43 protein-coding genes and 1 pseudogene (1 of these 44 only partly in view) are annotated in these 52949 nt (G+C 62.0%); 11 read left to right on the forward strand and 33 right to left on the reverse strand.

Annotation, left to right across the window (positions count from 1 at the left end):
• Both ACTJLA_RS19740 and ACTJLA_RS19745 read left to right on the forward strand, forming a co-directional pair.
• Positions 1 to 716, forward strand: the 3' portion of a protein-coding gene (locus ACTJLA_RS19740; RefSeq protein WP_034126393.1) for a DnaJ C-terminal domain-containing protein. Its footprint begins 223 nt before the window's first position; 716 of the gene's 939 nt are visible here — the last part of the coding sequence; its start codon lies beyond the left edge, outside the window; the stop codon is at positions 714 to 716.
• Positions 717 to 799: 83 nt separating this feature from the next.
• Positions 800 to 5971 carry a dermonecrotic toxin domain-containing protein gene (locus ACTJLA_RS19745; protein ID WP_440841946.1) on the forward strand — a complete coding sequence of 1724 codons (5172 nt, stop codon included), beginning with the start codon at positions 800 to 802 and terminating at the stop codon, positions 5969 to 5971.
• On the opposite strand, the gene ureC is transcribed toward ACTJLA_RS19745, so the two are convergent.
• The 18 genes from ureC to cbiE all read right to left on the reverse strand — a co-directional run bounded on the left by ureC (position 5968) and on the right by cbiE (position 23663).
• On the reverse strand, positions 5968 to 7668 hold the full coding sequence (ureC, locus tag ACTJLA_RS19750) for an urease subunit alpha (protein ID WP_054896378.1): 1701 nt from the start codon (positions 7666 to 7668) through the stop codon (positions 5968 to 5970). The genes ACTJLA_RS19745 and ureC overlap by 4 nt on opposite strands.
• A 170-nt stretch (positions 7669 to 7838) precedes the next feature.
• Complete coding sequence (locus tag ACTJLA_RS19755) at positions 7839 to 8144, reverse strand: urease subunit beta (RefSeq protein WP_054896379.1); 306 nt, start codon at positions 8142 to 8144, stop codon at positions 7839 to 7841.
• A complete protein-coding gene (locus ACTJLA_RS19760; RefSeq protein ID WP_054896380.1) occupies positions 8141 to 8674 on the reverse strand; it encodes a GNAT family N-acetyltransferase in 534 nt (177 codons plus the stop codon). The genes ACTJLA_RS19755 and ACTJLA_RS19760 overlap by 4 nt, the downstream gene beginning before the upstream one ends.
• A 5-nt stretch (positions 8675 to 8679) precedes the next feature.
• Positions 8680 to 9192 (reverse strand): GNAT family N-acetyltransferase, encoded by a 513-nt coding sequence (locus ACTJLA_RS19765; protein WP_054896381.1) that lies wholly within the window; start codon positions 9190 to 9192, stop codon positions 8680 to 8682.
• 9 nt (positions 9193 to 9201) lie between these two features.
• Positions 9202 to 9504, reverse strand: coding sequence for an urease subunit gamma (gene ureA / locus ACTJLA_RS19770; RefSeq protein WP_003171437.1), 303 nt, complete (start codon positions 9502 to 9504; stop codon positions 9202 to 9204).
• A gap of 158 nt (positions 9505 to 9662) precedes the next feature.
• Positions 9663 to 10502 carry an urease accessory protein UreD gene (locus tag ACTJLA_RS19775; RefSeq protein WP_034126398.1) on the reverse strand — a complete coding sequence of 280 codons (840 nt, stop codon included), beginning with the start codon at positions 10500 to 10502 and terminating at the stop codon, positions 9663 to 9665.
• A 30-nt stretch (positions 10503 to 10532) separates the two neighbouring features.
• A complete protein-coding gene (urtE, locus tag ACTJLA_RS19780; protein WP_127880441.1) occupies positions 10533 to 11231 on the reverse strand; it encodes an urea ABC transporter ATP-binding subunit UrtE in 699 nt (232 codons plus the stop codon).
• A 147-nt stretch (positions 11232 to 11378) separates the two neighbouring features.
• Entirely contained in the window at positions 11379 to 12212 is an 834-nt protein-coding gene (gene urtD / locus ACTJLA_RS19785; RefSeq protein ID WP_161975077.1) for an urea ABC transporter ATP-binding protein UrtD, read from the reverse strand.
• Positions 12209 to 13276: an urea ABC transporter permease subunit UrtC gene (gene urtC, locus ACTJLA_RS19790; protein WP_034126400.1), complete on the reverse strand. Its 1068-nt coding sequence runs from the start codon at positions 13274 to 13276 to the stop codon at positions 12209 to 12211. Before urtC ends, urtD begins: the two co-directional genes overlap by 4 nt.
• Positions 13276 to 14778 carry an urea ABC transporter permease subunit UrtB gene (gene urtB, locus ACTJLA_RS19795; protein ID WP_060764605.1) on the reverse strand — a complete coding sequence of 501 codons (1503 nt, stop codon included), beginning with the start codon at positions 14776 to 14778 and terminating at the stop codon, positions 13276 to 13278. The genes urtC and urtB overlap by 1 nt, the downstream gene beginning before the upstream one ends.
• Before the next feature lie 114 nt (positions 14779 to 14892).
• Positions 14893 to 16158 (reverse strand): urea ABC transporter substrate-binding protein, encoded by a 1266-nt coding sequence (urtA, locus tag ACTJLA_RS19800; protein WP_003188149.1) that lies wholly within the window; start codon positions 16156 to 16158, stop codon positions 14893 to 14895.
• 193 nt (positions 16159 to 16351) lie between these two features.
• Positions 16352 to 17713: a PepSY-associated TM helix domain-containing protein gene (locus tag ACTJLA_RS19805; RefSeq protein ID WP_205548046.1), complete on the reverse strand. Its 1362-nt coding sequence runs from the start codon at positions 17711 to 17713 to the stop codon at positions 16352 to 16354.
• A 118-nt stretch (positions 17714 to 17831) separates the two neighbouring features.
• Positions 17832 to 19892, reverse strand: a complete 2061-nt coding sequence (locus ACTJLA_RS19810; RefSeq protein WP_054896386.1) for a TonB-dependent copper receptor — start codon at positions 19890 to 19892, stop codon at positions 17832 to 17834.
• 93 nt (positions 19893 to 19985) lie between these two features.
• Positions 19986 to 20384 carry a DUF2946 domain-containing protein gene (locus ACTJLA_RS19815; protein ID WP_127880437.1) on the reverse strand — a complete coding sequence of 133 codons (399 nt, stop codon included), beginning with the start codon at positions 20382 to 20384 and terminating at the stop codon, positions 19986 to 19988.
• A 10-nt stretch (positions 20385 to 20394) separates the two neighbouring features.
• On the reverse strand, positions 20395 to 20877 hold the full coding sequence (locus ACTJLA_RS19820) for a copper chaperone PCu(A)C (RefSeq protein WP_054918811.1): 483 nt from the start codon (positions 20875 to 20877) through the stop codon (positions 20395 to 20397).
• A 47-nt stretch (positions 20878 to 20924) separates the two neighbouring features.
• Complete coding sequence (locus ACTJLA_RS19825; protein WP_034126406.1) at positions 20925 to 21317, reverse strand: DUF2946 domain-containing protein; 393 nt, start codon at positions 21315 to 21317, stop codon at positions 20925 to 20927.
• A gap of 424 nt (positions 21318 to 21741) precedes the next feature.
• Positions 21742 to 22461, reverse strand: coding sequence for a cobalt-precorrin-6A reductase (locus tag ACTJLA_RS19830; RefSeq protein ID WP_314546072.1), 720 nt, complete (start codon positions 22459 to 22461; stop codon positions 21742 to 21744).
• Positions 22458 to 23663, reverse strand: coding sequence for a precorrin-6y C5,15-methyltransferase (decarboxylating) subunit CbiE (gene cbiE / locus ACTJLA_RS19835; RefSeq protein ID WP_089042142.1), 1206 nt, complete (start codon positions 23661 to 23663; stop codon positions 22458 to 22460). Before cbiE ends, ACTJLA_RS19830 begins: the two co-directional genes overlap by 4 nt.
• A 38-nt stretch (positions 23664 to 23701) precedes the next feature.
• On the opposite strand from cbiE, the gene cobG reads away from it, so the two are divergent.
• From cobG to ACTJLA_RS19860, 5 genes are all read left to right on the forward strand, one after another.
• Positions 23702 to 25048 carry a precorrin-3B synthase gene (cobG, locus tag ACTJLA_RS19840; RefSeq protein ID WP_314546076.1) on the forward strand — a complete coding sequence of 449 codons (1347 nt, stop codon included), beginning with the start codon at positions 23702 to 23704 and terminating at the stop codon, positions 25046 to 25048.
• Positions 25041 to 25667 carry a precorrin-8X methylmutase gene (locus ACTJLA_RS19845; protein WP_034126410.1) on the forward strand — a complete coding sequence of 209 codons (627 nt, stop codon included), beginning with the start codon at positions 25041 to 25043 and terminating at the stop codon, positions 25665 to 25667. Before cobG ends, ACTJLA_RS19845 begins: the two co-directional genes overlap by 8 nt.
• Complete coding sequence (locus ACTJLA_RS19850; RefSeq protein WP_054896393.1) at positions 25667 to 26398, forward strand: precorrin-2 C(20)-methyltransferase; 732 nt, start codon at positions 25667 to 25669, stop codon at positions 26396 to 26398. Before ACTJLA_RS19845 ends, ACTJLA_RS19850 begins: the two co-directional genes overlap by 1 nt.
• Positions 26398 to 28035 carry a precorrin-3B C(17)-methyltransferase gene (gene cobJ, locus ACTJLA_RS19855; RefSeq protein WP_314546083.1) on the forward strand — a complete coding sequence of 546 codons (1638 nt, stop codon included), beginning with the start codon at positions 26398 to 26400 and terminating at the stop codon, positions 28033 to 28035. The genes ACTJLA_RS19850 and cobJ overlap by 1 nt, the downstream gene beginning before the upstream one ends.
• Positions 28036 to 28272: 237 nt before the next feature.
• Positions 28273 to 29052, forward strand: a complete 780-nt coding sequence (locus ACTJLA_RS19860; RefSeq protein ID WP_054918794.1) for a hypothetical protein — start codon at positions 28273 to 28275, stop codon at positions 29050 to 29052.
• On the opposite strand, the gene ACTJLA_RS19865 is transcribed toward ACTJLA_RS19860, so the two are convergent.
• The 13 genes and pseudogenes from ACTJLA_RS19865 to ACTJLA_RS19925 all read right to left on the reverse strand — a co-directional run bounded on the left by ACTJLA_RS19865 (position 29049) and on the right by ACTJLA_RS19925 (position 46354).
• Entirely contained in the window at positions 29049 to 29645 is a 597-nt protein-coding gene (locus ACTJLA_RS19865; RefSeq protein WP_003171467.1) for a MarC family protein, read from the reverse strand. The genes ACTJLA_RS19860 and ACTJLA_RS19865 overlap by 4 nt on opposite strands.
• Positions 29646 to 30106: 461 nt before the next feature.
• Positions 30107 to 32881 carry a hybrid sensor histidine kinase/response regulator gene (locus tag ACTJLA_RS19870; protein ID WP_034126413.1) on the reverse strand — a complete coding sequence of 925 codons (2775 nt, stop codon included), beginning with the start codon at positions 32879 to 32881 and terminating at the stop codon, positions 30107 to 30109.
• 116 nt (positions 32882 to 32997) lie between these two features.
• Positions 32998 to 34290: a phosphoribosylamine--glycine ligase gene (gene purD / locus ACTJLA_RS19875; RefSeq protein ID WP_014716727.1), complete on the reverse strand. Its 1293-nt coding sequence runs from the start codon at positions 34288 to 34290 to the stop codon at positions 32998 to 33000.
• 125 nt (positions 34291 to 34415) lie between these two features.
• On the reverse strand, positions 34416 to 36023 hold the full coding sequence (purH, locus tag ACTJLA_RS19880) for a bifunctional phosphoribosylaminoimidazolecarboxamide formyltransferase/IMP cyclohydrolase (RefSeq protein ID WP_313044431.1): 1608 nt from the start codon (positions 36021 to 36023) through the stop codon (positions 34416 to 34418).
• 82 nt (positions 36024 to 36105) lie between these two features.
• Positions 36106 to 36426 carry a DNA-binding transcriptional regulator Fis gene (fis, locus tag ACTJLA_RS19885; protein WP_002555375.1) on the reverse strand — a complete coding sequence of 107 codons (321 nt, stop codon included), beginning with the start codon at positions 36424 to 36426 and terminating at the stop codon, positions 36106 to 36108.
• Positions 36423 to 37436: a tRNA dihydrouridine synthase DusB gene (gene dusB, locus ACTJLA_RS19890; protein ID WP_314551759.1), complete on the reverse strand. Its 1014-nt coding sequence runs from the start codon at positions 37434 to 37436 to the stop codon at positions 36423 to 36425. Before dusB ends, fis begins: the two co-directional genes overlap by 4 nt.
• A gap of 185 nt (positions 37437 to 37621) precedes the next feature.
• A complete protein-coding gene (locus ACTJLA_RS19895; RefSeq protein WP_181124985.1) occupies positions 37622 to 38869 on the reverse strand; it encodes a DUF3426 domain-containing protein in 1248 nt (415 codons plus the stop codon).
• A gap of 30 nt (positions 38870 to 38899) precedes the next feature.
• The gene (gene prmA, locus ACTJLA_RS19900) at positions 38900 to 39778 is read right to left on the reverse strand and encodes a 50S ribosomal protein L11 methyltransferase (RefSeq protein WP_034134793.1); all 879 of its coding nucleotides are present in this window, start codon (positions 39776 to 39778) and stop codon (positions 38900 to 38902) included.
• A gap of 262 nt (positions 39779 to 40040) precedes the next feature.
• The gene (accC, locus tag ACTJLA_RS19905; protein WP_003188188.1) at positions 40041 to 41402 is read right to left on the reverse strand and encodes an acetyl-CoA carboxylase biotin carboxylase subunit; all 1362 of its coding nucleotides are present in this window, start codon (positions 41400 to 41402) and stop codon (positions 40041 to 40043) included.
• Between the two features lie 17 nt (positions 41403 to 41419).
• A complete protein-coding gene (accB, locus tag ACTJLA_RS19910) occupies positions 41420 to 41884 on the reverse strand; it encodes an acetyl-CoA carboxylase biotin carboxyl carrier protein (protein ID WP_003188191.1) in 465 nt (154 codons plus the stop codon).
• A 24-nt stretch (positions 41885 to 41908) separates the two neighbouring features.
• Positions 41909 to 42364, reverse strand: a complete 456-nt coding sequence (gene aroQ, locus ACTJLA_RS19915; protein WP_054918786.1) for a type II 3-dehydroquinate dehydratase — start codon at positions 42362 to 42364, stop codon at positions 41909 to 41911.
• Positions 42365 to 42668: 304 nt separating this feature from the next.
• A pseudogene (locus ACTJLA_RS19920) lies at positions 42669 to 43184 on the reverse strand (methyl-accepting chemotaxis protein); the annotation flags it as partial.
• 1499 nt (positions 43185 to 44683) lie between these two features.
• Positions 44684 to 46354: a response regulator gene (locus tag ACTJLA_RS19925; protein WP_034126420.1), complete on the reverse strand. Its 1671-nt coding sequence runs from the start codon at positions 46352 to 46354 to the stop codon at positions 44684 to 44686.
• A gap of 298 nt (positions 46355 to 46652) precedes the next feature.
• Here ACTJLA_RS19925 and ACTJLA_RS19930 point away from each other — a divergent pair, with 298 nt between their 5' ends.
• The 4 genes from ACTJLA_RS19930 (at position 46653) to speA (ending at position 50993) form a co-directional block, all read left to right on the forward strand.
• Entirely contained in the window at positions 46653 to 47720 is a 1068-nt protein-coding gene (locus ACTJLA_RS19930) for a DUF2333 family protein (protein ID WP_003188197.1), read from the forward strand.
• Between the two features lie 2 nt (positions 47721 to 47722).
• A complete protein-coding gene (locus ACTJLA_RS19935; protein ID WP_034126422.1) occupies positions 47723 to 48259 on the forward strand; it encodes an NUDIX hydrolase in 537 nt (178 codons plus the stop codon).
• 306 nt (positions 48260 to 48565) lie between these two features.
• Positions 48566 to 48937, forward strand: coding sequence for a translation initiation factor Sui1 (locus ACTJLA_RS19940; RefSeq protein ID WP_003188201.1), 372 nt, complete (start codon positions 48566 to 48568; stop codon positions 48935 to 48937).
• 142 nt (positions 48938 to 49079) lie between these two features.
• Positions 49080 to 50993: an arginine decarboxylase gene (speA, locus tag ACTJLA_RS19945; protein WP_034126423.1), complete on the forward strand. Its 1914-nt coding sequence runs from the start codon at positions 49080 to 49082 to the stop codon at positions 50991 to 50993.
• Positions 50994 to 51073: 80 nt separating this feature from the next.
• Here the strand turns inward: speA and ACTJLA_RS19950 are convergent, their stop codons facing one another.
• Both ACTJLA_RS19950 and ACTJLA_RS19955 read right to left on the reverse strand, forming a co-directional pair.
• Entirely contained in the window at positions 51074 to 51400 is a 327-nt protein-coding gene (locus tag ACTJLA_RS19950; RefSeq protein ID WP_054896399.1) for a hypothetical protein, read from the reverse strand.
• 100 nt (positions 51401 to 51500) lie between these two features.
• Positions 51501 to 52847: an MATE family efflux transporter gene (locus tag ACTJLA_RS19955; RefSeq protein ID WP_294166968.1), complete on the reverse strand. Its 1347-nt coding sequence runs from the start codon at positions 52845 to 52847 to the stop codon at positions 51501 to 51503.
• Positions 52848 to 52949: the final 102 nt, after the last annotated feature.

The following is a 52949-nucleotide window of genomic DNA, read 5'->3' on the forward strand; positions in this document are numbered from 1 at the left end:
GCCAGCCGTTCCAGGGTCCACCGGGCTGGCAGAGCCGTGGCGGCTTTGGTGGTGGCCAGGACGCGGGCGACTTTTCGGACTTTTTCAGTTCGATCTTCGGCTCGCGTGGTGATGCTTTCGGTGGCGGCCAGCGCCGTCCTACCGGGCGCAAGGGCCAGGATGTGGAGATGCAGCTCACGGTCTCCCTGGAGGAAACCCTGTCCACTGAGTCCAAGCAGATCAGCTTCCAGGTGCCGCAATACGATGCCTCCGGTCGGCATGTGAGCAACACCACCAAAAGCCTGAACGTGAAGATCCCGGCCGGTGTGGCCGATGGCGAGCGCATTCGCCTCAAGGCCCAGGGCGCGCCTGGCATTGGCGGCGGGGCCAATGGTGATTTGTACCTGATCATCAAGTTTGCGCCCCACCCCAGGTTCGAGGTGGACGGCGAAAACCTGATCATCAACCTGCCGCTGGCACCCTGGGAGTTGGCGCTGGGCACGGAAGTGGCCGTGCCGACCCTCACCGGCAAGATCAACCTCAAGGTGCCTGCCGGTAGCCAGAACGGCCAGCGCATGCGTGCCAAGGGCCATGGTTTGCTGAACAAGGCCGGGCAACGTGGCTACCTGTTCATCCAGCTCAAGGCCGTCATGCCCAAGGCGGCGGATGATGAGGTCAAGGCATTGTGGGAGGCCCTGGCGCAAAAGGCTGCGTTCAACCCGCGCGAGCAGTTCTGAACGGGTCATTGATTTAGTTAGCGCCAGCCGCAAAAACGGCGTGCCTAGGATGACAACCTCTTCCAAGAAAAGGTTGTCATCCCATGCCGGACTTTCAGGTCACCGACCCCGTCACCCCGCTTCCTGGTGAGCAGGGCCAACATTACGAACTGATCAAACAGGCGATCCCTACTTGCCTGGTCAACAGTTCGCCCTCCCGTCGCAAGGCCCTCAAAGACACGCCGCCAGCCATTCCCCGCTGGTATGACGCTGCTTCCCAGGCGCACAAAGATCAGCTCAACGTGTTGCTGGACGCCCGTTGCGAGTCGCTCAACGAACTGGAGAAAACCTTCAGTCACATACGCTCGGAGCAAGCGTTTGCCCAACCCTTGTTGGAAGCCAAGCTAAAGGCTATCGGCCACGAGCTGGACGTCAATCAAACCTGGTTGCGCCTGTATGTACCGGTCGAAGATGCCTTTGGCGTAAAGACCAGTGGCTTCAGGGTCAAAACGTTCTCCCTGCTGCACGCTGCCCTTGGCAACTTTGAGCAACGCGAGACTCGAGAGGGCTATTTCGACAGTGCCTCAGGTTTCATCACCCAACCGGACGTGCGCGATCATTTCGAGCGCCACACCACGACCCTGAAGATTCATGCGTTCACCCAGCTTTGCCGAGAACTGGACCTGGGCAAGCAGTACCAGGCTCACCTCAAGGCGCAGTTGAAACCTGACGACGCCGAGTCCCAGGCCGAACTGCGCGAGCGTTATGTCCGGCACCAGAAAGCCGCCTTCAAGGCGGCAGCGTACCTGGCGTTGCTCAAGGGCGACATTGGTGACAGCGACCACGCCTTGCTGATGCGTGTGGCGGCCGGGGAAAAACACATTCTCAGCGACGGCAAGCCCATCGTGTATCGCAGCCTGAGCCTGATGAACCTGCACCTGCATGATTGCCTGGTCATCGACGCTTGCGCCAAGCCTGGCTACACCTGCTGGGTCATCGTTTATATTCCCGATGACCCCGACCATCCCATCAAGCGCTATGACACCTTCAATGACTTCAGCACTGCATTGACCGAGCGCCTGAGCGCGAAAACCACCCAGGAAGCTGACCGCTCCCAAGGCTGGAGGGCTACGCCGAACCAGCATTTTTTTGCCCGGTTCGTTGCCGACAAAGACCGCGCCTACTACTACAAACGGCTGACCGAACTGGTGCTGGACGCACCTCCCCAGCCGTTTGGCGCACAGGCCTTGCGATCGGAATGGGGGCGCCTGCTCACTTCTCCTTCCTTTGCCACGCCTTCGACACTGGGCGAACCACATCCCTACGTGCGCGTGCATGCCACTGCCCCTGAATTCAACATTCGCGCTCATACCCTCGTTGACCTTTGGCAAGTTCCGGACCTGTGGACCTATCGCCTGGGCAGCCTGCGTGCCCGCCTGTTCGAGAATGCGCGGCATCGTGCGGTGAGCACCGCCGATGTCGATGAGGCCTCGCGCTCACTGCGCGCCGCGCATTACATGAGCATTGGCCTGTTCGGTCTCAACCTGGTGGCCATGGCGGTGCCACCGCTTGGCGTGCTGATGGCCGTGGCGATGGCCGGGCAAATGCTCTACGAAGTCATCGAAGGTGTCATCGAGCTGAGCGAAGGCGATCGCGAAGAGGGCTGGGCGCACATCACCGACGTGGTGGAAAACCTGGCGACGCTGGCGGTGCAGGCAGCCGTGGTGCACTTCACCGTGTCGCCGTTTATCGAGCAGCTCAAGGCCGTCACTCTCCCCAGTGGCAAGACTCGGCTGTGGAAACCCGACTTGTCGACCTACGAGCACACCGCGTCCCTACCTTCAGTGGCGGTGGATGAGCAAGGCCTGCACCGGCACAACGGCCAGACCGTGCTGCCATTGGAGGGTAAACGCTATGCCGTGCAACAAGACCCGCTGACCGAGCAATACCGCATCCTCCATCCCACGCGCGCCGAGGCCTATCAACCGATATTGAAGAGCAACGGCGCTGGCCTCTGGAACCATGAAGTGGAACGCCCGTACACCTGGGAAGGCGCCACGTTGATGCGGCGATTGGGCCCGGTGACGGAGGGCTTCAGTGATGCCGAGTTGGAGCAGGTGCGCAGCGTTGCGGCGGTGAGTGAGGACGTGCTGCGCCGCGTGCATGTGGAAGGCGAGCCGGTACCGGCGATCCTGCTCGACACCCTGCGCCAGTTCAGGGCGTATCGCGATGCGGTGAGCGTCGCCGAGGGTATTCGCCAGGGCTCGCTCAGCAGCGCACTGTGCAGCTATGCCGCATCCCTGGCGGTGGAGTTGCCGGGATGGCCAGCGAGCAAGGCGATCGAGGCATTTTCCGGCACCGAGTTGAGCGGGCCGTCGATCAAATACGGTAATCAGCAGGCTGCGGCGGCGGACACCGTGCAGGTCCACCGCGCCGAATTGATGAGCGGCCAGTTGCCCATACGCATTATCGAAGCGTTCAGCGAACCTCAGCGCGATGCTCTGGTGGGCAGTTACACCGCCCGCACACCCGAGGCGAGAACCGAGGCCCTGCAATTGAAACTCGAACAAAGGGCCATCGAGGTGCGCGAGCGGTTGATGAAGAGTATTTACGTCGAGCAGCAGCCACTCTCCGACACCGCGATTATGCTGATCCAGCGTGACTTCAGCGGTGTGCCGACGATTTTGGCGCGCGAAGTGCTGGCGGACGCGACGCCGACCGAGCGCGACACGATGAGCCGCGCCAAGCGCATTCCCCTGCGCCTCGCTGAAAAGGCGCGCCGGGCGCAGCAGCAAATGCGCCTGACCCTCGCGTATGAAGGCTTGTACCTCGATGCGTTGGCCGGCCCAGACACCGAAACCCTGGCCCTCCACACACTGCCGGCGCTGCCCGGCTGGTCGGACAATCTGCGCCTGGAAGTGCGCGAGGGTCGGTTTGAAGGCCCATTGCGTGCCAGTTTTGGCCCTCAGGAGGCGAGCAATCGCAAGGTCCTGGCACGTACGGAGGATGGACGTTATCAAGCCTTTGATGAGCGCGGTCAGGATCTGCATGGCCTCAATGGTTTCTATGGCGCCTTGCAGCACGCGTTGACCGACGCCCATCGCAACGCGATTGGCCTGCCCCATGTCAGCCAGGGTGAGCAATTGAAGGGGTTGATCCAGCAACATGCATTAGGCCGAGCACCGTTGCGCAAAGCCTTGGGCATGTCGCCGGAAAAGCTGCCGTTTTTTCGACCGCCGAGCGTGTTGCCGGGCGAGCGTCGCGGCTATCCATTGAGCGGGCGCGGTGGCACTGAGTGGGAAAAAATCACACGCGAGCGGGTCCGCAGCCTGTACCCGGAAATCACCCGGGACGAAATGCTCGCCCTGATCAACGAGCGCGGCGCGCTGGATCTGAGCTGGCTGCGTGCGTTGGAGCAAGAGTACAAGACCCTGCAGGCCACCTTGCACAACTGGTTGAGCACACCGCCCCAAGGCATGGAGGCGTTCGGTGACCAGCAACGCCAGGTGCTGAGGGCCAGGCGTAAGATTTATACGGCGCTGGATGACGCCTGGAGAAAGGTTGGCCCACGGCACTACGATCGAAATGGGCGCCTCTTGGGGCAGAAAATCGAATGGTTGGAAGAGGACCTGGCGCAGCAGCTCCGAACCTTGCCCGCACTGACTGCAAACTTCGACCATGTCAGCTACTTGGGCATTGTGGGAACCGAAGGCTCGCAGCTGACGGATGCGGATGTGCAGCCACTGCTCGCCAACTTTCGCGGTCTGCGTCGATTAGGGATCGAGGCCGCTCAACTGACACGCCTGCCGTCAGCCATCGAACAGATGCCGCATTTGCAGCGGTTGCATTTGGGCGGTAACAGTATTGTCCTTACGCCTGAAGACGTCTTGCGTTTGAAAGATCGGGTGCATCTCAAAGAGTTATTTTTGGAAATGAACCCACTCGGCTTGCCACCGGATGTCGGGCGCATGCCGCGCTTACATACCTTGCTGCTCAATGAAACAAGCCTGGTGGAGTGGCCTAGCAGTGTGTTCCGTGTGCCCAGGCCGGAAGACTTCATTCTGGATATGCGGCAGAACCCGATAGCGCGGATTCCCGAGTTCGCGCCGGGCTCGGATAAGGCATTGATTGTGGCGAAAACCTTCCTCACCCGTGAAACGCTGACGCCTGAACTGCTTGCTCAATTCAAGCGGTACATCGAGGCTGCCGGCCGGGATCCGGATCGCCAATTGCCGAAAAGGGGCGCGCTCGACAGCGAGCGGTGGAAAACCGGTTATTCGGCGCAGGAATGGCCCTCCAGGCAGGTGTTATGGGACATGCTTGAAGGTTCGTTTGGCTCTGAGGGCTTTTTCAATGTTCTTCGTGCCGTCAGAAACTCCGGGGACTCGACACTCAGGGGCGGCGTATGGTTGCCGGAACTGAGCGCCAAGGTCTGGCGCATACTTGAGGCGATGGGCGAAGACGCCGAATTGCGCGAGCAGTTGTTCCTGATGGCCCGGGACCCTGCGGCCTGCGTGGACGCCGGGGCGCAGTTGTTCAATTCTATGGGCGTTGCCGTGCTGCATTGGTCGGCGTACTTCAGCGAGGACGTGGCCTCCGTGCGCAAAACTGTCTTCAACCTGGCCAGGGGCAAGTGGCGGCTCGATGAGTTGGGCCGTATCGCCCATGAGCGCGTGTCCCAACTGCAGGATGACGGCGTCAAGTTTCCGGAGTACGACGCCAAAGGCGCACGCATCGATCATTACGATGCCCGCGGCAATTTGATCGCTGATATCGACGAAGTCGAGATCTACCTGGCGTACACAACGCCATTGGCAACCCGTCTGGACCTGCCCTGGCAATCGCGGAGCATGATGTTCCGCGAGGATTATGTGACGGCGCCCATGGTCGAGGAGGCATTCAACCGCGTACAGCTACTGGACCAAGGCGAGCTGCTGCGTGGCAACCTGCTGGAGCAACCGATGTGGACCGACTTTCTGCAGCGGGCTCATCCAGCTGACTACGCGTCGATTGCCGCAAAATTCGATGCACTGATTGACTATCAGGCCGCGCAGGAACAATGGGCCGCCGCAGCCAACCTCCCTGAGAGCGCGAGGCAGGCCCTGCGCCAAACCATCAGCCGGTCGGCCCAGCGCCTGGGCCGACCGGCTTCGGAAAGTGAGCCGGGGCAACTGATGTCCCAGCAAGACTACGACGACACCTTTGGTCGCATCAATGGCGAACTGATCACCTTGAACCAGACACTGACCGATCAAGCGATCCGCGCCATCCTCTAGAACAGGAAGTACCGCTGGGCCATCGGCAACACCTCGGCCGGTTCGCACCACAGCAACTGACCGTCAGCCTTGACCTGATAGGTTTGCGGGTCAACCTCGATATCCGGCAGGTAATCGTTGTGGATCAGGTCGGTTTTCTGCACGTCGCGGCAACCCTTGACCACCGCGATCTGCTTCTTCAGGCCCAGGGCCTCGGGCAGTCCGGCCGCCTGCGCGGCCTGGCTGATAAACGTCAGGCTGGTGGCGTGCAGGGAGCTGCCGAAGCTGGCGAACATGGGGCGGTAATGCACCGGCTGCGGCGTCGGGATCGAGGCGTTGGCGTCGCCCATCAGGCTCGAAGCAATGGCGCCGCCCTTGAGGATCAGCGTGGGCTTGATGCCGAAAAACGCCGGGCGCCACAGCACCAGGTCGGCCCATTTGCCGACTTCGATGGAACCGACGATATGGCTGATACCGTGGGTGATCGCCGGGTTGATGGTGTACTTGGCGATGTAGCGTTTGGCGCGGAAGTTATCGTTGCCCACGCCGTCGCCCGGCAGGGGGCCACGCTGTTTTTTCATCTTGTCGGCGGTCTGCCAGGTGCGCGTGATCACTTCGCCGACACGGCCCATGGCCTGGCTGTCGGAGCTGATCATCGAGAACGCGCCGAGGTCGTGCAGGATGTCTTCGGCGGCGATGGTTTCGCGGCGGATGCGGCTTTCGGCGAAGGCCACGTCTTCGGCAATGCTTGGGTCCAGGTGGTGACACACCATCAACATGTCCAGGTGTTCGTCGATGGTGTTACGCGTGAACGGCCGCGTCGGGTTGGTGGAGCTGGGCAGCACATTGGGGAAGCCGCAGGCCTTGATGATGTCCGGTGCATGGCCGCCACCGGCACCTTCGGTGTGGTACGTGTGGATGGTGCGGCCCTTGAGCGCGGCGAGGGTGGTTTCGACAAAGCCCGACTCATTGAGGGTGTCACTGTGGATCGCCACCTGCACGTCGTAGGCATCGGCGACGCTCAGGCAGTTGTCGATGCTCGCGGGTGTGGTGCCCCAGTCTTCATGTAGCTTCAAGCCGATAGCACCGGCCTTGACCTGCTCGATCAGCGGCTCGGGCAAACTGGCGTTGCCCTTGCCGGTAAAGCCAATGTTCATCGGGAACGAATCGCTGGCCTGCAGCATCCGCGCAAGGTGCCACGGGCCGGAAGTGCAGGTGGTGGCGTTGGTGCCGGTGGCCGGCCCCGTGCCGCCGCCGATCATGGTGGTGACGCCGCTGGTCAGGGCCTCTTCGATCTGCTGTGGGCAAATGAAATGCACGTGGGAGTCGATGCCGCCGGCGGTGAGGATCATGCCTTCACCGGCAATCACTTCGGTGCTGGCGCCGATGGCCATGGTCACGCCGGGCTGGATGTCCGGGTTGCCGGCTTTGCCAATCGCGTGGATGCGGCCATTCTTCAAGCCGACGTCGGCCTTGACGATGCCCCAGTGGTCGATGATCAATGCGTTGGTGATCAGCGTGTCGACTACTTCATGGGCGAGCAATTGGCTCTGGCCCTGGCCGTCACGGATAACCTTGCCGCCGCCGAATTTGACCTCTTCGCCGTAGACGGTGAAGTCCTGCTCGACTTCGACGAACAGTTCGGTGTCGGCCAGGCGCACCTTGTCACCGACGGTGGGGCCGTACATGTCGGCGTAGGCTTGTCTGGATATCTTCATGGGTGTGTCCTCGATCGTTCCCACGTTCTGCGTGGGAATGCATCCTGTGACGCTTTGCGTCACGACGTAAAGAGCGGACGCAGAGCGTCCCTGGCGGCGTTCCCACGCGGAGCGTGGGAACGATCTAATTGCATTTCAACGGTGGGAGCTGGCTCGCCTGCGATGAGGCCCTAAAGGTCGCCCATGACTCGCCCTGCAAACCCAAATACCCGCCTTGCACCACTCAACTCCACCAACTCCACCTCCCGACGCTGCCCCGGCTCAAACCGCACCGCCGTGCCCGCCGGAATATTCAGGCGCATGCCACGGCTGGCCGCTCGGTCGAATTCCAGCGCGTCATTGGTCTCGAAAAAGTGGTAATGCGAGCCCACCTGGATCGGCCGGTCGCCGCTGTTGGCTACGCCGAGGATGAGGGTGCGGCGGCCGACATTCAGTTCGATCTCGCCAGGCTGGATCTGATATTCACCAGGAATCATGCAGGTTGCCCCAGGGTCTTGTAGTAGATGGCGGTCGGGCTGTAGCGCCCGTCCGGGCTTTGGCAGTAGTCGGGCAGCTCACCGAGCTTGGTGTAGCGCAGCGACTGATAAAAGGCTTCGGCGCCGGAGCCGGCCTCGGTGTCCAGGTACAGCAGGCCACGCTTGTGCTGGCGCGCGGCGAGTTCCAGGGTATTCATCAATTGCTGGCCCAGGCCATGGCGACGGGCGCTGCTGTGCACCAGCAACTTTTGCACCTCGGCGCGGTTCAGGCCGTTGGCTTTCTGGCACAACGCCAATTGCACGCTGGCGATCACCTGCTCGTCGCGCACCACTACCCACAGCAGCAGGCTGGTGTCCTCGACGCCGGCTTGCACGCCGGTCAGGTAGTCCCGGGCCTGGGCCTCATCGAAGTCGGCCATGAAGCCCACCGAAGCGCCGTGCTGCACCGCGTCCAGCAACAGCTCGATCAAGCCCCGGCGGTAATGGGCAAAGCTTTCAGCATTGACTCGACGCAGTTGTGCAGCGCTCATCGATCTCACTCCTGGGGCGGTTCGGCGCCCGGATTCAACGTCAGTTGCATAAAGGTCAGGTCCAGCCAGCGGCCGAACTTGATGCCCACTTGCGGCATTTGCCCGGTAGTCACGAAACCCAGGCGCTCATGCAGGCGGATAGAGGCCAGGTTGCCGCTTTCGATGGCGGCGACCATGACGTGCTTGCCGCAGCTGCGGGCGCGCTCGATCAGGGCCTGCATCAGGCGCGGGCCGAGGCCTTTGCCGCGCTGGTCATTGCGCACGTATACCGAGTGTTCGACGCTGTAGCGGAAGCCTTCGAAGGGGCGCCAGTCGCCGAATGAGGCGTAGCCGGTGACTTCGTCGTTGTCCACCGTGACCAGGATCGGGTACTGCTGGGCCTGGCGCGCACTGAACCAGGCCTGGCGGTTGGCCAGGTCCACCGGTTGCTCGTTCCAGATCGCCGTGGTGTTCAACACCGCGTCGTTGTAGATGGCGCGGATCGCCGGCAGGTCGTGTTCGGTTGCATCACGAATCATGGCTGCGCCTCAGGCAATGGGCTGGTGGACGGTGACCAGCTTGGTGCCGTCGGGGAACGTGGCTTCCACCTGGATATCCGGGATCATTTCCGGGATACCTTCCATAACCTGTTCGCGGCTGAGCAGGGTGGTGCCGTAGTGCATCAGGTCGGCCACGGTGCGGCCATCGCGGGCGCCTTCCATCAGGGCGGCGGAGATATAGGCGATGGTCTCCGGGTAGTTGAGCTTCACTCCGCGTGCCAGGCGCCGTTCGGCGACCAGGCCTGCGGTGAAGATCAGCAGTTTGTCTTTTTCCCGTGGGGTCAGGTCCATGGTTCAGTCCGTAGTAAGGCAGTTAAAAAGACGAGCGCTAACCCCTGTAGGAGCGAGCTTGCTCGCGAAAAACCCGAGGGCGCCGCGTGCATTCAGGATGCCCGCGTTATCGTTAACGATTTTCGCGAGCAAGCTCGCTCCTACAAAAGGGCGCATCTTCATGTGCTCCAGATTCTTGGTGCGACTGCTTCACGCCCAAACAGCGCCGGACGTAAAAGCCGCCATAAATCAATCAACCATCCCCGCGCCAGCAGCGCTTCACTGGCCAAACAGCGCGCCACCAGTAAGCCAGGCAATTGGGTCAAATCCCCGCGCACCGCGTGGGGCAGTGAGCGGCATTGTTCAAGCAGTTCAGGGTCGAGCTCACCGGTCACCAGCAACGTGGCAAACACCGGTTGCCCATCCAGCCCGATTGGCGAATCCAGCAATCCATCGGCGCCCACAATGCGCTGGCGTTCGTGCCAGAGCAACTGGCCGTCGCGGCGAATGTCCAGGTGCGATTGAAAGTGGCCAAGGTCGAACCGTTCGCCACTGGCCGGGCGGCCCAGAGCGACCACATCCCAGTAGAACAACCGCGCATCGCCCGACAGCTCCACTCGCGTGGTCAGTTCGGCCTGGGCGGCGCTGAATACGATGGTTTCCTGGGGCAGCCATTCCAGCGTCGCGCCGGCCTCGACGGTCAACTTGACGTGTTGAAACGCCGGGCCGCTGGCGCGGTACCACTTGGCGGCGCCGGGGCTGGTCAGTTGTGCCCAGGCACCCGTGCCCACATGGGCGCTGATGTCCAGGCGATCGCCACCGGCAATCCCGCCGGGCGGGTGCACGATGATGTGCTGGCATACCTCGGGGCCTTCGGCGTACAGGTGTTTTTGCACCCGCAGCGGGCCAAGGTGGCGGCGCAGCACCGGGCGCGTGGTGTCATTGACACGCGCGTAGCCGAGTTCCAGCTCGGCGTGCCAGCTGGGCGTGAACAGGGCAGGGGTAACGGGCAGGTTCATGGCGTGTGCTTATCGTTAGGAGGCTACAGATTAGATGGTTACCAGCCCACGCACACCTTCGCGTTCCATATTTTCACCACGGCCCTGTTGCACGATTTCGCCACGGGACATCACCAGGTACTGGTCAGCCAGTTCAGCGGCAAAGTCATAGAACTGCTCCACCAACAGGATCGCCATATCGCCGCGCTCCGCGAGCTTCTTGATCACCGCGCCGATTTCCTTGATCACCGACGGCTGGATGCCTTCGGTGGGCTCATCGAGAATCAACAGGCGCGGGCGGCTCGCCAGGGCACGGCCAATCGCCAACTGTTGCTGCTGGCCACCGGACAAGTCGCCGCCGCGTCGATGCTTCATTTGCAGCAACACCGGGAACAGTTCGTAGATGAAGGCCGGCACCTCTTTGGCTTCGGAACCGGGGAAACGTGACAGTCCCATCAGCAGGTTTTCTTCTACGGTCAGCCGCCCGAATATCTCCCGGCCCTGGGGCACGTAGGCGATGCCGGCATGTACGCGCTGGTGCGGCTTGAAGCCGGTGATGGCCTTGCCTTCCCAGTTCACTGCGCCCTCCTTGGCCGGCAGCAGGCCCATCAGGCACTTGAGCAGGGTGGTCTTGCCCACGCCGTTGCGGCCCAGCAGGCAGGTGACTTCACCGATCTTCACGTCAAAAGACAGCCCACGCAGGATGTGGCTACCGCCGTAGTACTGGTGCAGCTTGTCGACTTGCAGCATGTTCGATTCTCCTCAATGATCGTTCCCACGCTCTGCGTGGGAATGCTTCCCGTGACGCTCTGCGTCACCGTTGCTCAGCGGGACGCGGAGCGTCCAACTTGGCATTCCCACGCGGAGCGTGGGAACGATCAGCCGTTCGTGTCAGCGTTAGCGGCCGAGGTAAACCTCGATCACCCGCTCGTTTTCCTGCACCTGTTCCAGCGACCCTTCGGCCAGCACGCTGCCCTGGTGCAACACCGTCACGTGGTCGGCAATCGAGCCGACAAACCCCATGTCATGTTCCACAACCATCAACGAGTGCTTGCCGGCCAGGCGCTTGAACAGCTCGGCGGTGAATTCGGTTTCGGCATCGGTCATGCCTGCTACCGGTTCATCCAGCAGCAACAGTTGCGGGTCTTGCATCAGCAACATACCGATTTCCAGGAACTGCTTCTGGCCGTGGGACAGCAAGCCGGCGGGGCGATGCACCGAGGCGGTGAGGCGGATGGTGTCGAGCACTTCCTCGATGCGGTGCTTCTGTTCCCCGTTCAGGCGCGCACGCAGGCTGGCCCACACCGACTTGTCGGTCTTCTGCGCCAGCTCGAGGTTTTCGAACACGCTGAGGGCTTCGAACACCGTGGGCTTCTGGAACTTGCGCCCGATGCCGGCCTGGGCGATCTGCACTTCGCTCATGCGGGTCAGGTCCAGGGTCTCGCCAAACCAGGCCTTGCCGTGGCTGGGCCGGGTCTTGCCGGTGATCACGTCCATCAGCGTGGTCTTGCCCGCGCCGTTGGGGCCGATGATGCAGCGCAATTCGCCAACACCGATGTACAGGTTCAGGTCGTTGAGGGCCTTGAAACCGTCGAAGCTGACGCTGATATCTTCCAGGGTCAGAATGGTGCCGTGCCGGGTGTTGAGCCCTTTGCCCGCGACCTGGCCGATGCCAATCGCATCGCGGCCGCTGCCTGCGTCGAAAATAGGTTCAAGCATGACGTTCCTCATTTCTTCAGCAGGCCGATAACGCCCTTGGGCAGGTACAGGGTGACGATGATGAACAGCGCGCCCAGGAAGAACAGCCAGTACTCGGGGAAGGCCACGGTGAACCAGCTCTTCATGCCATTGACCACACCAGCGCCGAGCAACGGCCCGATCAACGTGCCACGCCCGCCCAGCGCTACCCACACGGCGGCTTCGATGGAGTTGGTCGGTGACATTTCGCTGGGGTTGATGATGCCCACCTGCGGCACATACAGCGCACCGGCAAGCCCGCACAACACTGCGCTCAACACCCACACGAACAGCTTGAAACCGCGTGGGTCGTAGCCGCAGAACATCAGGCGGTTCTCGGCATCGCGCAGGGCGGTGAGCACGCGGCCGAACTTGCTTTTCGCCAGGCGCCAGCCGATGTAGAGGCTGGCCACCAGCAACAGCACCGTGGCGAAAAACAACACCGCCCGGGTGCCAGGTTCAGTGATGCCAAAACCTAAGATGCTGCGGAAGTTGGTAAAGCCGTTGTTGCCGCCGAACCCGGTCTCGTTGCGAAAGAACAACAGCATCCCCGCGAACGTCAGGGCCTGGGTCATGATCGAGAAATACACGCCCTTGATCCGCGAGCGGAAGGCGAAGAAACCGAACACCAAGGCCAGCACACCGGGGGCCAGTACCACCAGGCACAACGCCCACAGGAAGTGGTCGGTGCCGGCCCAGTACCAGGGCAATTCGGTCCAGGACAAAAAGGTCATGAACGCCGGCAACTCGCTGCCTGCCGCCTGGCGCATCAAGTACATGCCCATGGCGTAGCCGCCCAGGGCGAAGAACAAACCGTGGCCCAGGGACAACATCCCGGCGTAACCCCACACCAGGTCCAGCGCCAGGGCGACGATGGCGTAACAGAGAATTTTGCCCACCAGGGTCAAGGTGTAGGCCGACACATGCAGCGGGTTGTCGGCAGACAAGAGTGAACACAGGGGCAAGGCCAGCAGCAGGAGCAGGATGACTGCACCGACTGCAATCGTGACTTTGGGGCCGGCCTTTTGCGTGGCCGTAAGCATCAATGGCTGGTTCATCAGTCGATCACCCGTCCTTTCAGTGCGAAGAGTCCTTGCGGGCGTTTCTGGATAAACAGAATGATCAGCGCGAGGATCAGGATCTTGCCGAGCACGGCGCCGATCTGGGGTTCGAGGATTTTGTTGGCTATTCCTAAGCCAAAGGCGGCCATGACACTGCCGGCCAACTGGCCGACGCCGCCGAGCACCACCACCAGGAACGAGTCGATGATGTAGCTCTGGCCCAGGTCCGGGCCGACGTTGCCGATCTGGCTCAGCGCCACGCCGCCCAAACCTGCGATACCGGAGCCGAGGCCAAAGGCGAGCATGTCCACGCGCCCGGTGGGCACGCCGCAGCAGGCGGCCATGTTGCGGTTCTGGGTGACGGCGCGCACGTTCAGACCCAGGCGCGTCTTGTTCAGCAGCAGCCAAGTGAGCACCACCACGAACAGCGCAAAGGCGATGATCACGATGCGGTTGTACGGCAGCACCAGATTGGGCAGTACCTGGATGCCGCCAGACAGCCAGGCCGGGTTCGACACTTCGACGTTCTGCGCACCGAACACCAGGCGCACCAGCTGGATCAGCATCAGGCTGATGCCCCAGGTGGCGAGTAGGGTTTCCAGGGGGCGGCCATACAAGTGACGAATGACTGTGCGTTCCAGCGCCATGCCGATGGCCGCGGTGACAAAAAACGCCACCGGCAATGCGATCAACGGGTAGAACTCGATGGCCTGGGGCACATAGCGCTGCATCATCAATTGCACCACATAGGTGGAGTAGGCGCCGAGCATCAGCATCTCGCCGTGGGCCATGTTGATCACGCCGAGCAGGCCGAAGGTGATCGCCAGGCCCAGGGCCGCCAGCAGCAGGATCGAGCCCAGGGACATGCCGCTGAACGCCTGGCCGAGGATCTCACCCATCATCAGTTTGCGTTTGACCTGGGCCAGGCTGGTCTCAGCGGCGGTGTGTACGGCGGCGTCGGCTTCCACGCCTGGCGCCAGCAGCGCCTCTAGGCGCGTGCGGGCCAGCGGGTCGCCGGTGCTGCCGAGCAAGCGCACGGCCGCCAGGCGCACCACCGGGTCGGGGTCGACCAGTTGCAGGTTGGCCAGGGCCAGGCTGAGGGCGCTGTGCACCTGCTCATCCGTCTCGGCGGCGACCTGCTGGTCGAGGAATTTAAGTTGTGCAGGCACCGCGCTTTTTTGCAGGGTGCGCGCTGCGTCCAGGCGCACCTTGGGGTCGGCGGCGAGCAGTTGCTGGCTGGCTTGCACGTTATTGATCAAACCGCGCAGGCGGTTGTTCAGGCGCACGGTCTTGGTTTCACCGTTGAGCGTGAGTTGGCCTTGCTCAAGGGCATCCACCAACTCGATACGCGTTGGGTCGGGGTGGGCGGCCCAGTCCTGCAGGAGTTTGGCTTGCTGCACCGGGTTGGCGGCAAGGAAGTCTTCGGCGTCGCTGGCGTGTGCGCCAAAGGGCAGCACCAGCAGCACGGCGAGGATGAGGCGGTGGAGGGCAGTGGGCATAGCAAAATGTCCTGATCATGCGGGGACAGTGTGGGAGCAGGCTGTGTGGGAGCTGGNATCGCAGGCAAGCCAGCTCCCACAGTGACCATGTCCCACATTCGAGCTGTGGGGGCGTTAGTTGCTCTTCACGGCATAGTCCGGCTTTTTGTCATTGCCCGGGATGTAGGGGCTCCACGGCTGCGCACGAATCGGCGCTTCGGTCTGCCACACCACCGAGAACTGCCCGTCGGCCTGGATCTCACCGATCATCACCGGCTTGTGCAGGTGGTGGTTGGTCTTGTCCATGGTCAGGGTGAAGCCCGACGGCGCGGCGAAGGTCTGGCCGCCCAGGGCTTCACGCACTTTGTCGACGTCGGTGGACTTGGCTTTTTCCGCCGCCTGCGCCCACATATGGATGCCCACATAGGTGGCTTCCATCGGGTCGTTGGTCACGGCTTTGTCGGCGCCCGGCAGGTTGTGTTTCTTGGCGTAGGCTTTCCAGTCGGCCACGAACTTCTGGTTCACCGGGTTTTCCACCGACTGGAAGTAGTTCCAGGCCGCGAGGTTGCCCACCAGCGGCTTGGTGTCGATGCCGCGCAGTTCTTCTTCACCCACCGAGAACGCCACCACCGGTACCTCGGTGGCTTTCAAGCCCTGGTTGGCCAGTTCTTTGTAGAAGGGCACGTTGGAGTCGCCGTTCACGGTGGAGACCACCGCGGTCTTGCCACCGGCGGAGAACTTCTTGATGTTGGCGACGATGGTCTGGTAATCGGCGTGGCCGAACGGGGTGTAGACCTCCTCGATGTCTTTATCCGCCACGCCTTTGGAATGCAGGAACGAGCGCAGGATCTTGTTGGTGGTGCGCGGGTACACGTAGTCGGTGCCGAGCAGGAAGAAACGCTTGGCGCTGCCGCCTTCTTCGCTCATCAGGTATTCCACCGCCGGGATCGCCTGCTGGTTCGGGGCCGCACCGGTATAGAACACGTTGGGCGACATCTCTTCGCCTTCGTACTGCACCGGATAGAACAGCAAGCCGTTGAGTTCTTCGAACACCGGCAGTACGGATTTACGCGACACCGAGGTCCAGCAGCCGAACACCACGGCCACCTTGTCCTGGGTCAACAGTTGCCGACCTTTCTCGGCGAACAGCGGCCAGTTGGACGCCGGGTCCACCACCACCGGTTCGAGCATCTTGCCGTTCACCCCGCCCTTGGCGTTGATCTCGTCGATGGTCATCAGCGCCATGTCTTTGAGCGAGGTTTCGGAGATCGCCATGGTCCCGGACAGCGAGTGCAGGATGCCGACCTTGATGGTCTCGGCGGCCTGGACGGTCCAGGTCAAACCCATGGCGGCAATAGATGCCGACAAAGTGAAAGCCTTGATCAAGCTGCGACGCTTCATGGTGCGATCTCCGTGTACCGATAATTGTTGTGGGGCAGATACACAGGGCTTTGCAAAGGCTGTGCCTGCTACGCCAGACACGGTTTACCGGCGGGTTCGGGAGGTAAAGCCGCTCCGTGGCGCACCAGGTTGGCGCCACGGAGGCCGTTGAGTGCACGGCAGGCTTCAAAAGAGGGCGTTGCGCGACAATGCTTCAGGCGGTTGCGCTGATGCGTGACAGCAACAAGCGATCCAGCGCCCACACCAGGACCAACGAAGCCCCTACCAACGGGAAAATGATCGCCAGCCCGAGCATGATCGCCATCGCGGTTTTCCACTTGGGCAGGTCATGGCGCAGCGGCGGCACACCCAGCCCGCCTTGTGGCCGGCGCTTCCACCAGATCACCACGCCGCTGACCGCGCTGAGCAGAATCATCAGGCAGATCACCAGCACGATCAGTTGGTTGACCCAGCCGAACATCTTGCCCTCGTGCAGCATCACGCCGGTTTCGGTGGCGCGTGCGACCAGGTTGTAATGATCCCAACGTACATCGGCCAGGACCTTGCCGGTGTACTGGTCCACGTGCAGGGTGGCGTCGTTGCGCGGGTCGTCGGCGAACACCGCGACGGTGAATACACCAGTGGCGGTGGTGGGGAAGGTAATGCTGTAGCCGGGCTCGACCTTGCGTGCGTTGGCCAGGTCGACCACCTGTTGCAGACGCACCGTGGGTGCGGCCGGGCCTGCGTGCATTGCGCCGTGATTCATATGCTCGGCGTGGTCGCCGGACATTGGCATCGGCGTGTTTTCCAGGGCCCAGGGCACGGTCTGCTGGGTGGCGGTGTTGAGCACACGGGCCTGCTGGTCGGACTGCGGCACGCTGTTCCACATCGCGGCTGGGAAGGTGTTCCACAGGTCGGCGTATTGCTTGCCCCAGAACCCGGTCCAGGTCATGCCGCTGAGCAGCATCACCAGCAGGAACGCCGCGCCCCAGAAGCCGGCGACAGCGTGCAGGTCACGCCAGAACACCCGACCACGGGTATTGAAGCGAGGCCACAGAATGCCTGCAGATGACTTGCCCCGCGGCCACCACAGGTACAGGCCGGACACCACCAGCATCACGCCCCAGCCGGCGGCGAGTTCGATCAGGCGATCGCCGACGGTGCCGATCATCAGTTCGCCGTGCAGGGCGCGGACGATGGCTTGCAGGTTGTTGTTTGCGTCCTGCTCACCGAGGACGGTACCGCGATAGGGGTCGATGAACACCGTCACCTCGTGGGCATCGTTGCGCATCACGAACTGCGCGCTGCGAGTGGCGTCGGCAGGGGGCAGGTATTTGCTGATCGCGGCGTGGGGGTAGGCGGCCTGGACGCGCTGCAGTTGCTCGTCGGCGCTCAGCGCGTGTTCGGCGGCGGGCACGGTGAGCAGGTGGCCGTACATCAGCGGGTCGAGCTGGGGTTTGAACAGGTAGATGATGCCGGTGAGGGCCAGCAGCACCATGAAGGGGGCGACGAAGAGGCCGGCGTAAAAGTGCCAGCGCCAGGCCAGGTTGTAGAAGGGAATTTTTTGTGTGGTCATCGGGTGCTCCGCATAAGGCTTTTGATTTTTCTTGGTCTGTTACACCGTCATCGCAGGCAAGCCAGCTCCCACATTGGAATGTATTCCACCTGTGGGCGCAGGCTTGCCTGCGATGCTTTTAGAAGCTCATGTCCACCTTGGTCCAGAGCGTACGGCCCGGCTCCTTGATGGCCTGCGGGTCGTTGGCTGGGTAACCGAAGCCTGCGTTACCGGCCAGATTCAGATGCTCGGCATAAGCCTTGCCGAACAGGTTGTCGACCCCGGTGCTGACCTTGAAGTGCTTGTTGACGCGGTATGCCGCGTTCAGCGAGAACACGCCGAAGCCGCCACTCTTGTCGTAGTCCTTGCCGACCACGTTGCCTTTGTTTGGATCGATACGGTGTTGCGCCGCGACCACCCTCCACAACGCACCAGCGCTCCAATCGTCTTCGCTGTAGGTCAGGCCCAGGCGCGTGTCCAGCGGTGGCATTTGTGGCAGGGCCTTGCCGTCGCTGCTGTTCTTGCCCCAGGCATAGGCGAGGCTGGCGTCGGCTTTCCAGTGTTGGCTCAGCTTGTACGCTGCGCCCACTTCGCCGCCCATGATACGTGCGTCCACATTGCGCGCCTGGGAGGTGGTGCCCATCATGCCGGGCCTGTAGTCGAACAGGATGAAGTCGCGCACCTGGCCGACATAGCCCGACACCCAGGCTTCCAGGTCGGCGCTCTTGTACTGGGCACCGAAGTCGAGCTGGGTGGTTTTCTCGGGCTTCACGCCGTCGAAGGCATTCACCGAACCGGCCGCGCCGGTGTTGGGGGAAAACAGTTCCCAGTAATCGGGGAAACGTTCCGCGTGGCCCAGGCCGGCATACAGCGTGGTGGGGCTGTCCGCCAGGTCGTGCTCATAACGCACAAAGCCCGAGGGCAATGTATCGGCGCGGGTGTCGCCGGCAGTCGGGTTCGGGCGCGACATCATTCCCGAGCCGGTGCGTTGACGGAAGTCCTTGGCCGAGGCGCGGTCCAGGCGTGCGCCGGTGATCAGGCGATCGTTGTCGGCGGCGTACCAGGTCAGTTCGCCGAACACACCGTAGTTGTGGAAATTGGCGTCCTTGTTGCGCGGCAAATCCTTATACGTGTCGATGCCCATGCTGCTGCGCGCACGGTGTTCATTGGTCTGCGCATCCAGGCCGCTGATCAATTGCACATCCGCCCAGCGCCAGGTCGCCTTGATGCGTGCGCCAAGGGTGCGGCGGTCGACGTTGGACGCCATGGGGCCCGCCATCATGCCGGTGCCCGAAGGGACACGCAGGCTGTAGTTGTCCATCACATGGTCGGCGTAGTTGTAGTAGACCTGGGCCTCGACCTTATCCAGCACCTCGCCGATATTGGATTTCTCGAAACGCAGCCCCAGGCTTTCGCGCAGGAACTGCGAGCCGTCCATGCCGCGACCGGCGTAGCGCGCTTCACCATCGCCACGCCCGGCGGTGAGTTCCAGCAGGGTGTCGGCGTCGGGCGTGAAGCCCACAGCCACGTCACCGTTCCACTTGTCATAGCGCGAGGCGACGGTGTCGTTGTTGCCGTCCTTGTAATCGTCGGCGTGGGCCTGGTTGCCGATCACGCGCACATAGCCCAATGGGCCGCCGGCAGCAGCATCGATGACCTTGTCGAAACGCCCGTTGGAACCGGCCAATACGCTGGCGTTGACCCGCGTGCCCAGCTCGCCGAACTGCTCGGGTTCACGGTCGAACAGGATGGTGCCCGCTGACGCGCCCGGGCCCCAGAGCACGGTTTGCGGGCCTTTGATCACGGTGAGCTTGTCGTAGGTTTCCGGCGAAATATACGAAGTTGGCGCATCCATGCGGCCCGGGCAGGCGCCGAGCATCATGCCGCCGTTGGTGAGGATATTCAGACGCGAGCCGAACATGCCGCGCAGCACCGGGTCGCCGTTGGTGCCGCCGTTGCGCACCAGGGCGAAGCCGGGGATGGTCTTGAGGTAGTCGCCGCCATCGCTGGCGGGCACCGGTTGGCGAGGGTCTTTGGGGTTGGTGACCACGGTCAGCGGTGAGCTGGGGGCGATCGCGGTGATGACGGTGGGGCTCAGCTCATGCTCGTCGGCGTGAGCGTGGGCAGCCAATAGTGCGCCGCATAAGGCGGTGAGCAGGGCAGTACTTCCCAAGCGGGTGTCAGCAGAAAACCTGGACATGACAAATTCCATCAATCAATCGTAAACAACACGGCCAGCAGCCTGCGGCTGTCTGTCTAAAGTCGGCCGGGGTGAAGTAACGCGGTGAAGGGCTTACGAAACGATGGGCGGCGCGCGGCTGCGGGCTCCGGGGAAGATGCTCTGCCGGGCATGGCCCAGGCGCGTGGCGGGGGTGAGGGCGTTGGCGGGCGGCGGGGTGCCGAGGGTTGCGTAGGAGACGCTGCCGGGCAGGGCCGGGCAACTGAACAGCAGGCTGCAATAGCCGCATTTTTCCCAGAGAACATGATGCTCGTCGGGGGCTTTGCTGTGCTGCGCAGGTTCACCATGGCAGTTGGGCATGTCCATGGTCATGGACATGCTGGCGTGATGATCCATCGGCATCGCTTGGGAAATCAGCGGACCGATAAAAATCATCAGCATGGCGAACAGGCTGATCCAACTGCCGCGCATCAGGCGGCGGTGGGGAGACAACCTGGCGCGAGGGGCGCCCATCGAGGTTGGCTTACTGGGCGTGCATGTGCTCGTGGCCGGCCATTGGCGGCGCTTTGTGCACCGACACTTGCACCTCGACCTTGCCGGCTTTTTCGAAGGTCAGGGTCAGCGGGAATTGCTTGCCGTCGGCCAGCAGGCTGCGGTCTTTGAGGCCAAGCAGCATGACGTGATAGGCCATCGGCGCGAAGGTCAGTTCACCCTTGGCCGGTACGGCGACGCTGGGCACTTGTTGCATCTTCATCAAATCGCCTTGCATCACGTGCTCATGCAGCTCGGCTTTTTCGGCAACGCTGGTTTCAACGCTGAGCAGGCGATCCGGGGCCGCCCCGGTGTTATGAATTACAAAGTAGGCGGCGACGGTAGGCGCATTCGGTGGCAACTCCTGAGACCAGGGGTCGCTCACCAGCAAATCGCCGGCCTTGTAGTCTTCGGCATTGGCAGCACTGAACACCGGCAGCAGCAACGCAGCCAGAAGCAGGGAAGATTTAAGCATGGCAGTTCTCCAGAACGGTTCTAAACGCAGTTCACTTGCGAAGAAGATCAGACCGTTGGAGAAGCGCGGGGGTTAAGGCTCGGCCATTGCTGGCGCGGGGTTGGATTGCGCAATAAGCGCGGCGGCAAGTTCTGCACCGCCTCGAAGCGCGTCACATACAACTGCGGCACATGCCCCGGCAACGCCACCAACGGCGCAGAACCCGAGCAACACCAGCAATGCTGCATGGCGGAGTGATCGTCCGGCGGTGCGGGAATTTCCAGCTTGCCCAGGGCAATCGCCTTGAGGCTCGCGCCATTGGACGAACAGAACCCGCCCCACATCAGACGCTTGACCGGGTCATCGGTCTGCTGCATTGCACTGGCCAACGGCATGGCAAACGCATTGAACAGCACTGCAAGGCAGGCGATCCAGGCAATTGCAAAGCGTTGACGGGCCATGGCGGATAATCCGTAGGGTTAAACGATCAGGCGGGTATTTAGCCTGATCGGGGGGGATAAGTAAAAAGGGCGGGTGTGGTTTGGTGTCGCAGTGTTGGGTTTGAGGATAGACGAGAACGGCCGCTTGCCAATTTTGCAGAAAGGACGCGGCGCACCAGGCGGGCTGATCGTTCCCACGCTCTGCGTGGGAATGCCGCGTTGGACGCTCTGCGTCCGCTTTTAAAGCCGTGACGCGGAGCATCACAGGATGCATTCCCACGCGGAGCGTGGGAACGATCAAGTCAGGTATAGGGCTTTTTCCAGCCAATGGTTGCGCAGTTGATTGAGCTAGCGCCTTGGCTGGCTGATCTACTACCGTCATTTGATAACGCAATTCCAAAGTGTGGGAGCGAGCAAGCCCGCTCCCACATTGGATAGGTGGTGTTTAGAAAAGAGTGATTGCTTGTAGCAACGCCGGCACTGCTGTGAACTCTCGATCTACGGCAGCCAACACCGGCCGCTTCAACACCAACACCGGCACCCCACGTTCACGCGCCACTTCCAGCTTCGGCTCGGTGGCGGTGCTGCCGCTGTTCTTGCTGATCAGCACATCAATCCGCCGTTCTTCGAATAACGTCCGTTCATCCTCGATCAAAAACGGCCCGCGTGCGCCGATCACCTCACAGCGCTCGTTGCCGGGATACACATCCAGCGCGCGCAAGGTCCAGAACTGATCGGCGGGGATTTCGTCGAGGTGCTGCAAGGGTTCGCGACCCAAGGTGAACAGCGGGCGTTTGAAGGGTTTGAGCGCTTCGACCAGTTCGGCCCAGTCGGCGACCTCTCGCCAATCTTCCCCCGGCTGCGGCTGCCAGGCTGGGCGTCGCAATGCCCAGCAAGGCACATCGCTCAATTGCGCCGCTTGGGCCGCGTTTTGGCTGATCTGCGCTGCATACGGATGGGTGGCGTCAATGATCAGGCTGATACGTTCGTCACGAATAAACTGCGCTAACCCTTCAGCGCCTCCGTAACCCCCGACACGAACCTTGCAGTTCAGGTCGGTTGGTACGCGGCCCACACCGGCCAGGCTGTAGACGTGTTCCGGCCCCAAGGTACGGGCGATGGCCAGCGCTTCCGTGACCCCGCCCAGTAATAGAATCCTTTTCATAGCGGCTTGATCACTTCCAGCAACGTGATCGGCAGCGCCTGGCGCCAGGTATCGAACTCGCCCAGGGGCTGCGCCTGGGCCACGTGGATGCGGGTCAGTTCACCGCCATGCTCGGCGCGCCAGTTCATCAAGGTCATTTCGCTTTGCAGGGTCACGGCATTGGCAACCAGGCGGCCACCGGGGCGCAGGTGTTGCCAGCAGGTGTCGAGCACGCCGTCGCGGGTGACGCCGCCGCCGATAAAGATGGCGTCCGGCGTTTCCAGGCCGCTTAACGCCTCCGGCGCCTTGCCGCGAATCAGTTGCAGGCCGGGCACGCCGAGGGCGTCGCGGTTGTGTTCGATCAGGCTTTGTCGGCCTGCGTCGGCTTCGATCGCGAAGGCGCGACAGCTGGGATGGGTGCGCATCCATTCAATACCGATGGAGCCACTGCCCGCGCCTACGTCCCATAACAGTTCGCCCGGCATGGGCGCGAGGCGGGCGAGGGTCATGGCGCGCACATCGCGTTTGGTCAGTTGGCCGTCGTGCTTGAAAGCTGCGTCGGGCAAGCCTGCAAGGCGCGACAGACGCGGTGCGTTCGCATCCGCCAGGCAGTCGATGGCGATCAGGTTCAAATCGGCAACCGCCGTGGGCTCCCACGCTTGCGCATGCCCGTCGATACGCCGCTCAGCCGGGCCGCCCAAGTGTTCAAACACAGTTATCCGACTGGGGCCAAAGCCGCGCTCGGCCAACAACGCCGCAATCAACGCGGGGCTGTTGCCGTCATTGCTCAACACCAATAAGCGCACGCCACTGGCCAGATGCGCATTAAGTGCCGCCACCGGACGGGCCACCACGGATAACGTCACCACCTCCTGCAACGGCCAGCCCAGGCGCGCCGCCGCCAGGGATACCGACGATGGCGCGGGCAAAATCAACAACTCTTCAGCTGGCACTTGCCGCGCCAGGCTGGCGCCGACGCCATAGAACATCGGATCGCCACTGGCCAGAACGCACACGGGCTCCCCGCGCCGCGACAACACTGGCTCCAGGGAAAACGGGCTCGGCCACACTTGGCGTTCGCCACGAATACACACCGGCAACAGGTCCAACTGGCGTTGGCCGCCTATAATCCGCGTGGCGCGCAACAGGGCATGCCGGGCATTTCTGCCCAGGCCTTTGAAGCCGTCTTCACCGATGCCTACAACCGTCAGCCAGGGCGACATATCAATTCCTTGAACGACATCCGACGGGCAGGCTTTTCATGCCGCCGGACAAAGCAGGCATAATACCGCGCCTTTACCCGTCAACCGGTAGCCCCGTGATCCCAACGCCCGCTGTGAATACCTTGCGCCCCTCGGCTTGTCCGGGGTTGCTGCGTATTGTCCAGGCGTTGGACGGTGGCATTTGCCGAGTCAAATTGGCGGGCGGCGCGATCACTGCCGCCCAGGCCCACGCCTTGGCGGACGCGGCCCAGGCGTATGCGGGCGGGGTGATTGAGGCGACCAACCGCGCCAACCTGCAGATCCGCGGCATCGGCGCCGAGCAGGAGGCGTTGATCGCCCGACTACTGGCGGCGGGCCTGGGCCCCAGCAACGCGGGCGGTGACGACGTGCGCAACCTGATGCTCAGCCCCAGCGCTGGCATTGACCCGCAGATGCTGTTCGACACCCGCCCGCTGGCCGCGCAGATCCTCGCCACCCTGGAGAACCATCCGCGTTTCCATGAACTGTCGGCCAAGTTCGCGGTGCAACTCGATGGCGGCGAAGACCTGGCGATGCTCGAGCATCACCACGACCTGTGGTTGTCGGCCTTCGTACGCCATGGCGAAACCCTGCTCGCGTTCGGCCTGGCCGGCTGTCCGGGCCTGGATGCGCCCCTGGCCGCCGTGCCTTTGAACCAGGGGCATGGGTTGGTCGTGGCCGTGCTGGAAGCGTTTCTGGACCTCGCCACCCCAGAACAAACGCGCATGCGCCATTTGTCTGTGGATAACGTGCTGAACCATTTGCGCTTGCCGTTGCTGCCAGCCGACGGCTTCATACGCCCGCCCAGCGACGCGTCGCTCCAGGTGGGCACTTATCCACAAGTGCAAAAGAATCAGTTCTACGTCGCCGCCCTCGCGCCATTGGGCCGCCTGAACCCGGCGATGCTCAAGGGCGCCGCACAACTGGCCAGTGACTATGGGGACGGCACCTTGCGCTTCACCCCTTGGCAAGGCGTGCTGGTGCCCAACGTCGAAAAGCCTCACGCCGTGACCGAGCGCCTGGCGCAACTGGGCTTTATCTGCTCGCTCGGCCACCCGCTGGCGCGCATGATTGCCTGCACCGGTTCCAGCGGCTGCGCAAAAGGCTTGGCCGACACCAAGGCCGACGCCGTGCAACTGGCCGCTCTGCAACCGGGCGTTGAGGTGCATCTGTCCGGCTGCCTGCGCTCCTGCGCTGCCGCGCACACCGCGCCAGTCACCTTGCTGGCGGTGAGCCCCGGCCACTACGACCTCTATTTTTGCGATGCAACCCAGCCTGGTTTTGGCCGGCTTCACGCGCGCACTCTTTCCATTGAAGCGGCGGGCGCCCTGTTGCGCGCTCGTCCACGGAGCAACACCGATGATTGATTACATCCGCGACGGTCAGGAGATCTATCGCAACTCCTTCGCCATTATTCGCGCGGAAGCCAAGTTGGACCGCATCCCGGCCGATTTGGAAAAACTCGCGGTGCGGGTGATCCATGCGTGCGGCATGGTCGAGGCCATCGACGGTCTGCAATTCTCCGAAGGTGCGGGCAAGGCCGGGCGCGATGCGCTGGCCGCTGGCGCGCCGATTCTGTGCGATGCGCGGATGGTCTCCGAAGGCGTGACCCGCGCGCGCCTGCCAGCCAATAACCCAGTGATCTGCACCCTGCGCGACGACAGCGTGCCGGAGCTGGCGCGGGAACTGGGCAATACCCGTTCCGCCGCCGCCCTTGAACTGTGGCGCCCGCATCTGGAAGGCAGTGTGGTGGTGATCGGCAACGCGCCGACCGCGTTGTTCTATCTGTTGGAAATGCTCGATGCCGGTGCGCCGAAGCCGGCGTTGATCCTGGGTTTTCCGGTGGGCTTTGTCGGCGCCGCCGAATCCAAGGCCATGCTCGCTGCTGATAGTCGTGGGGTGCCGTTCGTGATCATGCAAGGTCGCCTGGGCGGCAGCGCCATGGCTGCCGCCGCCGTCAATGCCCTGGCCACGGAGGTCGAATAATGCAGGTGCGCGGACGTTTGATCGGCCTGGGCGTCGGCCCCGGTGATCCGGAACTGATTACCCTCAAAGCCCTGCGCCTGCTGCGTGAATCGCCGGTGGTGGCGTACTTCGTGGCCAAAGGCAAGAAGGGCAACGCCTTCGGCATTATCGAGGACCACCTGGTGCCGCAACAGACCCTGATGCCGCTGGTGTACCCGGTGACCACCGAAGTGCTGCCGGCGCCGCTGTCCTACGAGCAGGTGATCAGCGACTTCTACGACAATGCCAGCCTCGACGTGGCCGCTCACCTGGACGCGGGCCGCGACGTGGCGGTGATCTGCGAAGGTGACCCGTTTTTCTACGGCTCCTACATGTACCTGCATGACCGCCTGGCCGAGCGCTACGAGGCCCAGGTGATTCCAGGTGTGTGCTCGATGCTCGGTGGTGCCTCGGTACTCGGCGCGCCGTTGGTGTATCGCAATCAGAGCTTGTCGGTGCTCTCGGGCGTATTGCCCCATGAGGATCTCAAGCGCCGCCTGGCCGATGCCGATGCCGCAGTGATCATGAAGCTGGGGCGCAACTTCCCGAAAGTGCGCCAGGTGTTGGAAGAGCTGGGTCTGGCCGAGCGGGCGTTGTACGTGGAACGCGCGACCATGGCCAACCAGAAGATCGTGTCGCTGGATCAGGTGGAGCCGATGTCGTCGCCGTATTTCTCACTGATCATCGTGCCCGGTGAACGGTGGCAAGGTTGATGACCCCGGCGATTGTGATTCTGGGTCAAGGCAGCCTGGCGACTGCGCGCAAGCTCCAACAGGTTTACCCCGGCGCGTTGATCCACGGTTTGGCCACACGGGTTGAGGGGGCAGACCGTACCTACAGCGAATTCGGCGCGACCTTGCGTCAGCTCTATCAGCAGGGCACGCCACTAATTGCCCTGTGCGCCGCGGGCATTGTGATTCGCACCCTGGCACCGTTGCTGCTGGAAAAGGGTGAAGAACCCGCCGTGCTGGCCGTGGCTGAAGACGGCAGCGCTGTGGTGCCGTTGCTCGGTGGCCTGGGGGGCGTGAACCTCATGGCGCGCGATATTGCGGCAGCGCTCGGCGTGTCCGCCGCCATCACCACCAGCGGCGAGTTGCGTTTTGGCACCTGCCTGCTCAACCCGCCGGCGGGCTATCAACTGGCCGACATCGAGCTGGGCAAACGCTTTGTCTGCGACCTTCTGGCCGGCGAAAGCGTGCGCATTGAAGGCGCGGCGCCATGGCTGGAGGACGCTAACCTGCCTCAGGATCAACAGGCGCGCCTGGCGATTCATGTGGGCAGTGCCGAGCGCACACCGGCAGCCAACGAGTTGCTGATTTACCCGCAGAATGTCTACGCCACCTGCCGGCCGGGTGCGCAGTTGGCCGAGCGTGTGCGCTCGGCGTTGCAGGAGGCTGGCGTGGCCGTGCAATCCCTGGCCTGCCTGCTGGCCAGCGACCTGCAGATGGCTGACGCGTCCTTGCATGAAGCCGCGTCGGCCTTGGGTGTACCGCTGCGTTTTGCCGTACTGGAACCCGTTGCGGACATCAGTATCACCGTGGCCGAGCAGCCCTTGGATCTGTCACAGGTTGGGCGCCCCCGCGGGCGTCTGGCGGTGATTGGCCTGGGCCCCGGCGCTGCTGAATTGATGGTGCCGGCGGTGAAGGCGGAACTGGCGCGTTGCACCGATGTGCTGGGGTATGAAACCTACGTGCGCATGGCCGGGCCGTTCCGGGACGACCAAGTGCAACACTGCACTGACAACCGCGAAGAAATGCAGCGCGCCCGCCACGCCTTCGAGCTAGCCGCGCAAGGCCGCTCGGTGGTGGTGGTGTCCTCTGGTGACCCGGGTGTATTCGCCATGGCCGCAGCGGTGATCGAGGCGCTGCACGAGTCCAGCGAGCCGGCCTGGCATCAGGTCGACCTGGAAATCCTGCCGGGGGTTTCCGCTTCGCTGGCCACCGCTGCCCAGGCGGGCGCGCCGCTGGGGCATGACTTCTGTGTGATGTCGCTGTCGGATAATCTCAAGCCCTGGGCGATCATCGAAAAACGCCTGGACCTGGCTTCCCAGGCCGACCTGGCCTTGGCGTTCTACAACCCGATCTCCAGGTCGCGGCCTTGGCAACTGGGGCGCGCCCTGGAGATCGTCGCGCTGCATCGCACGCCGCAGACGCCGGTGGTGCTGGGCCGTGACATCGGTCGTCCAGGCCAGACGCTGCGCGTCACTACCTTGGGGCAACTGACGCCCGAGCAGGTGGACATGCGCACCATGGTGCTGATCGGTTCATCCACCACCTGTGTGTTCCCGCGCGCGGGTGGCGGCGAGTGGGTGTACACACCACGTTGGTATGGCGACAAACCCAGCTCCTGAAAACAGCCCCGTTGGCCGCCGGAAAGCTCCGGATAACCCAGGGATTCCCCTGGCGTTGTTCGGAGCTTTTTCTTTTTTATGCGATGAAAACCGCACGCCTGCCCGCCGCGCCTTGTCATTGCTGGACGCTGGTTTTGGGCGGGGCAGTCCAAGGGATGTTTATCGCATGGAAACCCCGCTGCTCCCTGGACTAGGGTGGAAGCAAGCCCCATGTGGGGTGCTTGTGGAGAACAGAAAATGGAGCGACGTCACAGAAGGATCAACAGTAAAAAAAGGCGCAAGTTGATTGCCGCCTACAAATTGCCGGGCGCACCTGCCAGGCAGGCCGCTTGCGCGCTGGATAGCGACGATGATTGCAATGCGGCCGTGGTCAACAACGGGGTGATTTCATTTGCCGAAGGCTTGTCGGCGTTGAACCGCGAATACGTACGCAAAAGCTATCTGCTGGCCAGCAGTTATGTGAGCGATGTGCTGAACGTCCAGCGGGGCAGCGAGGCGTGGTACGAGGAATTTATCAAGGTAATGGTCAGCCTGGGGTGGCTGCCGCTGCGCAGTCGCTTTGAACGGGTCTCGCGTGCGGGCAAGGGCCTGACGGTGCAACTGGCGGCGCTGAATATCATCGCCTCGATGCTGACGTCGACGGCGCTGTTCGGGCCACTGCTTAGCGCCTTGCCCAAGCTGGCCGCCGATGCGCTGGATGCATTGAAGCGTCAGCCAGCGTCTTTCGAGCTGTTCAAGCGCAATTGCGCGGTGCATGAGGGCGGCGATTTCGGCCTGGCCTCCTGCGCTGAAACAGACGGCGAGTTGATCATGGTGCTGGTGACCTACAGCACCCATGGTGTGGATAAACAGGTGGGCCTGCCCTTCCTGGAGTGGGATAGCTCCTCGTTCGAGGCCTTCAGCGGGCAGACTTGCCTGGTGCTCAATACCTCTATGGTCAACGAGAAAACCATCCAACTGATGCGCGAAAGCGCCGGTGACAAAGTGGAAATGGCTATCGCCAAATACCGGATCTAGGGCACCAGGTAGCCGCGTACCCCGGTAAAAATGATTTGCGCGGCCAGGGCGCAGACGAACAGGCCCATCAACCGGCTGACAATCTGCAAGCCCTGGTCGCCGAGAATGCGTTCGATACGGTTGGACAGGTACAGCACCACGCCTACCGTCAGGCTGGCCAGGGCAATACTGAGGATGGCGGTAAGCTTGTCGTCCCAGTGTGGTTGGCTGACGCCCATCACCAGCAAGGCGCCGATGGTGCCGGGGCCGACGGTGAGAGGGATGGTCAGCGGCACGATGGTCACGTCCTGCTGCACGTTGTCGGTCTGTACCGCCGACTTGCCCTGGGCCATGCCCAGGGCGGAGATAAACAACACGCTGCCGGCGCCGATACGGAACGCGTCGACGGTAATGCCGAACACACTGAAAATCACCCGGCCAAACAGGTAGAGCAGCACGCTCGATACCAGGGTGGCCAGTGCAACTTTCCACGCCAGGCGCCGACGCTCCTTGCTGGAGTAGCCACGGGTCAGGCTGATAAAGCAGGACAGCACAAAGAACGGGCTGTAGAGCACCAGCATCTTCAGGTAAACGCTGAATAACACATGGAGCATGAGGGCGGCTCGCGGGCGGGGAAAGTGTGGAGGAGTCTATCCGACACAGATCAAATGTGGGAGCTGGCTTGCCTGCGATAGCGGTGGGTGTGATCGTTCCCACGCTCTGCGTGGGAATACATCCAGTGACGCCCTGCGTCGCGTTCAAGCAGGACGCGGAGCGTCCCGGGCGGCATTCCCACGCGGAGCGTGGGAACGATCATCACGGGCTGTAGAGCACCAGTATCTTCAGGTAAACGCTGAATAACACATGGAGCATGGGGGCGGCTCGCGGGCGGGGAAAGTGTGGAGGAGTCTATCCGACACAGATCAAATGTGAGAGCTGGCTTGCCTGCGATAGTGGTGGGTGTGATCGTTCCCACGCTCTGCGTGGGAATGCATCCAGTGACGCTCTGCGTCGCGTTCAAGCAGGACGCGGAGCGTCCCGGGCGGCATTCCCACGCGGAGCGTGGGAACGATCATCAGGAAAGGGTGCTGTGCTCAGGGCGCTGTTGGCGCTGCGCGACCCAGTAGTCCACCAGCTCGCGCAACTGCGACAGTTCCACCGGCTTGGCCATATGCCCGTCCATGCCTGCCTGGCGTGCGCGTTCTTTGTGTTCCGACAGGATATGCGCGGTGAGCGCCACCACTGGCGTGCGCACGCGTTGGTGGCTGACTTCCCATGCCCGCAGTTGCTGTGTGGCGGAGAAGCCATCGAGAATCGGCATTTCGCAGTCCATCAATACCAGGTCATAGCGCTGGGCTTTCATCGCTTGCAGCGCTTCTTCGCCGTTGCTGGCGGTGTCCGGGTCGAGATTGAGCTTGCCGAGCATGCCACGAATCACTTTGGTGGAGATGCTGTTGTCTTCGGCTACCAGGATGCGGAAATCGCTGGGCACGGTCATGGCTGCCGGTGCGCTGGGGGCCGGGCGTGCCACGGGGGCGCCTTTGCTGCGCTGGGCCAGTTCATCGGCCAGGGTGGTCTTGAGGGTGTAGCCAGCCACCGGTTTGGCGAGGATGCGCTTGATCCCGCAGTTGCGCGCAATGATCTTGCTCGGTGCGTTACTGATTCCGGTGAGCATGATCAGCAGGATGTCGTGGTTCAGGCTCGGGTCTTCCTTGATTTTCGCCGCCAGTTGCATGCCGGTCATGCCGGGCATGTTCTGGTCCAGCAGTACCACGTCGAAATAATCACGCAGGTGCGCCTTGGTGCGCAGCAGCGCCAGGGCCTCCTTGCCCGAAGGCACGGCGCTGACGTTCAGGCCCCAGGCCGTGCATTGTTGCACCAGGACTTTGCGGCAGGTGTCGTTGTCGTCCACCACCAGCACACGGGCGTCCTTGAGCGGGCCGTCGAGGTCGCTGGTCGGGTGTTCCAGGCGTTCCGGGTCCAGCGGCAGGGTCAGCCACAGGGTACTGCCCTGGTGGCTCCCACTCTTGACGCCGAACTCGCCGTTCATCAACAAGATCAGCTGGCGTGCGATGACCAAGCCCAAGTGGCCGCTCAAGCGCGTCGCCGAAAGGAAGTTCTTGCTGTGCAGTTCGCTGTGCAACAGGGCGTCGCGTTCGGCAGCTTCCATGGGCACGCCGCTGTCTTGCACGGCAATGCGCAGGCGTGGCTTGGTGCTGCGCTCATCCAGGGCGACAACGATCAGCACTTCGCCTTCATCGGTTTTGTGCAGGGCGTTTTCCAGAAGGCTCAGTAAAGCCTGGCGCAGTCGCGTCGGGTCACCGCTGATCACTCGTGGTACCTGGGGTTGGATGAAGCTGATCAGCTCGACATTCTGTTGCTCGGCCTTGGCGCGGAAGATGCTCAGGCAGTCGTCGATCAATGCATTGAGATCGAACTGCACATCATCGAGTTCGATCTGCCCGGATTCGAGCTTGGAAATGTCGAGAATCTCGTTGATCAGGGTGAGCAACTCATTACCGGCGCTGTGGATGGTCTGCACATAGTCGCGTTGCTTCACCGACAACGGCGTGCCCAGCAGCAACTCGGTCATGCCCAGCACACCGTTCATGGGCGTGCGGATTTCGTGGCTGATCTTCGCCAGGAACTCGGCTTTGGCGGCGATTTCGGCATTGCTGGCCGCCAGGTCGCGGCTCAGGCTGAAACGGGTTTCGACAATGGCGCGCTGGCGCTCGCCGAGGGCCAGGCTCATCAGCAGGCCACTGAGGCAGATAAAGCTCAACAGGGTGACGATCAGCCCCTGTGGCGCCACCAGGGTAAGGCCGAGCAGTGCGGGCAGAATGATCAACGTGCCGATGTTGAATACCACCATGGCCGCCACGAACAAGCGCGCCGGGCGGTAGCCTTTTTGCCAGTGATAGGCCGAGACAAACAGCATGCTCAGGCCCGCCAGCGCGACCAGGGCATAGGTGATGATGTTCAGCGGCAAGGTGTTGACGAACAACAGGAGCAGGCCGCACAGGATGATCAGCAGGATGTCGGCCATCAACACTTTGTTCAGCGGGTGCGGGCCCAGGGGCATGAAGAAGCGGTAGGCGAACATCAGCCCACAGGGTGCGGTCAGCAGCAGGGCCAGGTAGGCACCGGGGGTCTGGATTGCGTGCCAGTTCGGCAGCCATGGCCCCACCAGGTTGAGCAACAGCGCCAGGCTGAGCATCAACAGGAACTCGCACGCGGCCAGCCACAGGCTGCTGCGCGAGCGGTGGTAGGCGAAGCGCGTGAGGTTGTGCAGGATCAGCATCGACAGCACGCCGAACAGCAGGCCGTAGATCAGCGTCTGGTTCTGGTTGGCGGCGGCCAGCACCGCTGGTTCCAGGGTGATGTAAGGGCGCAGCTCGTGTTCCGAGACCAGGCGCAGGTATACCTCCAGTGGCCGTTGGCTCTGAGGCATCGGCAGCATGAAGTCACTGCTGGGCAACGAGCGCTCAGCCTGGGGTTGGCGTGTGCCGGTGGTTTGTTGCTCCACCAGGGTGTCGCCGTCCAGCACATACAGGCTCAGGCTGGAGAGGTCCGGGGCGAACACCCGTAGCACTTGTTCGTGCTTGCCGGGCTGCAACCTGAAACGCACCCACAACGCACCGTCCGGCTGCGCGGCGGTGATCCGGTCCAGTTCGATGGGGCTGAATTGATTGGTATAGCGGGCGGAACGGATATCGCTCAGTTGCAGGTCGGCCTGTTCATCAAGCAATACTGCCCAGCCACTGCCTTGCGCAGCGGCCTGGGCCGGTAGCAAGCAGAGCAGGGTCAGCAGACTGATTGTGAAACCTATGGCGATCCTGAGCCAGCGCACGGCGAAATCCCTTCGGTAGGTGGATGCACGGGTTAACTATGCGCGGGGCAACAGGGTACGGCAAGGGCCAAAGGCCCTTACCTAACCGAACGGATAGCTACTGCAAGTGTAGCTGCTCAGTTGTTCTCACCGCGTTCGCGGGCAATGGCACGGTAGCCAATGTCGGTGCGGTAGAAGCAGCCCTTCCAGTCGATTTTCGCCGCCAGTTTGTATGCCTGTTGTTGCGCGGCATCGACACTGGCACCCATCGCGGTGGCGCACAACACGCGGCCACCGGCGGTTACAACTTTGCCGTCCTTGAGCGCGGTGCCTGCATGGAACACCTTGCCTTCCAGCGCAGCGGCGGCGTCGAGGCCTTCGATCACATCGCCCTTGGCGTAGTCGGCAGGGTAGCCACCGGCCGCCAGCACAATCCCAACGCTAGGTCGTGGGTCCCACTGCGCTTCGACCTTGTCCAGGGCCTGGGCGAGGGCGGCTTCCACCAGCAGCACCAGGCTCGATTGCAGGCGCAGCATCACCGGTTGGGTTTCCGGATCGCCGAAGCGGCAGTTGAACTCGATGACTTTGGGGTTACCGGCTTTGTCGATCATCAGGCCGGCATAGAGGAAACCGGTGTACACGTTGCCTTCATCCGCCATGCCGCGCACGGTTGGCCAGATCACCAGGTCCATGACGCGCTGGTGGACGTCGGCGGTGACAACGGGCGCCGGGGAGTAGGCACCCATGCCGCCGGTGTTCGGGCCACTGTCGCCGTTGCCGACGCGCTTGTGGTCCTGGCTGGTGGCCATCGGCAATACGTTCTTGCCGTCGACCATCACGATAAAACTGGCTTCCTCGCCGTCGAGGAACTCCTCGATGACTACGCGTGAACCGGCGTCACCAAAGGCATTGCCGGCGAGCATGTCGCGCACGGCGTCTTCGGCTTCCTGCAGGGTCATGGCGACGATCACGCCTTTGCCGGCAGCCAGGCCATCGGCCTTGATCACGATCGGTGCGCCTTTCTCACGCAGGTAAGCCAGGGCCGGTTCGATCTCGGTGAAGTTCTGGTAGTCGGCCGTCGGGATCTTGTGGCGAGCCAGGAAGTCCTTGGTAAAGGCTTTCGAGCCTTCCAGCTGGGCGGCGCCAGCGGTAGGGCCAAAGCAATCCAGGCCACGGCTGCGGAACAGATCGACGACGCCTGCTACCAGTGGCACTTCCGGGCCGACGATGGTCAGGGAAACATTCTTCTCGGCAAAATCTGCCAACTGCTCCAGGGCCAGCACGTCGATGGCGACGTTTTCACACTTGGCTTCGATGGCGGTGCCGGCGTTGCCAGGAGCAACGAAGACTTTCTGCACGCGTGGGTCCTGGGCTACTTTCCAGGCCAGGGCGTGTTCACGGCCACCGCTGCCAATGATCAAAACATTCATTTCAAAAACCTCGTTAGGATGATCGTTCCCACGCTCTGCGTGGGAATGCCTCTACGGACGCTCTGCGTCCGAGGGACGCGGAGCGTCCCTGGCTGCGTTCCCACGCGGAGCGTGGGAACGATCAATCAGTGGCGGAAGTGGCGCATGCCGGTGAAGACCATCGCAATGCCAGCTTCATCAGCAGCGGCGATGACTTCTGCATCACGCATCGAACCGCCTGGTTGGATCACGGCGGTCACGCCTGCTTTCGCGGCGTTGTCCAGGCCGTCACGGAACGGGAAGAACGCATCGGAAGCCATCACCGAGCCCACCACCTGCAAACCGGCATGTTCAGCCTTGATCGCGGCGATACGTGCCGAGTTCACGCGACTCATCTGGCCAGCGCCGACACCGATGGTCTGGCGGTTCTTGGCGTAGACGATGGCGTTGGACTTGACGTATTTGGCCACTTTCCAGGCGAAGATCAGGTCGTTGATCTCTTGCTCGGTCGGCGCGCGCTTGGTCACGACTTTCAGGTCATCGCTGCCGATCATGCCGATGTCGCGGCTCTGTACCAGCAGGCCGCCATTGACGCGCTTGTAGTCCCAGGCCGCGGCGCGGTCTGCCGACCACTCGCCACAGGCCAGCAGGCGCACGTTGGTTTTGGCGGCGACGATGGCGCGGGCTTCTTCGCTGACGCTTGGGGCGATGATCACTTCGACGAACTGACGCTCGACGATGGCCTTGGCGGTCTCGGCATCCAGTTCGCGGTTGAAGGCAATGATGCCGCCGAATGCGGATTCGGTGTCGGTGGCGTAGGCCAGTTCGTACGCCTGGCGGATACCGCCTTCAGCGTCCGGGCTGACTGCCACGCCGCACGGGTTGGCGTGCTTGACGATCACGCAGGCCGGCTTGACGAAGCTCTTTACGCATTCCAGCGCGGCGTCAGTGTCGGCCACGTTGTTGTAGGAGAGTTCTTTGCCTTGCAGTTGAGTGGCGGTGGCGATGCCCACTTCGGCCGGCTTGGCTTCCACGTAGAACGCCGCACTCTGGTGCGGGTTCTCGCCGTAGCGCATTTCCTGGGCCTTGATGAACTGGCTGTTGAAGGTGCGCGGGAACTGGCTGCGACCTTCTGTGCTCAGGGTGTCAGCCGCTTGGTTCACGGTGCCCATGTAGTTGGCGATCATGCCGTCATAGGCGGCGGTGTGTTCGAACGCCTTGAGCATCAGGTCGAAGCGCTGGGCGTAGGTCAGGCCACCGGCCTTGAGGTTTTCCAGGACGTTGGCGTAGTCGCTGGCATTGACCACGATGGCCACGTCCTTATGGTTCTTGGCCGCCGAGCGCACCATGGTCGGGCCGCCGATATCGATGTTTTCGATGGCGGTCGGCAGGTCGCAGCCTGGCTTGTTGATGGTGGCTTCGAACGGGTAGAGGTTAACGGCCACCAGGTCGATCGGCTTGATGCCGTGCTCGGTCATGATGGCGTCGTCGATGCCGCGACGGCCGAGGATGCCGCCGTGGATTTTCGGGTGCAGGGTCTTGACGCGACCGTCCATCATTTCTGCGAAACCGGTGTAGTCCGCGACTTCTACTGCGGCCACGCCGTTGTCCTGCAGCAGTTTGAAGGTCCCGCCCGTGGAGAGGATTTCCACACCCAGGGCTTCCAGCTCCCGGGCAAATTCAAGGATCCCGGTCTTGTCGGAAACACTGATCAAGGCACGGCGGATCGGCAGGCGGGTGGTCTGGTCGGTCATCTCAATTTCCATCAAAAGCAAAGGAAGTCAGCAAAAAAGGCGACCGGTTTTACGCGGGCGCCTTTCTGGTTTGATTGAATGCTTACAGCAAATCGTACTGCTTGAGCTTTTTGCGCAAGGTGCCACGGTTGAGGCCCAGCAGCTCACTGGCTTTGGTCTGGTTGCCCTTGACGTAGTTCATCACGCTTTCGAGCAAGGGCGCCTCGACTTCGGAGAGCACCAGGTTGTACACATCCGTGACGGAAGCGCCCTCAAGGTGGGCGAAATAATTGTGCAGCGCCTTCTCGACACTCCCGCGAAGGGTCTGGCCTTCTTCGCTGGGCGTGTTGAGGTGCTGTTTCAAATTGACGTTGTCGCTCACGGGTGTTGTTCCACTCACTAAAGTCTCGGTCATCATCGTCATGCGGCCACCCCTTCTCCATCCCCTGTTCCCAGGCTCTTGTCGCGTCCGGCGAAGAACTCACGAACGGTGGCGACCTGTGCCTGCGTTTCATCCAAACGATTGAACTGAGCGCGGAATTCCTTGGCGCCCGGCAAGGTGGCGAGATACCAGCCGACATGCTTGCGAGCAATGCGTACTCCCATCACGTCCCCATAAAAGGCGTGCAGGGCGGCCAGATGCTCTAGCAGAATACGTTCCACCTCGACCAACTCTGGTGCCGGCAAGACTTCACCGGTACGCAGGAAATGCTCGATTTCACGAAAAATCCACGGCCGCCCCTGGGCGGCCCGGCCAATCAACAAGCCATCGGCACCGGTCGAGTGCAGCACGCGCCGGGCTTTCTCGGCACTGTCGATGTCGCCATTGGCAAAGACGGGCATCGACACGGCCTGCTTGATCGCGGCAATGGTGTCGTACTCGGCTTCACCGGTATAAAGGTCGGCGCGGGTACGGCCATGCACCGCCAGCGCTGTAATGCCTGCCTGTTCAGCGATCTTCGCCACCGTCAGGCCATTCTTGTTGTCCCGGTCCCAACCGGTACGAATCTTCAGGGTCACCGGTACATCCACTGCGCCGACAACGGCCTGCAGGATCTCGGCGACCAACTGCTCATCTTTCAACAGTGCGGAACCGGCGGCCTTGTTGCAAACCTTCTTGGCCGGGCAGCCCATGTTGATGTCGATGATCTGTGCACCCAGCTCCACATTGGCCCGTGCGGCATCCGCCAGCATCTGCGCATCGCCCCCGGCGATCTGCACCGAGCGTGGCTCGGGATCACCTTCGTGGATCATGCGCATCCGCGACTTGCGGGTGTTCCACAGACTCATGTCGCTGGTAACCATTTCAGAGACTACTAGACCCGCGCCCAAACGCTTGCACAGCTGACGAAAGGGCTGGTCGGTGACACCCGCCATCGGGGCGAGGATCAAGCCGTTTTGCAATGTGTATGGGCCGATGCGTACCGCCGACATAGGACTTCCCTGTTGTGGGGCCGGATCATTAGAGTTCGAAAAAGGGTTGGCATGATACCCGCTCTCGATGACTGGTTAAAGGCTGAATTGGATAAAATCTGAACAGTTACTTTTTTATCGCCATCGGTTTGGTTGACGGCGGTCAAGTCAATAATCCGCCGTCAAACCTCGGTGGGCACGCCGTTTTACTCGGGCGAGTGGAAGCTCAGGCTGTAGTTCACGGCTCTATTGCCCGGATCAAGAATGTCCAGGGAGATGTGGATAGGCGTCTGCGAGGGCATTTCGCTGACGCCAGCCAACTCGCCGCTGAGGTATTCGGCGGGCTTGAAGCGACGACTGGCAATCAGGCTGCCGTTCAAGTCCGCAAAGCGCAACTCCAGCAGCGGGAAGGGCTGGGAGAAGGTCGCACGGTTATAGATGATGGCATCGACCACCAGCGCCCCGGCGAATTCGGGGTGGCTGCGCACCACCAGATTGCTGCTCTTTATGTGAGTAATGTCGACCCGCGATGGCACGGTGCACCCCAGTTTCGGGCATAACGCCTGGAACCAGGGACGGTAGGCGTCCTGGCGGGCCAGGTCGTCGAATTGGTAGGCGATGTACTGGCCGGCCAGACCGGCAGCGGCGAGTACCACCAACAATATCCAGACCAGACGGCGACCCCAGCTTGACGGACGCTTCTGCGCATACAGGTGCAGGGGGTCGTCTTCCAGGTCCTGGAGTAACTCGTCGTGTACACCAGCCTCCGTTCGCGCGCGCTTGCGGCGCGGCTGTGCGCGGTCTTCGGGTTCAGGTTCATCGTGCTCGTCGCGGGTGGGTATCAGCGGCGGGTCGAGGTCGTCATCCACGGTAGTGGCGTGCAGAGCTGGTGCGTCATCGAGTTCGTCGACGTGGGCCGACATGGACGGTTCGGTGCGCTGTTTGGACGCAGGTGCCTTAACCGGCTCGGGCTCTTCTTCTGGTGCCTGGGCGCGCTCTTGGGGTGGCTCACTGAACAGGCTGGCCGCCCACTTTTCTTCCTCGGCCTTGACCGTATCGCGGCTGGCGCTGAAGGACTCTTCCTTTTGCCGACGGTCGGCACCTGGCTGGCGACGTTCCGCACCCAAGGCCTGGGTATGTTGGATCTCGCGACGTTCCAGCTTGGCCAGTTCCTTGTCCAGGTTATCCAGGTCCAGCTCTTCGGCCGTCCACTGTTTCTGGCTGATGGCCCGTGGTGGCTCGGGAGGTGCTTCGCCAATCGGTTCGGGGGGTGTCGGCGCTTCAGGTTCCGGCGCAGACGCCTGGGCCCGTTGCTCCAGCAACTGGCGGGCGGCGTTGAACACTTGCAGGCACGAGCCGCAACGCACCACGCCGCGGGCCACGCTCAACTGAGCGTGGTTGACGCGAAAGCGCGATTGGCAATGTGGGCACTGGGTGACGAAACTGTCGGTCATGCGGCCATCCGATTCAGGCAAGCGCTCATTCTAGCGCCGACGACCGCTGATGCGTACCCAGCCATCACGGTTGGCGATCGGGTCCAGCTCGAAGTCTTTGGCGTAGGCCGCAGCCACGTCTTCACCTTGCTCGGCGAGGATGCCCGACAGCGCCAGGCGCCCGCCCGGCTTGACCAGGCTCGACAGTTGCGGCGCCAGCGACACCAGTGGCCCGGCGAGGATATTGGCCACCAGCACATCGGCCTGAACCTGGGGCAGGTCCTCAGGCAGGTAGAGTGGGAATTTGCCTTCGGCAATGTTGTTGCGCCCGGCGTTATCGCGGGAGGCTTCCAGGGCCTGCACGTCGATATCGGTGCCCACGGCCTCCTTGGCGCCCAGCAGCAGGGCGGCGATGGCCAGGATCCCCGAGCCGCAACCGAAGTCCAGCACGTTGCTATCGGTCAGGTCCTGGCCGTCCAGCCATTCCAGGCACAGGGCGGTGGTCGGGTGCGTGCCGGTACCGAACGCAAGACCCGGGTCCAGCAGCAGGTTGACGGCGTCTGGCTCGGGCGCGGCGTGCCAGCTTGGCACGATCCACAGGCGCTGGCCGAAACGCATGGGCTGGAAGTTGTCCATCCAGCTGCGTTCCCAGTCCTGGTCTTCGATGACTTCGCTGTGATGCTCGGGCAGCGGGCCGCCGGTGAGCAGTTCCATATGGGCCAGCACGGCGGCGGCGTCGGTGCCGTCCTCGAACAGGGCCAGCAAGTGGGTGTGGGACCACAGCGGCGTGGTGTTGAGTTCCGGCTCGAAAATCGGCTGGTCTTCGGCGTCCATGAAGGTCACCGACACGGCGCCCACTTCGAGGAACGCGTCTTCGTAGGTTTCGGCTTGTTCTGGGCTGATGGCGAGACGGACTTGCAGCCAAGGCATGGCGGGCACCTTTGAAAAAAATGAATGTGCGGCGGGCAGGCCGCGAAAGCGCGCAAGTTTACGCGAGAGCAAGCCAGAAGACGACTGCGCCGACGATCGCTCCCACGCTCGGCGTGGGAATGCCGCCTCGGACGCTCCGCGTCCCGTTGTTAAGGCGTGGTGCGGAGCGCCACAAGAGGCGTTCCCACGCGTGGGAACGATCAGGGGGCGGTGGCCCATAAACAACAAAACCGCCCGAAGGCGGTTTTGTTGGGTGGAGCACTTACTGGTTGGCCAGCTTGTGTTCCAGGTAGTGAATGTTCACACCACCTTCGCAGAAGCCTTCATCACGAACCAGATCCCGATGCAGCGGGATGTTGGTCTTGATGCCGTCGACCACGATTTCGTCCAGGGCGTTGCGCATACGGGCCATGGCCTCGTCGCGAGTGGCGCCCCAGGTGATCAGCTTGCCGATCAGCGAGTCGTAGTTGGACGGAACCTTGTAGCCGCTGTACAGGTGCGAATCCACACGTACGCCGTTGCCGCCGGGCGCGTGGAAATGCTTGACCAGGCCAGGGCTTGGGATAAAGGTTTTCGGGTCTTCGGCGTTGATGCGGCACTCCAGGGAGTGGCCGTGCATCTTCACGTCGTCCTGGGTGAAGGACAGCACGTTACCGGCTGCGATGCTCAGCATTTCCTTGACGATGTCGATACCGGTGACCATCTCCGATACCGGGTGCTCTACCTGCACACGAGTGTTCATCTCGATGAAGTAGAAGCGGCCGTTTTCGTAGAGGAACTCGAAGGTACCGGCGCCACGGTAGTTGATGTCGATGCACGCCTTGACGCAACGCGCCAGTACTTCCTGGCGGGCTTTCTCGTCCAGGCCCGGTGCCGGGGCTTCTTCCAGTACCTTCTGGTGGCGACGTTGCAGCGAGCAATCGCGATCACCCAGGTGGATGGCGTGGCCCTGGCCATCGGACAGTACCTGGACCTCCACGTGACGTGGGTTGGTCAGGTACTTCTCCAGGTAGACCATCGGGTTGCCGAACCAGGCGCCCGCTTCGGAGCGGGTCTGCTTGGCGGCTTCGATCAGGTCTTCTTCCTTGTGCACCACGCGCATGCCGCGACCACCACCGCCACCGGCGGCCTTGATGATCACCGGGTAGCCGACTTCGCGACCAATGCGCAGAGCGGTTTCCTCGTCTTCAGGCAGTGGGCCGTCGGAGCCTGGAACGGTGGGCACACCGGCCGCGATCATGGCGTCCTTGGCCGAGACCTTGTCGCCCATCAGGCGAATGGTTTCGGCTTTCGGGCCGATGAAGGCAAACCCGGATTTTTCCACTTGTTCGGCGAAGTCGGCGTTTTCCGCGAGGAAGCCGTAGCCCGGGTGGATGCCATCGGCGCCGGTCACTTCTGCCGCGGCGATGATATTCGAGACTTTCAGGTACGAGTTCGTGGCCAGTGGCGGGCCGATGCAGATGCTTTCGTCCGCCAGTTTCACGTGCATCAATTCGGTATCGGCCGTCGAGTAAACAGCGACGGTCTTGATGCCCTCTTCCTTACAGGCGCGCAGGATACGCAGCGCGATCTCGCCGCGGTTGGCGATCAGGACTTTTTGCAGTTTCTTCGCAGGTTTCAACATCGAAGGCGCTCCGCGGTTCAAACGATGGTGAACAGCGGCTGGTCGTACTCAACCGGCTGACCGTTTTCTACCAGGATGGATTCAATGACGCCGGCTTTTTCCGCGGTGATGTGGTTCATCATTTTCATCGCTTCAACGATGCAGATGGTGTCGCCCACTTTCACGGTCTTGCCCACTTCAACGAAGGCTGGCGAGGTCGGTGCCGGGGTGCGGTAGAAAGTACCGACCATTGGCGACTTGACCACGAAGCCGTTCAGCGCAGGAGCGGCTGGGGCGGCAGGTGCAGCGGCGGCGGCAGGTGCGGCAGCCGGAGCTGCAGCGGCTGGAGCCGGTGCTTGCATCTGTGGCGCGTAGAACTGTTGGGCCGGGGTCTTGCTGTGACGGCTGATCCGTACGGACTCTTCGCCTTCCTTGATTTCCAGCTCGTCGATACCGGATTCTTCCAGCAGTTCGATCAGTTTCTTAACTTTACGGATATCCATGAATCATCAACTCCCAAGGGTCGGTCAGGGGCGTTTAGCCTGTTCTTCAATGTGTTCCAGGGCGGCCTCCAGGGCCAGTCGGTAACCGCTGGCGCCAAGGCCGCAGATCACTCCTACCGCTACGTCGGAGAAGTAAGAGTGATGGCGGAAAGCTTCGCGTTTGTGCACGTTCGATAAATGCACTTCGATGAATGGGATGCTCACCGCCAGCAGCGCGTCACGTAATGCAACGCTTGTGTGCGTAAAAGCGGCGGGATTGATCAGAATAAAGTCCACGCCTTCGCCGCGCGCGGCATGGATGCGATCAATCAATTCATACTCGGCATTGCTTTGCAGGTAGAGCAAATGGTGGCCGGCTTCACGGGCCCGCTTTTCCAGTTCGAGGTTGATCTGGTCCAGGGTCACTGCCCCGTAGACGCCCGGTTCGCGGGTGCCAAGCAGGTTCAGGTTGGGTCCGTGAAGAACCAGTAAGGTCGCCATTGGCTGTTCCTTGTTATTGGTGTGGGTGCGTCAGAACCCGGCGACTATGCCGCAAAGCCTTTGTGACTGTCCAGTTCTATGCAGTAGGCGGCACGATTAGCGAGGATTGCGCAAAATTTGTGACTGGGAGACGGCATTTGGTCAGTGTGGGAGCTGATCGCACCCACGCTCCTCGTGGGCACGCATCCAGTGACGCTCTGCGTCACGGCTTTAAAGCGGGACGCGGAGCGTCTGGGGCGACATTCCCACGCGGAGCGTGGGAACGATCAGCCACATTGCGGTCTTCATAGAGGGCCGGATCGGGTTAGACGCGGAAGGCTTGCACGGCGGTAGTCAGTTGCCCACCCAGTACCAGCAGGTGCTCGCCCTGGCTACGGCCCTGGCCAATACGCAGCAAATTATCCTCACCCAATTGATGAATCCGCTCACTGTTGTCGCGTATCTCGCTCACGGCGCAACTCTGCTGCGCGGTCACATCGGCAATGCGTACGGCGGTATCCGAGATGGTCTGGATCGCCCCGACGATTTCATCCAGCGCGCCATCCGCCGCCTGGGCCTGCTGGGCGGTGGCTTCGGCGTGTTCGACCTGGGCGCGCATGCCTTCTACCGACTGGTGCGCGGCGCTTTGCAGGCCGGCGATCAGGCCCTGGATTTCGGCGGTGGCGCCGGCAGTACGCTGGGCCAGGGAGCGCACTTCGTCGGCTACCACGGCGAAACCACGTCCGGCTTCACCGGCGCGGGCGGCTTCGATAGCGGCGTTGAGCGCCAGCAGGTTGGTCTGGTCGGCAATCGAGCGAATCACCGTGAGCACGCCGCCGATGGTGGCGGACTCTTCGGCAAGTTTCTCGATCATCTGCGCGTTTTGCTGCACTTCGCCTACCAGCGCATGCAGCCCGGTGAGGCTCAGGCCGATAACGCGCTGGCCTTGCTCCACGGCTTGGCCTGCACTGCGACTGGCCCCGGCGGCCTGGCTGGCATCCCCGGCGACTTGCTGGATGGTGGCTTCCAGCTCGCCCAGGGAATCACGGATTTGCGCGGTGTCGCCGGCCTGGCGCTCGGCTCCGTCGTGCAGGCCGCTGCTCAGTTCGGCCAGGGCGCGGCTGCTGCCTGCCACTTCTTCGGCATTGCCACGGATGGTGCCGACCAGATCCACCAGGTAGGCGCGCAGGCGGTTAAGGGAGGCCTCGATATCGTGCAGTTCACGGTTGGTCTTGCCCAGGGCAATCGGTTGGCTGAAGTCGCCTTCGGCCCAGGTCGACAAGGCGGGTGCCAGGTTGGTCAGCACGCGCGCCAGGCGGCGTTGCAGGGTATCGATCAGCAATGCGATCAGCAGGATCAGACCAATCATCACCCCCTGCATCACACGCACTTCACCCTGAATCTTCGCGTGTTGCGCGCGCACCACGGGTTCCAGGCCGGCGATGGCCTGTTGTACGTTGGTGATTTTAAGGTGGGTGCTGGCGGCGAGATCGGCGCGTTGCTGGATCTGTTCACGGGTGCGTTGGAGTTCGGCGGGGTAGCGGGTCAACAGGCTGTTGAGTTCGCGCTTGAGGTCGACGCCGGTGTCCTGGGCTTCGGTTTTTTCGGTATTTTCCAGGCCCATCAACGCGGAAAAATCATCGGTGTTGGATTCAGCGCTGGCCTTTATTCCCAATAAGGGCAGCTGCGCAAGCAGGTCGGCCTGAGTGCGCAGGTTGGTCACTTCCCGCTCGACATCCGCGGCCAACTCGGCGCGCCCGCTGCTGACTAGCTTGTCGCGGGCCAGGGACAGTTTGCCCAGGTGCTGTGAGGCTGCGAGCAATGGCGACATATAATGCGCAGCCTCCGCGGAATTGACACCGCTGGCGTACTGGCTCAATTGTTCCAGGTTCGCGCCCAGTTCACGCTCGGCTTGCAGCAACAGGGCTTGCGGGTCGCCAGCCAATTTACCGGCGGCCAACAGGTCGGTCTTGCTGAAAGTCTCCAGGTCCATGAGGCTGGGGCGCAGGTTTTGCGCCAAGTCGGGCGGCAGTTCGCCCAGCTGAAGCTGCAGGCTTTCCAGGCTCTGGGTGGCACTGCTCAGCCGCAGGGCATCGCCGCTGGCCAAGTAGTCATCGATGTTACGGGCAGCCTGGTTTTGAAAGACCTGGGACAACCCGAGGTAGCGCTCCATCAACAAGTACGGACGCTCCAGCGCCCGTTGCGACCACCACAGTGTCGCCCCGAGGGCCAGGCACACAGCCACCAGCAGAAGGGTATTGAGATTGGTCAGCAGCTTCAGGCGCATGCGGGGTTTCAACCGACGGCAAGAGATAAGCGCCTGAATTTATTGCGTTTGTATTACAGCGTTATGACCGAATCGGTGGATTCTGGTGAAAAGATGGCACTTTGCTTTGATGTGCGAGCGGCTTGCACGCGATTACGTCCGGCGTCCTTGGCGCGGTACAGCGCTTCGTCAGCCTGGGCGGCCATCATCAAGCTGTCGGAACCGTCGCACAGCTCCACCAGGCCGGCGCTGAAGGTGCACCACAAATCCTGCGGTTGGGCGGGGTAGTGGATTTCTGCAAAGCGCCGACGAATGTCGTCCAGCACCTTGCAGGCCGATTCCAGGTCGGTGTCGGGCATCACGATGGCGAACTCTTCACCGCCGTAGCGGCCGATGTAATCGGTCTTGCGCAAACGCTGCTTGAGAAACAGTGCCAGGCTCTTGATCACCCGGTCGCCCATGGGGTGGCCGTGGCTGTCATTGACGCGCTTGAAGTGGTCGATATCGAGCATGGCAAAGCTCAACGGCTTGTTCTCGCGGCGTGCGCGGAAGCTGCAATCTTCGAGCAGTTGCAGGATATGCGTGTGGTTGTACAGCCCGGTCAGGCTGTCGCGCACCATCCGTGCCTTCAAGTTGCGCGCACGTGACGCACGGTTGCGCACAGTGGTGATCAGGTGACGCGGCTTGATCGGTTTGGTGAGGAAATCGTCACCGCCCTCGCTCATCGCATCCAGCTGTTTATCCAGGTCGTCCTCGGCCGACAGGTAAATGATCGGCACACTGACGTAGCGGTCGTTGTGGCGAATCACCTTGGCCAGTTCGGTGCCGGTACAGGCAGGCATGTACATGTCGAGGATGATCAGGTCGGGCTGGAAATCCGCCAGCTCGGCCATGGCCTGGATCGGTTCGGTCAATGTGCGGGTGACAATGCCGGCACTGTTGAGCAGGCGTTCGGTGTGCAGCGCCTGGGCCCGCGAGTCGTCGATGATCAGCACTTTGTACGGTTCGTACTGGGCCGCGCAGGTTAGCACTTCGATCTTTTCCAGCAGGCTTGAGGCCTCCAGGGTGCCGGTCAGGAACTCTTCGCCGCCGGCGCGTACGGCGGCCAGGCGTGTCGGGGTGTCGGTTTCGTGCAGGCTGAAAAACAACAGCGGCAGCTTTTGCTCCAGGCCCTCCTGGGCCTCTGCCGCGAGCTTCAGGCCCAGGCCGGTGCCGCAGAAGTCCACGTCCATCACGATCGCCGACGGCAAACGCTCGGCCATGGACGCGCGAAAGGCGGCGACGCTGTCCAGGGCGTGGGCGCCCATGCCGAAGAACTCCAACTGCTTGGCCAGGCGTTCGGCGCGGTCATGGTCGGCCAGCATCACATAGATCGGCTTGCGCATCGGCGGCAGGAAGGTTTGCTCAAGCTGATCGCCCTGGCGCAGGCCGGTGCGGGACAGGCGTTGCATCAAGCGGTTGAGCTCGGTGATCAGTTGGCTGCTCAGACGGCCACGGTTCTCGTCCACAGCCTGCAAGGATTGACTGATATGCCGTGCCAGTTGTGTGTGTTCGGGCTGTTCGAAGCGTTCGGCGAAGCGTTGCAGGCGCAGGTTGGCTTCGCTGAGTTCGGAAAAGTCGGCGTTCGACCACTCGCTGCGTTGCAGGCGCTGCCAGATCTCAAGAATTTGACGTGCCTGATGAATTACCCGCTGGGCAAAGTGCTGCTTGAGACGCTCGCGGCTGGGGTCTTCTGACTCGGTCATATCCTGACTACTGTGAGGGTGCATGCTGAGGTCGACTGATGGCTCTATGCTAGCACCTCTTTTCTGATAGATGAGTGTCATACGTCAATTAAGTCTGCGTGCCTGCCATTCAGTTATTGACCAATGGGTCGCGCAGCGTAAATCGCGTGCATCCTTTATAGTCCAAGCGCGCTGGTGCGCCAGTTTCGTGTAAAAGCCCCGCACCGATGGGCACGATGGGGTAGGGTTGTGGTCGGAATGTCTGAACGCACCCGGACAATTGACGTGCATGAACTCAAGTGATTGAAAGGATATCGCCATGCTGGACTGGAAAAACCGCGAAGGCAGTGCCAAAGGCCCCGCCCCTGAGCCCAAGTCGGCCAACCGCAGCTATTTTCGCAACCTGCTGATGAGCCGGGCGTTGCTCAGCATCATCGGCTTGTACCTGCTGGTCACCGGTGGCCTGGGTTGGTACTGGAGCCAAGAGCCGGCGCTGTTTCCGGTGCAGCAAAATGCCCAGCTTGCCGCCGAGAAGGAAGGCAAGCAGATGGTGGTGGGTTACACCACCGTCGAAACCCTCAAGACCGTGGTTGGCACCTTGCTGAACAAGCCAGGCGGCTACATCTCCAACGACCGTTTCCCGCCAGGCTTGTGGATGGACAACATGCCGAGCTGGGAATACGGCGTGCTGGTGCAGGTGCGTGACCTCACCCGTGCCCTGCGTAAAGACTTCGCCCGCTCCCAGTCGCAGTCGGCTGAAGACGCTGACTTGGCCAAGGCCGAGCCGCGCTTCAACTTCGACAACAAGAGTTGGGTGCTGCCATCCAGTGAGTCGGAATACCAGGAAGGCATCAATTCCCTGAGCCGCTACGAAGCGCGCCTGTCTGACCCGAACCAGCGCGGCGCGCTGTTTTATGCGCGTGCCGACAACCTCAACAACTGGCTGGGCGATGTGGCCACACGTTTGGGCTCGCTGTCCCAGCGTCTGTCCGCCAGCGTGGGCCGGGTCAAGTTGAACACTGCGCTGAAAACCGAGGCGCTGGCGCCGGGTGAAGTGCCGCAGGTCGATGAAGAAGTGGTGGAAACCCCATGGATGCAGATCGACAACGTGTTCTACGAAGCGCGCGGCCAGGCATGGGCGCTGTCCCATCTGCTGCGTGCCATCGAAGTCGATTTTGCCGACGTACTGGCCAAGAAAAATGCCACCGTCAGCGTGCGCCAGATCATTCGGGAGCTAGAGGCCTCGCAAGAACCGGTATGGAGTCCTATGATTCTTAACGGCAGTGGCTTCGGCGTACTGGCGAACCATTCGCTGGTGATGGCCAACTATATTTCCCGGGCAAACGCTGCAGTGATCGACTTGCGTCAGCTCCTCAACCAGGGTTGATGATGGACGCTACTCAAAAGGAGGCCGCACACCGAGCAGCCTCCGACGCTGAACTGATCTGCTGGGTCGACGAGCAGGACCACCTGCTCGGTCACCTGGTCAGGTCCGACCTGCGCCAGCGCGGCTTGATCGGCCGTTGCACGTTTATCTTCCTGTTCAATTCCAAAGGCGAGCTGTGTGTGCACCGGCGCACGCTGAGCAAAGCCCTGTACCCGGGGTTCTGGGATACGGCGGCGGGCGGGATGGTGGCGGCGGGAGAAAGCTATGCCCTGTCGGCACAGCGGGAATTGGCGGAAGAGCTGGGCGTGAGTGGCGTGGAGTTGGTCGAGCACGATCATTTTTACTTTGAAGATGGCGACAGCCGCCTGTGGTGTACGTCCTACTCTGCTGTATGGGACGGCCCACTGTGTTTGCAGCCTGAAGAGGTCATGGAAGCGCGTTTTCTATCCATTGAAACGGTGCTTGCAGAGGCCGAGCAAAAGTCTTATTGCCCGGACGCCCAAGAGGGCTTGCGGCGGTATCTCGCCTCACGTCGCTAAAGTTGTATAAATTGGCGCCATTTGGCTCTTAGCAACTTGGCTTTTTGCCGTTACACTGCGCGCCTTTTCACCCGAACCGCTATTGTTTCACCCTGTAGGAGCGAGCTTGCTCGCGAAAAACGCCAAGACACCGCGTGCTGGCTGAATGCCCGCGTTATCGTTGACGATCTTCGCGAGCAAGCTCGCTCCTACAATGGTGGTGGCCTTGACGGTTCGGTAGCGCTGCCCCTGCCTGAGTGGGGCTTCGCGGTCGGTCACCGCCTTGTGCGGCGCCGATCAGTCTTCATCCTCCCAAGAGGATTGCCGGTGGCCAAAAAAGCCGCATCCTTCGCCGCCCTTGGTGGCCTGGTATTTTCCACCGACGCAGGTCGACACTGCCCGGACTGTCGTCAGCCCGTGGATTCGTGCACCTGCAAACAGACCCTGATCCCCGAAGGCGACGGTATTGCCCGCGTGCGTCGCGAGAGCAAAGGCCGTGGCGGCAAGACGGTGACCACTATCACCGGCGTGCCCCTGGCTGAAGAAGCCCTGAAGGAATTGGCCACCTCGCTGAAAAAGCGCTGTGGCACCGGTGGCGCGTTGAAAGACGGGGTTATCGAGATTCAGGGCGATCACGTCGAGTTGCTGTTGGCCGAGCTGATCAAGCTCGGGTACAAGGCCAAGAAGTCCGGCGGCTGAAAGCCTCTTCCCAACCTGTGGCTAAACTCTGTCCTGCCAGTGGGGTCTACTTCCCTTGCAGGCAAATCGTCATTTTCATTCTTTAGACTGCGCCAGCCTCCGCGAGAGGTGGCGCCTTCGCCTTCATTAATAGGGGACTTCGATGTCCGTACGACGCACACGCAAAGACGATGGCAGCCAATGGACAGTTGCGGACAGCCGCAGTGTTTACGGGATTCGCCATTGGGGGGCCGGGTATTTCGCGATCAATGAAGCCGGTCGCGTAGAAGTCCGTCCGAACGGCCCGAACAGCACGCCCGTCGACCTGTACGAGCAAGTCGATGAGTTGCGCAAAAGCGGCCTGTCGTTGCCGCTGCTGGTGCGCTTCCCCGATATCCTGCAAGACCGCGTGCGCCAATTGACCGGTGCCTTCGACGCCAACATCGAGCGCCTGGAATACCAGAGCAAGTACACCGCGCTGTACCCGATCAAGGTGAACCAGCAGGAAGCGGTGATCGAGAACATCATTGCCACCCAGAACGTTTCCATCGGCCTGGAAGCCGGCTCCAAGCCTGAGCTGCTGGCCGTGCTGGCCCTGGCGCCGAAGGGCGGCACCATCGTCTGCAACGGTTACAAAGACCGTGAGTTCATCCGCCTGGCGCTGATGGGCCAGAAGCTCGGCCACAACGTGTTCATCGTGATTGAGAAAGAGTCCGAGGTGGGGCTGGTGATCGAAGAGGCGGCGAGCCTCAAGGTCAAGCCGCAGGTGGGCCTGCGTGTGCGCCTGTCGTCCCTGGCATCGAGCAAGTGGGCGGACACCGGTGGCGAGAAATCCAAATTCGGTCTGTCGGCAGCCCAGTTGCTGTCAGTGGTCGAGCGCTTCCGCGCAGCCGGCCTGGACCAGGGCATCCGCCTGCTGCACTTCCATATGGGCTCGCAGATTGCCAACCTGGCCGACTACCAGCACGGGTTCAAGGAAGCCATTCGTTACTACGGCGAACTGCGCAACCTCGGCCTGCCGGTGGACCACATCGACGTCGGCGGTGGCCTGGGCGTGGACTACGACGGCACGCACTCGCGCAACGCCAGTTCGATCAACTACGACATGGACGACTACGCCGGCGTGGTAGTGGGCATGCTCAAGGAATTCTGCGACGCGCAGAGCCTGCCGCACCCGAACATCTTCTCCGAAAGCGGCCGCTCCCTGACCGCTCACCACGCCATGCTGGTGGTGCAGGTGACGGACGTCGAGAAGCACAACGACGAAATCCCGACCATCGAAAACAAGGAAAGCCTGCCGGAAACCGTGCAATGGCTGGTGGACCTGCTGGGCCCGACCGACATCGAGATGGTCACCGAAACCTACTGGCGCGCCACCCACTACATGAGCGACGTGGCCACCCAGTACGCCGACGGCAAGCTGACCCTGGCCGAAAAAGCCCTGGCCGAACAGTGCTACTTCGCGGTGTGCCGTCGCCTGCACAACTCGTTGAAAGCCCGCCAGCGCTCGCACCGCCAGGTGTTGGACGAACTCAACGACAAGCTGGCCGACAAATACATCTGCAACTTCTCGGTATTCCAGAGCTTGCCGGATACGTGGGCCATCGGCCAGGTCTTGCCGATCCTGCCGCTGCACCGCCTCGACGAAGAGCCGCTGCGCCGCGCCGTGCTGCAAGACCTGACCTGCGACTCCGACGGCAAGATCAAGCAATACGTCGACGAGCAGAGCATCGAAACGAGCCTGCCTGTTCACGGCTTGAACGAAGGCGAGGACTACCTGCTGGGTATCTTCCTGGTCGGCGCCTATCAGGAAATCCTGGGCGACATGCACAACCTGTTCGGTGACACCGACTCGGTGAACATCTACCAGCGTGAAGACGGTTCGGTGTACAGCGCCGGGATCGAGACTCACGACACCATCGAAGACATGCTGCGCTATGTGCACTTGTCGCCGGAAGAGTTGATGACGCACTACCGCGACAAGTGCGCGAGCGCGAAGATCTCGGCGTCCGAGCGTACCCAGTTCCTGGATGCGTTGCGTCTTGGGTTGACTCGTTCTTCTTACTTGTCTTCTTGAGTCGTGCGGCCTCACCGGAACTGAGCGAGTGTTCGTTTAGTTCCTGTGAGGCCGGCCGCATTGGCACGACGTTGATCAAGTCACCTTACGAGCAAGCATTGCGTCACTGGGCATTTGCTCTCTGAGTGAACGTTGAGGGCTATCTGCGTTATTGTGCCCTGACTGTTGAGGCGCGACAGGAGCACCTCTTTTCCATCGATTGTCAGGTCCTTTGATTCGCCTTTGGTGATTCTGTGCTGTTCAGTCCCATGTATCACCACGAGTGTGTACTCACCGGCCATTTGATTCTCCACCCGCAGTGTCCCGGCCGGCTGCGCTGTTGAGTTCGATGGCGCCGTGCAGCCTGCGGTAGTCAGCGTGGCGATTACCCAAAGGGTGACGATGCCTGTTTGTCGTTTGATATTCATAGCGATTTTCCTTGGCGTAAGCAGGGGAGGTTGCCCACCGCTATTCAACGCTTGAAAAATCGGCTTGTAACCTGTCAGAAGTAACAGGTAGGGGCTCGTGTCAGCGGGTATCGCTCAGCCAGCGATTCTGCGTGCTCAGCCACCAGGCAATCGCCCCCAGGATCAAGCTGCGTACCGCCATGAATAGCAAAAAAGTTATCCACAGTCCGTGGTTGCCCAAGCCCTGCAAAGCCCAGGCAATCGGCAGTACCAGCATCACCGTCAGCAACATCCCATCGCGCATTTCCCGCGCCCGCGTTGCACCGATAAACAGCCCATCGAGCAAATAACTCCACACCGCAATCAACGGCAATACCGCGAGGTAGGGCAGGTAGATAGCGGCGGTTTCGCGCACGCTGGGGATATCGGTTTGCATGGCGATGAACAGATGGCCGCCGAAGGTGAACAGCAGGGCGAAACCCACGCTGGCGATCAGCGACCAACCACAGGCAACCACCAATGACTGCCGTAACGCTTGCCGGTCACGTGCGCCGATGGCGTGGCCGCACAGAGCCTCGACCGCGTGAGCCAGGCCATCCAGGGCATGTGCCGTCAGTAACAGCCCATTGAGCAGCAAGGCATTGGCTGCAACTGTGGCATCTCCCAGCCTTGCGCCTTGCACCGTGATCATGAAAAACACCGACTGCAACGCCAGGCTGCGGATAAAAATGTCGCGGTTGACCGCCAGCAACGGGCGCCAGCTTTGCCACAATTTCAAGGCGGCCCAAGCGATATGCCCAGGATAAGCGCGCAGGGCTTTTTGCGTAAGCGCCAGGCCGAGCAGGGCGCCGGTCCACTCTGCGATCACCGAGGCTCGGGCGGAGCCGACCACGCCCCAGTCCAGCCCGAGGACGAACCATAGGTTAAGCGCGATGTTGACCAGGTTGGTGGTCAGCAAAATCGCCAATGGCGCTCGTGCATTCTGGGTGCCGAGGAACCAGCCGACCAGTGCATAACTGGCGAGAGCGGCGGGCAGGCCGAACAGGCGGGTGTGGAAAAACTCGCGGGTAAGTTGGTTCAGTTCGGGCGAGGGCTGCATCCATTCCAGGGCCAGATGGCTCAGGGGAATGCCCACGGTACCCAGTAACATCGCCAGCCCCAGCGCCAACAGCAAGCCTTGCAACAGGATTTGCCGCAACGCTGCACCATCGTTACGCCCGGCGGCCTGGGCGGCGAACCCGGTGGAGCCCATGCGCAGGAAACCCATGGCCCAGGCGAGGAAGGTATACAGGCTGGCGCCGACAGCCACGGCACCCAGTTGGTGGGCGTGGGGCAGGTGGCCGATGACCATGCTGTCCACCAGAGCCACCAAGGGCACCGAGATATTCGACAGGATCATCGGCGCGGCCAGGGCCCAGACGCGGCGATGGGTGGGGCGGTGGCGCCAGTCGGTCAGCAGGGCGGTCATGAAGGCTCCTTGGTAGAGCGGCATTGTAACCGTCAACCCGCCACACAGCAGAACCAATGTGGGAGCTGGCTTGCCTGCGATAGCAGTGGGTCAGCCAGTGAA

Source organism: Pseudomonas sp. 22072 (assembly GCF_052046095.1).
Taxonomy (GTDB): domain Bacteria; phylum Pseudomonadota; class Gammaproteobacteria; order Pseudomonadales; family Pseudomonadaceae; genus Aquipseudomonas; species Aquipseudomonas paracarnis.

What these genes read in the sequence shown, in the direction of transcription:
- ACTJLA_RS19745 (WP_440841946.1), top strand. Translation starts at nt 800, where the DNA reads ATGCCGGACTTTCAGGTCACCGACCCCGTCACCCCGCTTCCTGGTGAG.
- ureC (WP_054896378.1), bottom strand. Translation starts at nt 7,668, where the DNA reads ATGAAGATATCCAGACAAGCCTACGCCGACATGTACGGCCCCACCGTC.
- ACTJLA_RS19755 (WP_054896379.1), bottom strand. Translation starts at nt 8,144, where the DNA reads ATGATTCCTGGTGAATATCAGATCCAGCCTGGCGAGATCGAACTGAAT.
- ACTJLA_RS19760 (WP_054896380.1), bottom strand. Translation starts at nt 8,674, where the DNA reads ATGAGCGCTGCACAACTGCGTCGAGTCAATGCTGAAAGCTTTGCCCAT.
- ACTJLA_RS19765 (WP_054896381.1), bottom strand. Translation starts at nt 9,192, where the DNA reads ATGATTCGTGATGCAACCGAACACGACCTGCCGGCGATCCGCGCCATC.
- ureA (WP_003171437.1), bottom strand. Translation starts at nt 9,504, where the DNA reads ATGGACCTGACCCCACGGGAAAAAGACAAACTGCTGATCTTCACCGCA.
- ACTJLA_RS19775 (WP_034126398.1), bottom strand. Translation starts at nt 10,502, where the DNA reads ATGAACCTGCCCGTTACCCCTGCCCTGTTCACGCCCAGCTGGCACGCC.
- urtE (WP_127880441.1), bottom strand. Translation starts at nt 11,231, where the DNA reads ATGCTGCAAGTCGACAAGCTGCACCAGTACTACGGCGGTAGCCACATC.
- urtD (WP_161975077.1), bottom strand. Translation starts at nt 12,212, where the DNA reads ATGAGGAACGTCATGCTTGAACCTATTTTCGACGCAGGCAGCGGCCGC.
- urtC (WP_034126400.1), bottom strand. Translation starts at nt 13,276, where the DNA reads ATGAACCAGCCATTGATGCTTACGGCCACGCAAAAGGCCGGCCCCAAA.
- urtB (WP_060764605.1), bottom strand. Translation starts at nt 14,778, where the DNA reads ATGCCCACTGCCCTCCACCGCCTCATCCTCGCCGTGCTGCTGGTGCTG.
- urtA (WP_003188149.1), bottom strand. Translation starts at nt 16,158, where the DNA reads ATGAAGCGTCGCAGCTTGATCAAGGCTTTCACTTTGTCGGCATCTATT.
- ACTJLA_RS19805 (WP_205548046.1), bottom strand. Translation starts at nt 17,713, where the DNA reads ATGACCACACAAAAAATTCCCTTCTACAACCTGGCCTGGCGCTGGCAC.
- ACTJLA_RS19810 (WP_054896386.1), bottom strand. Translation starts at nt 19,892, where the DNA reads ATGTCCAGGTTTTCTGCTGACACCCGCTTGGGAAGTACTGCCCTGCTC.
- ACTJLA_RS19815 (WP_127880437.1), bottom strand. Translation starts at nt 20,384, where the DNA reads ATGGGCGCCCCTCGCGCCAGGTTGTCTCCCCACCGCCGCCTGATGCGC.
- ACTJLA_RS19820 (WP_054918811.1), bottom strand. Translation starts at nt 20,877, where the DNA reads ATGCTTAAATCTTCCCTGCTTCTGGCTGCGTTGCTGCTGCCGGTGTTC.
- ACTJLA_RS19825 (WP_034126406.1), bottom strand. Translation starts at nt 21,317, where the DNA reads ATGGCCCGTCAACGCTTTGCAATTGCCTGGATCGCCTGCCTTGCAGTG.
- ACTJLA_RS19830 (WP_314546072.1), bottom strand. Translation starts at nt 22,461, where the DNA reads ATGAAAAGGATTCTATTACTGGGCGGGGTCACGGAAGCGCTGGCCATC.
- cbiE (WP_089042142.1), bottom strand. Translation starts at nt 23,663, where the DNA reads ATGTCGCCCTGGCTGACGGTTGTAGGCATCGGTGAAGACGGCTTCAAA.
- cobG (WP_314546076.1), top strand. Translation starts at nt 23,702, where the DNA reads ATGCCGCCGGACAAAGCAGGCATAATACCGCGCCTTTACCCGTCAACC.
- ACTJLA_RS19845 (WP_034126410.1), top strand. Translation starts at nt 25,041, where the DNA reads ATGATTGATTACATCCGCGACGGTCAGGAGATCTATCGCAACTCCTTC.
- ACTJLA_RS19850 (WP_054896393.1), top strand. Translation starts at nt 25,667, where the DNA reads ATGCAGGTGCGCGGACGTTTGATCGGCCTGGGCGTCGGCCCCGGTGAT.
- cobJ (WP_314546083.1), top strand. Translation starts at nt 26,398, where the DNA reads ATGACCCCGGCGATTGTGATTCTGGGTCAAGGCAGCCTGGCGACTGCG.
- ACTJLA_RS19860 (WP_054918794.1), top strand. Translation starts at nt 28,273, where the DNA reads ATGGAGCGACGTCACAGAAGGATCAACAGTAAAAAAAGGCGCAAGTTG.
- ACTJLA_RS19865 (WP_003171467.1), bottom strand. Translation starts at nt 29,645, where the DNA reads ATGCTCCATGTGTTATTCAGCGTTTACCTGAAGATGCTGGTGCTCTAC.
- purD (WP_014716727.1), bottom strand. Translation starts at nt 34,290, where the DNA reads ATGAATGTTTTGATCATTGGCAGCGGTGGCCGTGAACACGCCCTGGCC.
- purH (WP_313044431.1), bottom strand. Translation starts at nt 36,023, where the DNA reads ATGACCGACCAGACCACCCGCCTGCCGATCCGCCGTGCCTTGATCAGT.
- fis (WP_002555375.1), bottom strand. Translation starts at nt 36,426, where the DNA reads ATGACGATGATGACCGAGACTTTAGTGAGTGGAACAACACCCGTGAGC.
- dusB (WP_314551759.1), bottom strand. Translation starts at nt 37,436, where the DNA reads ATGTCGGCGGTACGCATCGGCCCATACACATTGCAAAACGGCTTGATC.
- ACTJLA_RS19895 (WP_181124985.1), bottom strand. Translation starts at nt 38,869, where the DNA reads ATGACCGACAGTTTCGTCACCCAGTGCCCACATTGCCAATCGCGCTTT.
- prmA (WP_034134793.1), bottom strand. Translation starts at nt 39,778, where the DNA reads ATGCCTTGGCTGCAAGTCCGTCTCGCCATCAGCCCAGAACAAGCCGAA.
- accC (WP_003188188.1), bottom strand. Translation starts at nt 41,402, where the DNA reads ATGTTGAAACCTGCGAAGAAACTGCAAAAAGTCCTGATCGCCAACCGC.
- accB (WP_003188191.1), bottom strand. Translation starts at nt 41,884, where the DNA reads ATGGATATCCGTAAAGTTAAGAAACTGATCGAACTGCTGGAAGAATCC.
- aroQ (WP_054918786.1), bottom strand. Translation starts at nt 42,364, where the DNA reads ATGGCGACCTTACTGGTTCTTCACGGACCCAACCTGAACCTGCTTGGC.
- ACTJLA_RS19925 (WP_034126420.1), bottom strand. Translation starts at nt 46,354, where the DNA reads ATGACCGAGTCAGAAGACCCCAGCCGCGAGCGTCTCAAGCAGCACTTT.
- ACTJLA_RS19930 (WP_003188197.1), top strand. Translation starts at nt 46,653, where the DNA reads ATGCTGGACTGGAAAAACCGCGAAGGCAGTGCCAAAGGCCCCGCCCCT.
- ACTJLA_RS19935 (WP_034126422.1), top strand. Translation starts at nt 47,723, where the DNA reads ATGGACGCTACTCAAAAGGAGGCCGCACACCGAGCAGCCTCCGACGCT.
- speA (WP_034126423.1), top strand. Translation starts at nt 49,080, where the DNA reads ATGTCCGTACGACGCACACGCAAAGACGATGGCAGCCAATGGACAGTT.
- ACTJLA_RS19950 (WP_054896399.1), bottom strand. Translation starts at nt 51,400, where the DNA reads ATGAATATCAAACGACAAACAGGCATCGTCACCCTTTGGGTAATCGCC.
- ACTJLA_RS19955 (WP_294166968.1), bottom strand. Translation starts at nt 52,847, where the DNA reads ATGACCGCCCTGCTGACCGACTGGCGCCACCGCCCCACCCATCGCCGC.